The sequence below is a fragment of the Streptococcus raffinosi genome (assembly GCF_030284685.1).
Taxonomy (GTDB): domain Bacteria; phylum Bacillota; class Bacilli; order Lactobacillales; family Streptococcaceae; genus Streptococcus; species Streptococcus raffinosi.
The window spans coordinates 1-57671 of the sequence record NZ_JASUZV010000003.1; the positions used below are offsets into that span (position 1 = coordinate 1).

Genomic DNA, 57671 nt, shown 5'->3' on the forward strand with positions numbered 1-57671 from the left:
AAGACCAGAGGCAATTAAGATGGCGCCGTTAATTCTTGAGTTGAAAAAACATCAAGAAACCATTAATACTATTACAGTAGTCACAGCTCAACACCGTCAAATGCTTGACCAAGTTTTGGAGACTTTTGAGATAGTTCCTGATTATGATTTGGATATCATGGGAAAAAACCAATCACTTCAGGAAATTACTTCTAAAATTTTGGCTAATTTTGATCCAGTTGTTAAGAAGGAACAACCTGATTTGGTTTTGGTTCATGGTGATACAACAACAACATTTGCTGCTGGCTTGGTTGCATTTTACAATAAAGTAAGTATCGGTCACGTTGAGGCTGGGCTTAGAACTTATGATAAATATTCACCATATCCAGAGGAAATGAATCGTCAGATGACTGACAGCCTTTCTGATTTGTATTTTGCACCTACTCAAGAAAGTAAAGCAAACTTATTGTCGGAAAATCATAAAAAAGAGGAAATTTATGTCACTGGTAATACAGCGATTGATGCCTTAAAACTTACAGTTAAAGATAATTATTATCATGAAGTTCTCGATAAAATCGATGAGAATAAAAAAATTATCTTAGTAACAATGCACCGAAGAGAGAATCAAGGTGAGCCAATGCGTCGAGTATTTAAAACTCTTCGTCATATGGTAGATGAGCATTCTGAAATTGAAGTGGTTTACCCTGTTCATTTGAGCCCTTCTGTACAAGCTGCAGCAAAGGAAATTTTAGGTGACCATGATAGAATTCATCTTATCGCACCTTTAGATGTCTTTGATTTTCATAATTTAGCTTCTAGAAGTTACTTTATTATGTCAGATTCTGGTGGTGTTCAAGAAGAAGCTCCATCACTTGGAAAACCTGTTTTAGTATTACGAGATACAACAGAGCGTCCAGAAGGTGTTAAAGCAGGAACATTGAAACTTGTCGGAACTGATCCAGACAAGGTGAAAGAAGCAATGACTTCACTTTTAACTGATGAAGCTCTTTATAAAGAAATGTCTGAAGCTCCTAATCCTTATGGTGATGGTAAAGCATCTGAGAGAATTGTTCAAGCGATTAAAGTGTACTTTAATTTGGAAGATTCTGTATCAGAGTTTCACGAAGGAGGAAATTGAGTGTGAAAAGAGATAAAAAAATCTGGTATTGGATTTTATGTTTGATTTTCTTTGAAGCATTACTATTTCTCTACTGTAATCAAGTCAATCCTAATTTATTCATGTTTGAAGCTTTCTTTCTGATTTTAGGTATTGCTGCAGTATGTTTCTTAACAGAGCTTCTGATTACTTGGCTAATCATTTTAAGTTTTGCTTTAAGTATCTTTGTATTGGTTAGTGGTGTTGTCTATCTTCCACTAAATGATACATTAGTTCTTATATTCAGTTTTCCTTTGTTAATGGGGATACTTTCAAAGATTAAGTATTACTTCTATAAATTTATTTCATCTGTTCAGATTGAAGAAGTCAAGGCTAGTAATGCTTATCGTGATTTATTAGGGGATAAAAAAACTGTTCAAGCACTTTTGATACATTGGTCTCATGAAGAACAATTCTTTGAATTGAGTCCTCGTGAATATAACCATTTGCTTACTAGTATCTATCATCAGATTTCAGATAAGCTGGATCGCTTTGAGCAAGTCTTTTATGTTTCTGAAGGGAGTTACTTAATCCTTTCAAAAAATAAATCGAGAAATCTAGAAAAGATTTATAAAACTAATCTTGAAGAACATCTAAAAGAAATGACATTCACTAGGGGAAGTAGTTATCAAGGTATTCAATTTCAATCAGGTTTTCTTGTCATTGATAAAAAGAATTCCAAAAAATTTGATAACTATAGTGAATTAATGAGTAATTTAAACCGTCAGTTAGAAACGGATATTATTGTTGAGTATTAGGGGGAAGTTATGACTATCACAAACTTGTTTTTTGTATTTGCTTTATGTATTAGCCTTATTTTTGCGATTGCTTTCATTGTTTTGTTTACTGTTTATGCAGTAATATATGAACGTGTTTCTCATAATTTCAAGGCGGTGAAACATGGTTAGTCAGTTTTTAATGATTTTCACCCTAATATCCATCTGGATTTCCTTAGTTTGGGGTGTTGTTATTCTGGTATCAGCTGTTCATTTTTGGTTGAAACATAGTGATTTTAAGGTTGATAAGGGGGAACTTCCTTATTATCCTAAGGTTACGATTGTAGTTCCAGCCCATAATGAAGATGTTGTTATCTCTCAAACGGCTCAAGCTATCTTGAATATGAATTATCCTCATGACAAGGTTGAGCTACTTTTGTTTGCGGATAACTGTTCAGATAATACTTACCAAGAGTGTTTAGCTGTTCAAGCCATGCCAGAGTACGCTGGACGTAATATTACCATTATTAATCGTAAGGGTACTGGTGGTAAAGCAGGTGTTCTGAACGATGCCCTTAAAATGGCTGATGGAGAATATATCTGTATTTATGATGCGGATGCCATGCCTGAAACTAATGCACTTTACTTCTTAGTTAAAGAAGTGATGAAGGATCCAGAACGAAGAGTGGCGTCCTTTGGGCGTAATAAAACAAGAAATGCAAAACAAAATTTCTTAACACGTTGTATCAATCAAGAGATTGTTGTCACGCAACGTGTTCACCATGTTGGAATGTGGCATTTATTTAAAATTGGTCGTATTCCAGGAACGAACTTCATTATTCAAACTGAATTCGTTAAAAGTATTGGTGGTTGGCGAAATGGTGCCTTGACCGAAGATACCGATATTTCCTTCAAGATTATGCAAAGTGGTAAATTAATTGCCCTGGCATATAATTCTGAAGCCTTCCAACAAGAACCTGAAACGCTTAAAAGTTATTATATGCAACGTAAGCGTTGGGCAAAAGGTAATTACGAAGTTGTTATCTCGAACTTTAAACATTTGTTCGGTAAAGGAAATTGGCGTGTAAAACTAGAAGTAGCGAATTACTCTTGTATTTTCTTCTGGTTTAATGGTGCAATTGTCTTATCTGATTTAATCTTCTTTGCTAATGTCTTAGCCATTGTTTTACATATCTTTTTCCCAACCGTTCAGATTCCGTTTGCCTTTGATGCAAATAATATTTACATTGCTCAATTAATGTTGTTTAACTGGCTCTTGATGATTGGATTATATTTGTTGCAAATCAATGTTGCCCTAGCTTCACAATTTGGACAAGCAACCAGCAAACAAATTTGGTTAGCGATTCTCTCTTATTTTAGTTACGCACAGTTATTCATTATTGTTTCTTTAGATTCGTTGTGGTCTATTATCATGGATAAAATTCTTCATCGTGAAGGAACAACATGGGTTAAAACTAAGCGTTTTGCAGAATAGGAGTATGTATGAAAACAAAATATTTTAAATATTTATGGTTTGTAGTTATCCTTGGCTTATTTGTTTTTTCAATGTTTACCATAAGAATGAAAACGAAAACTGATATTCAAGATAGAATTTATCAAAAATGGGAAAAACACTTCGTAGTCAAAAAAGGCAACGAAGCATATGTCAAAACTACTAATGACAAAGACAAAGATGTTGTTCTTTCCGAGTCACAAAGTTACGGAATGCTAATCACCGTGCGAGCAGCTAAGAAAGGTTTAGCTAATCAAAAAGATTTTGAAAGACTCTACAAGTATTATTTGTCACATCGTATTGAAGGCAATCAATTGATGTCTTGGGAACAAATTGTTCAAAAAAGTGCTAAAAATGTTGATGATCACAATGCAACTGACGGGGACCTTTATATTGCCTATGCCTTGATTGAAGCCTCAAAACAATGGCCAAGCCATAAAGATGAGTATCAAACACAGGCCAAGGCCCTCTTACAGGATATTCTCAAGTATAACTATAATGAAAATACTGGAATTTTGACTGTTGGGAACTGGGCGAACAAAGATTCCAAATATTATAATCTTATGAGAACTTCAGATACTGTACCTAAGCAGTTCCAAGCTTTTTATGAAGTTACAAAAGATAAAAAATGGTTGGATATTAATAACAAGATGTTAAGTAGTCTTGAAACGATTAGTTCTAAAACGAAGACTGGATTAATTCCAGACTTTATCTGGGTGGATGAATCAGGGGCCCGTGTGGTTAAGCCTTACACCATCTCAAATCAGTTTGATTCAACGTATTCTTATAATGCTTGTCGTCTTCCATACAATCTTACTCAGAGTAACGATGAAAAGAGTCAGAAAGTCCTTAATAAGATGTTGGATTTCTTTATGACTCAGAAAAATGTCTTTTCAAATTACAATTTGTCTGGTAAGTTTTTAGACGACCACCAAGCTGCAAGTTTTAAAGCACCAATTGCTTTTGCGGCTGAGAAGGATCAAAAGTACTTGAAATTAGTTCAGCAGAATAAGATTGTCTTTATGCAGGATCTTCCTGTTAAGAATTATTATGATTCTGCGATTATTACTTTAGTAGCCATGGAATTCTTCTAAGTAATAGTTAACTAATGACTCAAAATCTTCCCTAAACCTGTTATTTGGAAACAGTAGCATTAGGGAAGATTTTTTCTTATGACTAATGATTGAAAATAAATTAAATTTAATCTCGAATGGACATGGTAAATCTCATTTTAAAAGGTTCTTAAGTTGGTTAACAATTGCTCTTAATGGTAAAAACTAATAAAGAAATCAAATGTAAAAAGTCGTATTTTTAATGATTCTTCTTATGTTTTATGTAAGTCTTCTATGATATAATAGTTTGATGACTATTTTAAATGATATGGTTCCTCTAGCGAGCCACTTGGTTTTTATTGGTTTAACTTATCAGATGGTGAATACGCTTTTTGATTGGGAAAAAATAACCAAGAATGTTATTGTTAACACTGGGAAATTGAGATTATTCTTGCTTTTTATTAGTATTGCCATTGGTTTTCTAGTAAGTTCATTCTTTATATATGTTTTAACGCTATGTCAATCGTTAGCAAGCTCAATATCTTAAATTAGTGATTTTAAAAGACTTTTGATATAATACAAAAAGATGAAATTGACCCTTGAAAGGAATCCTTATGGATAAAATTATTGTACAGGGTGGCAACACTCGATTAAGTGGTGAGGTTGTCATTGAAGGTGCTAAAAACGCTGTTTTGCCATTATTGGCTGCGACTATTTTAGCCTCTGAAGGTCAGACAACCTTGACTAATGTTCCAATCTTGTCAGATGTTTACACCATGAATAATGTGGTTCGTGGCTTGGATATTGCTGTAGACTTTGACGAAGAAAATAATACTGTAGTAGTTGATGCTAGTGGTGAGATTCTAGATCAAGCGCCATACGAATATGTTAGTAAAATGCGTGCTTCCATCGTAGTACTTGGACCTATTCTTGCTCGTAATGGTCATGCTAAGGTTTCTATGCCTGGTGGTTGTACCATCGGTAGTCGTCCGATTGACCTCCACCTCAAAGGTTTGGAAGCTATGGGAGCTAAGATTACCCAGGTTGGTGGTGATATTACAGCAACTGCTGATAAACTCAAAGGTGCAACTATTTATATGGACTTTCCATCTGTCGGTGCCACTCAGAACCTTATGATGGCAGCGACCTTGGCTGATGGAGTCACAACTATTGAAAATGCTGCGCGTGAACCAGAAATTGTTGATTTGGCTTTACTTCTAAATGAAATGGGGGCAGATGTCAAAGGTGCTGGAACTGAAACACTCGTGATTAAAGGAGTAAAATCTCTTCATGGTACCCAGCATGCGGTTGTTCAGGACCGTATTGAAGCAGGTACTTTTATGGTAGCAGCAGCGATGACGTCAGGAGATATTCTCATCAAAGATGCCATCTGGGAGCATAACCGTCCTTTGATTTCTAAATTACTGGAAATGGGTGTCGACGTTAAGGAAGAAGAAGGAGGCATTCGTGTTACATCTGATGTTTCGAAATTGAAACCAGTAACCGTTAAAACTCTTCCTCATCCAGGTTTTCCAACGGATATGCAGGCCCAATTCACAGCGCTTATGGCAGTGGTTAAGGGTGAATCAACGATGATTGAAACTGTCTTTGAAAATCGTTTCCAACATCTGGAAGAAATGCGTCGTATGGGACTTCATTCAGAAATTCTTCGGGATACTGCAATGATTCACGGTGGTTTGCCACTTCAAGGTGCTCAAGTTATGTCTACTGATCTTCGAGCATCTGCGGCCCTTATTTTAACAGGGATGGTTGCTGAAGGGACAACGACAGTTGGTAAATTGACACACTTGGATCGTGGTTACTATCAGTTCCATGAGAAACTAGCTAAACTAGGAGCCAATATTTCACGTGTAAGTGAGGGCTAGTATGGAAACTGGTAAAGGCTATGTTTTTCGTCAATTATTGCTTGTTTTAATCGTTTGTTTGGTTAGTCTTGCTTTTCTGGCCCTTGGTTTAATGGTTGGTTATGCCGTCTTAGGCGAGGGTAAGGATCCAATAAACATCTTAAAACCAGAAACCTGGCAAGCAATCGTTGCTAAATTTACAGGAAAATAAAAGGGAGTGGGCTGTCGTCCTACTCCTTTACTTATGCAGATTCATAGAAATAGGAAGAACACGATGGCAAAAAGAAAGACATCTTTAACGAATAAACAGAAACGTCAGATTTTCTCATTACTGATAGCAGTCTTGGTAGTAGTTCTAGGTTATATTGGGACGAGCAATAAGCTTTCGCCTAATAATCCAATCAAGCAGGTAGCCAGTCTAGTCTCGGGAAAATCCAATAACTCCGTAAAGTCTAACGGTTCAACAATTGGTCAGTCTACACCACAAGAGCAGCTTGCTGAGACAGTGATGACTAGCTCTGTCAAGAGTCAACTTGGAAACTCCATAGAATGGAATGGGGCAGGGACCTATATTATTAATGGGAACAAGACGAATCTAAATGCTAAGGTATCTAGCCAACCCTATGCTAATAACCAAGTCAAAACGGTTCAAGGCCAAACAGTTCCTACAGTAGCCAATGCCTTGTTAAGTAAAGCGACAAGACAGTATAAGAACCGTCAAGAAACAGGTAATGGATCAACATCATGGACACCAGCTGGATGGCACCAGGTCCAAAATTTATCTGGAGAGTATAGTCATGCCGTAGACAGGGGGCATTTGTTAGGTTATGCACTAGTTGGAGGTTTGAAGGGATTTGATGCCTCCACTTCAAATCCTGAGAATATTGCAGTTCAAACAGCTTGGGCCAACGAAGCCAACAGTGATAATTCTACAGGACAGAACTATTATGAAAGTCTTGTACGGAAAGCTCAGGATAAAAACAAACGTGTCCGTTACCGTGTCACTTTAATTTATGATGGAGATAACCTTATACCATCAGGAACGCATCTTGAAGCCAAGTCAGCTGACGGATCCCTTGAGTTCAATGTTTTTGTTCCTAATGTACAAGAGGGGATCACCCTAGATTATTATTCAGGTAAAGTAACAGTGAATTAGAGAAAGAAATAACGACTCCAATTGGGGTCGTTATTTTTAAAGTTCAAAAAACGAAAAACCCACCCGAAGGTGTGTTTCTTATTCACTAGCTTGCTCCCATTGTTTAGAGAGGTAGCGAGAGTAGCTAGAGATGGCAAAGTTAACCACGAAATAAGCTAAAGCCACGATACCGTACAAGGTAAAAATTTGGCTTGGTTCGTAGTAACCACCCATCAAAATTTGACTCTTACCAAACAATTCTTGTAAGGCAATAACAGAGTAAAGGAAAGAAGTATCCTTTATGACTGTTACAAACTGAGAAATAATTGATGGTAACATCTTACGGATAGACTGTGGGAAGATAATGTAAACAAAGATTTGCTTATTGGTAAATCCTTGTGACAATCCAGCTTCCGTTTGTCCATGGTCAATAGAGTTGAGTCCTCCACGAATAATTTCTGCCAAGGCAGCAGACGTGAAGACTGTGAAAGAGGTAATTCCTGCTGCTGTAGACTTAAGTTGGAAGACCAAGAAAATAATGAAAATCCAAAGCAAGTTAGGTACATTACGCACAAACTCAATATAGATAGAAGCTATCCAACGAAGAATAGGATTTTTGCCGTTACGCATGACCGCAAGAATGGTTCCGAAAACGGTAGATAGCACAATGATGAAGAAAGACAAGTAAAGTGTCGTCCACAACCCTTGTGCCAAGAATTTAAGGTTAGTAGCTGATAAAACTTCTGACATAGTGGACCTCCTTAGTATGCTTTCTTATTCTCTTCTTCTTTACGACGTGCCCAAGTTGCAAGAGGGAAACACATGATAAAGTAGAGAAGAGCAGCTCCAGCAAAGGCCGGCACATAATTGGTTGTATCATAAGCCCAAGCCTTAGCCGTGAACATAATATCTGCACCAGAGATGATGGCAACTGTTGAAGTGTTCTTAATCAAGTTAACCACTTGGTTGGTAAGTGGTGGCAAGATAGTACGAACAGCTTGAGGCAAGATAATGATACGCATGGTATCGGCATAGGTAAACCCTTGAGACAAAGCCGCTTCGGTTTGACCTTTAGGAACGGCCTCAATACCCGTACGAATAATTTCAGAGATATAGGCTCCAGTGTAGATACCCACACAGAGGATAGCCGTCAATGAAATAGGAAGCATGATATGGCCGTCCGTCAAAATTGAAATCCCATAGAAGACAACCACGAATTGGACAAGCAGTGGTGTGTTTTGGAAGATTTCGACATAAACACGAGCAATGCCACGAAGCACCTTGTTATGAGTCGAACTCATGGCACCAAAGATGAGCCCAAGAAGAAGGGCAACAATCAAGGCACCAATCGAAATACCGAGGGTGTAGAAGAAGCCTTTAGCAAATTGTCCAAAGTTAGCGAAGAAAGCAGCCCAACGTTCAAGAGCGAAAGGACTAGCCGTTTCAGTTAAAAGATACATAAATTCAGGACTCCTTTCTATTTATCTTCAGCTTTAGCTGGTTTCAAGTGATACTTATCGTAGAGTTTTTGAAGACTACCGTCTTTTTGCCATTTCGCCAGCAAACCGTTGGTATAGTCAATCAAGTCTTGGTTAGACTTACTTGAAGCAATACCGTATTCTTGAGTTTTGAAACCTTCCTTCAAGGTTTTTGTCTTCTTACTTTCATAGCCAGAAAGGATAGATTTATCAACTGAGAAGGCATTTACACGGTGAGCATAAAGAGATACAGCCAATTCAGGGAAAGAACCGAGTTGAACGTAGTTGAACTTAAGATTGTGGGCTGAGGCATATTCTTGCAAGGCAGCCTTAGTTGACGCACCTTGAGAAACCCCGATGGTCTTACCATTCAAATCAGAGATTTTGTTAATACCTGAATCCTTAAGAACCAAGAAACCAATTTGGTCATAGTAGTAAGGACTTGAGATGGCGTAAGATGCCTTACGTTCATCATTGATGGTATAAGTACCGATAAGTAAGTCAATTGTTCCGTTATCCATAAGAGGTTCACGAGTTTGTGTTGTTACTGGAATATAGTTGACTTTCACTTTGAGCTCATCGGCAATTTTTTTAGCAAGATCGACTTCCATACCCTCGTAGGTATTGGTCTTAGCAGAATAGTAACCAAAGTTAGGAACGTCCTGCTTAACACCAACGTTAAGTGTACCTCGCTTAACAATTTTTTGAACTGCTTTACTATTTAAGAGCTTGCTCTTATCTTCAGCCACCGTTTTATGACTTGAGATAAGAAAAACCGTTGCTATAGCTAGAGTGGCGACTGTCAGGTAACGTAAGATTTTTTTGAAAATCATAGGCCACCTCCTTAGGCGTCGACTTGAACACGATCAGAGTTGTGATCGATAATCTTAGAAAGGAATTGCACAGCACGAGGTTCCGTAGGGTTGTCAAAGAACCCATCCACATCAGTCGTGTCGACAAGAATTTGACCTTCGGCCATGAAAATAATACGGTCAGCCACACTACGGGCAAATCCCATTTCGTGGGTAACAACTACCATGTTCATGCCACCTTTGGCAAGGTTTTGCATAACGGCCAGAACATCACCAATAGTTTCAGGGTCAAGGGCTGATGTTGGTTCGTCAAAGAGCAAAAGCTCAGGATTCATGGCAAGACCACGAGCAATAGCGACACGTTGTTTTTGTCCACCAGAAAGCATACCTGGATAAGAATCTTTTTTGTCCCACATGTTAACGTAGCGAAGGAATTTCTCAGCAGTCTTTTCAGCTTCAGCCTTACTGATGCCGAGAACCTTGATAGGTGCCAAGGTTACATTTTCGAGAACGGTTTTGTGTGGGTAGAGGTTAAAGTGTTGGAAAACCATACCAGCTTCTTTACGAAGTTCAACCAAATCTTTGGCAGATGCTTCAGTAACGTTATGTCCGTTAACGATGAGGGTCCCATTCTCAATAGATTCCAAAGCATTAATTGTACGGATAAGGGTAGATTTTCCGGAACCAGAAGGTCCCAAGAGAACCACAACTTGTCCTTTTTCAATTTCTAGATTGATATCACGAAGCGCATGATAGTCTCCGTAATATTTATTTACATTTTTAAATTCAATAAGTGCCATAAGAGTCTCCTTTAATGGGAATTCTTGTTAGATTATCTAACATACAATAAATTTTAGCATAAGTGAAGCTGGATGTCAAAAATTTCTGAAAATTTATTAAAAACGTTCGTGTTTTACTGCATAATCATCCATAATTTTTTCTAAATGTGAACAAATAAAAAATATTCCCAGAGAATTGCACTCTTACTTGCTTCTTTCCATTTTTAGGATTAATGTTATAAATTCAAAAACTTAACCATATGAGTTGATGGTTAAACTTGCTTGTTAGTAGGGTGCTATTCTTGATTTGAATAGTTTCGTAATTGCGTCAGAAATACCTTATCTTGTAATGTTATGTAACAATAAGAAAATGTAATATATATTTTCATAGTGAAAAAAATGTATGAACATTCAATCATAGATAATATTCTCAAATGATGATCTTTCACCAATCCATCCAAAAATTTCCTAAGAGCTTGATGGTGGCTAGAAACTCATAGCCCAAACTTGGTCCTTAACCTAATTTTTGGTATAATAGAATAGATACGTAAAGTGGATTGCTTTACTAAATTGAAATGAACTAAGAAAACCGATGAGGTGTTTGTATGAAAAAAATTCTAGTTGTTGATGATGAAAGACCAATTTCGGATATTATCAAGTTTAATCTAACCAAGGAAGGTTACGAAGTTGTGACGGCATTTGATGGTCGTGAAGCTTTGGAGCAATTTGAAGCTGAAAATCCTGATTTAGTTATCTTGGACTTGATGTTACCTGAACTAGATGGTTTAGAAGTAGCCAAGGAAATCCGAAAAACAAGTCATACACCGATTATCATGCTTTCAGCTAAAGATAGCGAGTTTGATAAGGTCATTGGCTTGGAGATTGGGGCAGACGATTATGTCACTAAACCGTTCTCAAATCGTGAGTTGTTAGCACGGATTAAGGCTCATTTGCGTCGAACAGAGACTATTGAAACAGCAGCGGCTGAAGAGAGCTCAAACTCAGGCAAGAAAGAAATTTCGATTGGTGAATTAATTATCGTTCCAGATGCCTTTGTAGCTAAAAAACGTGGGAATGAAGTTGAATTGACTCACCGTGAATTTGAATTGCTATTCCATTTGGCAACTCACATGGGACAAGTCATGACACGTGAGCATCTACTTGAAACTGTTTGGGGTTATGACTATTTTGGTGATGTGCGTACGGTTGATGTCACTATTCGTCGTCTTCGTGAAAAAATTGAAGATACACCAAGCCGTCCAGAGTATATTTTGACCCGCCGTGGTGTTGGCTACTACATGAAGAACTATGACTAGTATTGGCTTAAATATTACGAGCTTTGAGTTAGCCTTACTCTTTACTCTCTTATTTGTTGCTTTTTACTTTATTTTTCTTGCTTATCGTGATTACCGTCAAGTGAAGAACATTCGGAAGTTGACTAAGCGAGTAAAATCTTTGATGGCTGGAAACTATAATGAAGAGTTACGCTTAAAGGGAGATTCGGAGCTCTTAGAGCTGGCAAATAGCTTGAATGATTTATCAGACGTTTTCCGTCTGACGCATGAAAATCTAGCCCAAGAAAAAAATCGCTTGTCTTCAGTCCTTTCCTATATGAGTGACGGAGTTATTGCGACCAATCGTCGTGGTCAAATTACCATGATTAATAGTACAGCCAAGCGTTTATTAAATATCGATAGGGAAACGGCGACCCAGATGTCAATCTTGGATTTGTTAGATGGTGAAAGTCCTTATACTTATAGTGAATTACTATCTAAGACACCGGAAATTCATTTGTCACGTAGAGACGCTAACGATGAGTTTGTAACCTTGCGTGTTAATTTTGCGCTGATTCGTAAGGAGTCTGGCTTTATTTCAGGTTTAGTTGCTGTTATTCATGATGCCACTGAACAGGAAAAAGAAGAACGTGAACGTCGTTTATTCGTATCAAATGTCAGTCACGAATTGCGGACGCCTTTAACTTCCGTTAAATCCTACCTTGAAGCTCTTGATGATGGTGCCCTTAATGAAGAGATTGCTCCAAACTTTATTAAGGTTTCTTTGGATGAAACCAACCGAATGATGAGGATGATCTCTGACCTTTTGGCCCTTTCTCATATTGATAATAAGAGCACACATCTTGATGTTGAAATGACCAATTTTACGGCCTTTATGACCTATATTTTGAATCGTTTTGATCAAATCAAAAGTCAAGAAAATAATACTGGCAAGGATTATGAAATTATTCGAGATTATCCTGTTAATTCTATTTGGGTGGAAATTGATACAGATAAGATGACTCAGGTCGTGGATAATATTCTTAATAATGCCATCAAGTATTCACCCGATGGTGGAAAGATTACAGTGTCCATGAAGACAACAGATGCACAATTAATCGTTTCAATTTCCGACCAAGGTTTAGGTATTCCTAAGAAAGATTTGCCTTTGATTTTCGACCGTTTTTACCGTGTTGACAAGGCAAGAAGCCGAGCTCAAGGTGGAACTGGTTTAGGTTTGTCCATTGCCAAGGAAATTATTAAACAACATAATGGCTTTATTTGGGCTAAGAGTGAATATGGTAAGGGTTCAACCTTTACTATTGTTCTTCCATATGACAAGGATGCTATGATGGTTGATGATTGGGAGATGTAGTAGAAATGACCTCAGATATAGGGTTTAAATATAGTATTTTGGCTTCAGGCTCTACAGGAAACTCTTTTTACTTGGAAACTCCAGAAAAGAAAATTCTAATAGATGCTGGTTTGTCAGGTAAGAAAATTACAAATTTGCTAGCTGAGATTGATCGTGATCCGAGTGATCTTGATGCTATCTTAGTAACGCATGAACATAAGGACCATATCCATGGTGTTGGTGTTCTAGCTCGTAAATATGGCATGGACATCTACGCAAATGAGAAAACCTGGCAGATTATGGACAGTAAAAATATGCTAGGTAAGGTTGATAATAGCCAGAAGCACGTTTTTTCTCGTGACAAGATTATGACCTTTGGTGATATTGACATTGAATCTTTTGGAGTTAGTCATGATGCTATAGATCCACAGTTCTACCGCTTTATGAAAGACGGAAAGAGCTTTGTCATGTTGACGGATACGGGCTATGTATCAGATCGCATGGCTGGGATTATTGAAAATGCTGATGGATATCTGATTGAGTCTAATCATGATATTGAAATCTTGAGAGCAGGCTCTTACCCATGGTCAACCAAGCAACGTATCCTCTCTGATCAAGGTCACTTGTGTAATGAAGATGGGGCGGACGCTATGATTCGTACCATCGGTAATAAAACTAAAAAGATCTATCTGGGTCACCTCTCCAAAGAAAATAATATCAAGGAATTGGCCCATATGACGATGGAAAATCAGTTGGCACGTGCGGACTTTGGTGTTGGTACTGACTTTAAGGTTTTTGATACCTCTCCAGACACAGCCACTCCACTGACTGATATTTAGAGAAATAGTGAAAGAGCTACACTAATAAGTTTAGTGTGGCTCTTTTTGAAAGGATTATTTATATGAAAGTCATTTATCTCTCCTTAGGTTTTATCTCGCTTGGTTTAGGTATTCTAGGAATCCCTCTGCCAATATTGCCGACAACCCCCTTTCTACTTTTAGCCATTGCTTGCTTTGCTAGAAGTTCTAAACGTTTTGAAAAATGGTTATATCACACTAAATTGTATCAAAGTTATGTAGCTGATTTTCGAGAAACCAAATCTATTGCTAAAGAACGAAAGAAAAAGATTATCATTCAAATCTATGTCTTGATGGGGATTTCAATCTTTTTTGCTCCTATTCTTTGGGTGAAAATTGGACTCTTCTGTCTGACACTTTTCATCACCTATTATTTATTTAAGGTTATTCCTGATAAAGACTAAGCTAGAATCAAAAAACGAGACTCCTCTTGGAAGTCTCGTTTTTAGTATAGTGATTAATGTTTGCTTCTTATTTTTTTACGGACTTTATAGGCAAAGTTAGCTAAGCCATAAAGAGGACTAACCGGAAGGTTAAATTCACCGACGAACTGTTCAATGCGGGGGTTGAATTTTGATTTGAAGTTATACAAGCCACCGTCCAAGGAATTTTCAATACCTCCCATGTTTTGCCAGTCAGCGCCACGCTCAAAAGCATGATTAGCAGTTTCATACCATGTCAGGATAGCTGGTTGATAACGACGGTAGTCTTCATCCATACCAGCGTAGATATTCTCAGACGTCTTACCAAATTCAAGAACTAGGGTACCAGAGAGTGGGACTGTCTGATTTCCAGCATCTACTTTTTCTTGGAGAAAGGCAATTTCTTCTTTGAGACGTTTGTGCTCTTGCTTATTGTTCTCAACTTTTCCAGGTTTGGTTTTTTCAGTGAACTTGGCAGCATCAGCAATGTTCTTTTCAAGTTGCTTATTAAGATCTTTAAGACGGGCTGGCAAATCTAGTGTTGAGAGTGTAATGTAAGACGATTCTGGGTAAGTTGTCAACAACTTTTCATAATAGTCAATGCCACGAAGGTGGATGTTTTTACGAGCTTCAGTCTTCTTCATCAAAGAAGCGAATTGTTCAAGAAGCTCAGTGCCACCAAATTGAACCGAAATACCTTTGTTTCGAGCAGTACGAACAGCCTGCTTGGTGCTCTTAGAGAGCTGTTCTTCAGTGAAATCTTCTTTATGGATATTAGCCTGGAAGCGTGGTTGAATATTCTCAGCCATGTCTTCAGTGAGACCAGTCCATTCAACACCAAGAGATTGGATGTTTTTGGCAATAGCCATAGTATCTTCGTTGATGCTAACTTCTTGAGAAATCAAATTTTTAGTGACAAAGAGGCTTGGATCAAATTTAACAAAGAGGGCGTGTTTTGTTTTGGCATACTTTTTCAGTGAAGCCAGGACAAAAGCGACTAACTCTTTATCGTGGTAGTCCATGATAGGGCCTCGTGGGATGTAAATCATAGAGAAGCCAAGAGGCAGTGGTTGAATAAGAACACTAGCAACGGCAACAAGTTTGTCATCTTTATAGAAACCTAGACGGTCATTGCCCCAACTATCCTTGATTTTTGCCCATGAGCTACTTTGTAATAAGTTGGTTTGAGGACTATCAATCACAAAGCGGTCATGCTCAGAAGTACTGAGACCAGTTTTATAGGTATACATATTAGTCTAGAACCCACTTTCTAATAGCATAAGCGACACCAGATTCATCATTTGATTTTGTGATGTGTTTCGCAATTTTCTTCAATTCAGGATTACCATTTTCCATAACAACAGGAGAGCCAACGACTTCAAGCATAGCACGGTCATTTTCTTCATCACCGATAGCCATCGTTTCTTCTTTAGAAAGACCGAGTTTCTCAGCAAGATGGGTTACAGCTATCCCTTTGTTGGCTGTTTTCTTAAGAATTTCTAGGTAAAATGGTGTTGATTTTACAATAGTAAAGCGGTCATAAAATTCCTGTGGAAGTTTAGCAATAGCTGCATCAAGAATTTCAGGTTCATCGATATACATGGCCTTAACAAATTCCTTGTCAGCTACCTCTTCAGGTGTACGATAGTAAATCGGCATATGAACAAGTGTAGACTCATGAACCGTGTAGCGTCCAATGTTGCGATTACTTGTGTAGATACCATCTTTAGTAATGGCGTGAGAATGAACACCAAGCTTGTTAGCCAAAACCTCAATGTCAAGGTAGTCTTCGTATGAGAGTGTCTCACGAATCAATTCATTACCAGTAGAAGTTTCTTGGACAAGCCCACCATTAAAAGTGATGACATAGTCGCCATCTTGGTTAAGATTAAGTTCCTTAAGAAGTGGAAGCACGCCAGGAATAGGACGACCAGTCGCAATAACGACTTTAACACCCGCAGCCTTAGCCTCTTGAATCGCTTGAAAGACTTCAGGTGTGACTTGACGTTGGCTATTTAAAAGCGTCCCGTCAATATCAACAGCAATAAGTTTAATAGACATATAAATACCTGTTTCATTTAGTTAGTTTCCCTTCTATTTTACTAAAATTTGGGCGCTTTGTCATAGTTCTTCCTGAGAAAAATGATATTGGTGAATTGAAAACTATTAAAGCCAAGTCCAAACTGTATAGAACGGTTTGTTAGTAAGAATTGCTCAAATGCTTTTTAATTGGTAAAATAAGTTCAGACTAATAAAGGAGAGACAAGAGTGATTCGATTTACCAACCAATTGACAGATAAAGAACGTAAGGAAGCAAAAGCATTGATTGCTAGCTGCCAAGCTAATGACCACACCTTTCGAGAACCTTATCTCTCCAATATGCTTAATTTTGATTCCACTATGCCGACCTTTTTTCTCTATTATCAAGAGGGAGAATTGCTTGGTTTATTAACGGTTTATGCGGATAACGAAGACGTTGAAGTGGCGATTTTAGTTATCCCAGAGTATCGCCGCAAAGGCATTGCGAGGAGTTTGTTTGACAAATTTCAGAAGGAAACGGCATCTTATCCTATTCAATCAGTGACCTTTCAGACAGAACATGTTTTTCTAGAGCGTCATCCTGATTTTATCAGTCATTGGGGCCTAGTTGAAGATGCAGGCACTGAAACCTGGCTAGGGAGAGATAGAACTCCATATACTCTGGATTTCCGTTCAGATGTCAAGTCGCTCTTAGCAACTTCCTCTTATCTTGAAGAAATTGCCCAACTCCACCACCAAGCCTTTTCTGATGCAGAAGAAACATTTGAGGTGAGCCTCAGATATATTGCTGAGGCTTTAAAAGATTCCAATAGCCTGCTTTACATTCTCCTCAAAGAGGGTCAGGTCATCGGACTTTGTACGGTTGATTTATCTGGAAATAGCAACTATCTCTATGGACTTGCTGTAGCAGAAGCCTATCGTGGGCAAGGCTATGGAAGCTACCTGGCAAAATCAGTCGTCAATCAACTCATTGCGCAAAATGACAAGTCCTTCCAAATTGCAGTGGAAGATGATAATGTGGGAGCTAAGCATTTGTATGAAAAAATCGGCTTTGTCAAACAAACCCAAGTGGTTTACTTGAAACAGAAAGAATGACTAATGTTATTAGAAGAATTTGAAAATGTGTCTGCTGTCATTGAACCAACGAATCAAAGTATTGGCGGTGGTGGAGAAATCTGTGACACGATTATTCTTTCCTTTAATGGAGAGATAGTGGAAAGAGTTAAGCAGATAGACGGAGTCTATGAAGGTGGCTATCTTACCAATCTAAATGGCAAACTACCATGGTATATCTATGAAGTAGATGGACTTAAACTTGCAGTTGCTATGGCTAATATTGGAGCTCCAATGGTTGTGGGTTTCTTAGAAGAACTCAAAGCGAGAGGCTTTAACAACTTTATCGTTTTGGGCTCTTGCGGAGTTCTAGATCAATCTATTCAAGCAGATAAAATTATTATACCAAGTTCAGCTCTACGTGATGAAGGTACAAGTTACCATTACGCTCCTGCAAGTGATGAGATAGCTTATGACGAAACTTTGCTCTTAACAATGGAGAATGCTTTGAACAAATCTGGTATTGAGCATATTCGGACCAAAGCTTGGACGACAGATGCCTTCTATCGTGAAACAGCTTCTAAGGTTAAACGAAGACTTGCAGCAGGGGCGAAAGTTGTAGATATGGAAGCTTCGGCTATCATGGCTTGGGCCCAATATCGACAAGCCAAGGTTTATCAATTTTTCTACACGGCTGATTATGTTGATCATCATAATCATGAGTGGGATGCCAGACGCGAAGAAAGAAAAGCAGATGCTATGACTTTCTTTAATATTGCTGTCAGTATTGCATTAGAGTTGGAAAAATAGGTATAGCAACAAAAGGAGTAATTAATGGAAATTAAAATCAAAAATAAAATTAAAGTAGCAGATCAAACGGAAATCATTGAGGAAATCCACCCTTGTGAGGTTACGGAAAAAGGAGATTATCTCTATCTTATTCACCATAATTCAAAGAAAGAAAAAGTGGTTATAAAATTGAATCAGGAAGAGCTCATTATGACACGCTTTTCTCGGCCTAAATCAATCATGCGTTTTTCAGCCAAGGTACCTGCCTTGGTTCACATTCCGACGCCGCTTGGTAATCAGCATTTTCAAACCGTTACGAGCCTTTTTGCCTATGATCCTGATGGCCAAACAGTTGATATTCATTATCAATTGCAACATCCAGAAACGGAAGACGTCTTTGCTGATTATGAATTAGAGGTTTCATGGTTTTAATTTGTGAAAAAATTGAGTCATTTGGCTTGAAAAAGCCCTAAATTATGATAAAATGTAAGGGTATATCAAGGGAGTAGCAGGCGACTTTAGTCAATAAATTTGATTAAAGGTTGCGATTATGTCGTCATTACGAAATTTTACATTTCCGGCATATTCTTAAACAGCGAGACTTGTTTTTAAGGAAACAAGTCTCTTTTTGTATCATTTTTTATATGAAAAGAGCCTTGATAGTCATTTTTCCCTATTATAGAAGGAGGAGATTATTTTGTCGAAAGAACAAAGTAAAGCCTTGTTTTACACACAAGGAGAGGAAGAAGTCCTAAAAATCTTGGATACTTCTGTTGATGGTTTGTCAACTGCACAAGCCAAGGAACGTTTAGATGCCTATGGCTTTAACGAGTTGGATGAAGGTGAAAAACGTAGCCTCTTGTCAAAATTCATCGACCAGTTTAAAGATTTGATGATTATCATCTTGCTTGTCGCTGCTGCCCTTTCTGTCATTACAGAAGGGATGCATGGTTTGACAGATGCTTGTATTATTTTAGCTGTTGTTGTTTTAAATGCTGCTTTTGGTGTTTATCAAGAAGGACAAGCAGAAGCTGCTATTGAAGCCCTTAAAAACATGTCAAGTCCTCTAGCTCGTGTTCGTCGTGATGGCAATATCGTTGAGATTGATTCACGTGAATTGGTTCCCGGAGACATTGTTTTGCTTGAAGCAGGTGATGTTGTTCCGGCCGACATGCGTTTGCTTGAAGCTGCATCACTCAAGATTGAAGAAGCTGCCCTTACAGGTGAGTCTGTTCCAGTTGAAAAGGATATTACTGAAACGGTTGCAGCAGATGCAGGTATTGGTGACCGTGTAAATATGGGTTACCAGAATTCTAACGTGACTTATGGTCGTGGTACTGGTGTTGTTACCCATACTGGTATGTATACTGAAGTTGGTAAAATTGCTGATATGTTGGCTAATGCGGACGAATCACAAACACCTTTGAAGCAAAGCCTAGAACAATTATCTAAGAGTTTAACCTACCTTATTGTTGCGATTGCTTTGGTGACATTCTTGGTGAGTGTCTTCATTCGTGGCGAACAACCCCTTGAAGGTTTGATGGTTGCCGTTGCTCTTGCCGTTGCAGCCATTCCTGAAGGTTTGCCTGCTATTGTAACCATCCTCTTATCATTGGGAACAACGACACTTGCTAAACGTAATTCGATTGTGCGTAAATTGCCAGCTGTTGAAACACTTGGTTCAACAGAAATTATCGCATCTGATAAGACTGGTACCTTGACAATGAACCAAATGACCGTTGAAAAAGTCTATGCAAACGGTCAATTGCAAAGCGCTGACACAGAACTTGGTGCGGACAATACGACCCTTCGTATTATGAACTTTGCCAATGATACAAAGGTGGATCCAGATGGTAAATTAATCGGAGATCCAACGGAAACAGCCCTTGTTCAATTTGGTTTGGACCATAATTTTGATGTGCGTGACGTCTTGAAATCAGAGCCTCGTGTGGCAGAGTTGCCATTTGACTCTGACCGTAAGCTCATGTCTACTATTCATAAAGAAACAGATGGGTCTTACTTTGTAGCTGTTAAAGGTGCTCCTGACCAATTGCTTAAACGTGTGACTCGTATTGAAATCAATGGTGAGATTCGTCCTATCACGGATGCAGATAAACAAGCTATTCTTATGACTAACAAAGATTTAGCCAAACAAGCCCTTCGTGTTTTGATGATGGCTTATAAGACAACGAGTGACATTCCTACTTTGGAATCTGAGGTTGTTGAGTCTGATTTGATTTTCTCAGGCTTGGTGGGTATGATTGACCCAGAACGTCCTGAAGCAGCAGAAGCTGTTCGTGTGGCGAAAGAAGCGGGTATTCGTCCAATCATGATTACTGGTGACCACCAAGATACAGCAGAAGCTATTGCTAAACGTCTTGGTATCATCGATCCAAATGACACAGAAGACCATGTCTTCACTGGTGCTGAGCTGAATGAACTTTCTGATGAAGAATTCCAAAAAGTATTCAAACAATACTCTGTCTATGCGCGTGTGTCTCCTGAACATAAGGTTCGTATTGTTAAGGCATGGCAAAATGATGGCAAGGTTGTTGCCATGACAGGTGACGGGGTTAATGATGCACCTTCACTTAAGACAGCTGATATTGGTATTGGTATGGGAATTACTGGTACAGAGGTTTCTAAGGGAGCTTCTGACATGGTTCTTGCCGATGATAACTTTGCGACAATTATCGTCGCTGTAGAAGAAGGTCGTAAGGTCTTCTCAAACATCCAAAAATCAATCCAGTACCTCTTGTCAGCCAATATGGCCGAAGTCTTCATTATCTTCTTCGCTACACTGTTTGGATGGGATGTGCTTCAACCAGTTCATCTTCTCTGGATTAACCTAGTAACTGATACCCTTCCAGCCATCGCACTTGGGGTTGAGCCAGCTGAACCAGGTATTATGACTCACAAACCTCGTGGACGTCAATCAAACTTCTTTGATGGTGGTGTCTTCGGTGCTATTATTTATCAGGGAATTCTTCAAACTATCCTTGTTCTTGCCGTTTATGGTTGGGGTCTTGTCTTCCCAGAGCACCATACGCAAGGAGCCATTCACGCAGATGCCCTTACAATGGCTTTTGCAACACTTGGCTTAATTCAGTTGCTCCATGCCTTTAACGTTAAATCTGTGTATCAATCAGTCTTTAAAGTTGGTCTCTTCAGAAACAAGACTTTCAATTGGGCCATTCCAGTAGCCTTTGTTCTTCTGATGGCAACTATCGTGGTTCCTGGATTTAATAATCTCTTCCATGTGTCACACCTTAGTCTGACACAATGGCTTGCGGTTATTGTAGGTTCCTTCTTGATTGTGGTACTTGTTGAATTAGTTAAAGCCACTCAACGTGCCCTTGGCAAGGATAAAGACGCTATATAAAATACAAAGTCAGAGATACAGGTCTCTGGCTTTTATTAGAGATACAGGTCTATTTTTGAGATTTTCCTTATGTGATAGCGGACGTCAGCGAACTTTTTCGAAGTTCCATGATTAAGTTTCGAGTCTAAGGTCCCAAACTTACGAACGACTGAAAATCTTATGTTTCAGTCGTTTTTATCACGTCGGAAAGGCTCGGAATATGTACCGTACAGTCGCTAAATAAAGAGTCTTTTCCGATTTTAGTAAAGCTTCTTAGTTTACTAGATTTTTTAAGGACATTTTTCAACATTTTGAACAGAGATTAAGTCGTGAGCTTTTTCTTATCACATCTTGAATTCGTCAGATGTCTTGTTTATAATTGAGGGGAAGTAATGACTAGTTTAAGGAGAAGCTTATGAACGAAACCATTAAGACACAACTTAATCACCGTAGTATTCGTCAGTTTAAACCCAAAGCTCTGACACAGGAAGAAGTCAACCTCTTAGTTGATGTTGCCAGACATACATCAACGAGTAATTTTAGACAGGCTTATTCAATTATAAGTATCACTGATGAAAAGTTGAAGGAACAAATTGCAGAGATTGCAAACCAACCCTATATTCCAAAGGCTGGGCATCTTTTTGTAGTTGTTGTGGATCAAAGACGTAATACCTTGATTGCGGAAGCAAAGGGCGCTGAGGCCTTGGTGCAAGGTAGTCCCGAACGCTTTATTTCAGCTTTTTCAGATGCTATGATTGCTACTCAAAACATGGTTGTAGCTGCAGAAAGTTTGGGTATGGGAACTGTTTACTTGGGTAGTATCTTAAATGATAATGCTAAACTTTCAGAGCTTCTTAAACTGCCTAAGTATGTTTATCCCGCAGTGGGTTTAGCAGTTGGTTGGCCAAATCAGGAACCACAGCTGAAACCTCGTTTGCCACGTCACGTCATCCATATGGAAAATTACTATCAGGATTTGGAAAATCCCTTGGAAGAACTTAAAGACTACGATGCTGACGTCCATGAGTATTATGACCTTCGCGATCTTAATCACAGAGTTGATGAATTTACGACTCAGATTGCAAAGACTATGGATAAATCTGTCGCTAATCGTGCAAATACCTTGAAGGACCTTCAAAAGCAAGGATTCTTCACCGAATAAAAAACGACCCCCATAGAGCCGTTCTATACATCTAATAATGTCATGGATGAAAGGAACTCATTTGCTAGTTCCTTTTTTTCATACTCTAAAAACTCTGGGAGTTTCTTGACTAGGTTGTAACGTTTGGAGAGGTTCCATGTTCCAGTTGGATTGAGTTCAGGGTGATTGGAAACAAAGTTAATGGTTAAATCCCATTCTCGACTGTATCCAAGGGGTCGAGAGTGATAGGTTACACCGTCAATCTTTACCGTCCCATAACTCCTGTGGGCATGACCAAAAACAACATCTTTAACGTCGTGTTTGACGAAAATCTGATGGAACTCTTCTGATCCCAAATAAGCATTAAAAGGTTTAAAACGTTCGTGCGTCATGGTAAAACGGCTGTGAGGAACAAAATGCATGGCAACAATGAGTTTGCTCGTATCTAATTCGCTTAAAACATTATCTAGCTTCTTGAGACTAGTTTGACAGATTTCTGGATCAGTCCCCAATCGTCTGAGACGTCTGTCGAACCAAAGCTGTCTCTTACGCCTGAGAATTTTATCCAACTTTTCATCTGAATAGGAATAATCATACCAGCCATGAAAAGCCAATAATGTCTTACTACCTAAATCAATCAGCTGGAAATCAAGCTTATCAATAAGGTCATCCTCTAAATCTAGCATATCATGATTGCCTAAATTATAGGTGACCTTGACCTCCTTGGAAAGCTTTTGTAGAAATGGTTTAGTGTCGCTAAAATAATGATTAGAAATGTCACCAGCAATATGAAGGTGGCTGATTTTTTGATCTTTTAGACATTTTATAAGAGTATCAATTTCATATGTCTCAAAGTGATTCAAATCAATATGTAAATCACTCATTACTGCAAGTCTTGTCATAGAAACATTGTAACAAAAAGGTCGTGTCTTGTCTTTAAACGAAGATGATGAAAAATGCTTGCCCTAGGGCTACATTTTCATTATGATAAGAATATGGATATCAAGTTAGAAATACAAAAGATGGCCAAGGAGATTGGCATTTCAAAAATTGGTTTTACAACAGCCGATGATTTCGCCTATCTGGAAAAGTCCCTTCGACTTGGCGTTGAAGAAGGGCGAACGACAGGATTTGAGCATAAAAATATTGAAGAGCGTATTTACCCCAAATTGAGCTTGGAATCAGCTAAAACCATCATTTCCATTGCAGTTGCCTATCCGCATAAGCTGCCACAACAACCCCAAAAAACAGAGTATAAGCGTGGCAAAATCACTCCAAATTCATGGGGGCTAGATTATCACTATGTTTTGCAGGATAAACTAAAACGACTGGCAGAAGGCATTGAAAAACTGACAGAAAACTTCGAATATAAAGGTATGGTGGACACTGGAGCCTTGGTCGATACTGCAGTAGCCAAGCGAGCAGGAATTGGTTTTATTGGTAAGAATGGACTTGTTATCTCGAAAGAATACGGGTCCTACATGTATCTTGGGGAGCTTATCACGAATCTAGAGATTGAACCTGATCATGAGGTAGACTATGGTTGCGGGGATTGCCGTCGTTGTCTGGATGCCTGTCCGACATCTTGTCTCATTGGTGATGGGACTATGAATGCTCGTCGTTGCCTCTCCTTCCAAACCCAAGATAAGGGCATGATGGATATGGAGTTTCGAAAGAAAATCAAGACTGTTATCTATGGCTGTGATATTTGTCAGATTTCCTGTCCATATAACAGAGGTATTGACAATCCTTTAGCTTCAGATATTGACCCTGAGCTTGCCATGCCTGAATTGCTCCCATTTCTAGAGCTGACTAATAAGTCTTTTAAAGAGAAGTTTGGCATGATCGCCGGTTCTTGGCGTGGTAAGAACATTCTTCAGCGAAACGCCATTATTGCCTTGGCCAACTTACATGATCGCAACGCCATTGTCAAACTGATGGAGATTATTGATAAGAATAATAATCCCATCCATACGGCAACGGCTATTTGGGCTCTCGGTGAGATAGTTAAGAAGCCAAATCAAGCTATGTTAGACTATATGAGAGGACTTTCACCCAAAGATGAAGAAGCCCAAGCTGAGTGGGAGCTTGTATGTGCAAAATGGCAAATTTAGGCGATTTATGCTAGAATTAAGCATAATACTATAAAATGGAGGAAACCTATCCATGGAAGTGGCAGAAATTCGCCAAAAAATCTCTGAAAATCAAGAGAAGCTCGTGAGCTTCGGGAGGTCTCTTTGACTTAGATCGTTTGGAAGAGGACATTGCGCTCCTTGAAAACCGAATGACTGAGCCTGATTTTTGGAATGATAATATTGCGGCTCAAAAAACTTCTCAAGAGTTGAACGAGCTCAAAATGAAATACGAAACTTTCAACAATATGCAGGAACTCTCTGACGAGACAGAACTATATTTGGAGATGTTGGAAGAAGATAGCAGCGTTCAGGAGGAACTCGAAGAGACGCTCGAAAAACTTGATAAGATTATGACAAGTTACGAGATGACCTTACTCTTGTCTGAACCATATGACCATAACAATGCCATTCTGGAAATTCACCCAGGTTCTGGTGGAACAGAGGCTCAAGACTGGGCAGATATGTTGCTCCGTATGTACCAACGTTATGGAAATGCCAAAGGTTTCAAGGTTGAAACTTTGGATTATCAGGCGGGTGATGAAGCTGGTATTAAATCTGTAACCCTTGCTTTTGAAGGTCCTAATGCTTACGGATTCCTCAAGTCAGAAATGGGTGTCCACCGTTTGGTTCGTATTTCACCTTTTGACTCTGCCAAACGTCGTCATACCTCATTTACTTCTGTGGAAGTCATGCCTGAATTGGATGATACCATTGAAGTTGATATTCGTGATGATGATATCAAGATGGACACTTTCCGTTCAGGTGGTGCAGGTGGTCAGAACGTCAACAAGGTTTCTACCGGTGTGCGTTTGACTCACATTCCAACAGGTATTGTTGTAGCTTCAACGGTTGACCGTACACAATATGGAAACCGTGACCGTGCTATGAAGATGCTTCAAGCGAAACTCTATCAAATGGAGCAAGAAAAGAAAGCAGAAGAAGTGAATGCTTTGAAAGGTGATAAGAAAGAAATCACTTGGGGAAGCCAAATTCGCTCATACGTTTTCACCCCATACACTATGGTTAAGGATCATCGTACAGGCTATGAAGTTGCCCAGGTTGATAAGGTAATGGATGGAGATATTGAAGGCTTCATTGATGCCTACCTCAAGTGGCGTATGGAAGAATAGTAATGATATACTGTTTTTAAGTATTTAGATACTTTATCTCAATGAAAGGAAGGCATTCAGCTATTTTAGTAGTTGAATACTTACATTATGGCTCTTATTGAATTAAAAGATGTTACTAAGAAGTATGATAAGTCGACAACTGCCCTAAGACACATTGATTTGTCTGTTAACTCAGGGGAATTTGTTTACTTAGTTGGACCTTCTGGTGCCGGTAAATCAAGTTTAATTCGCTTGTTTTACCAAGAAGAAAAATTAACGAGTGGTTCTATGAAGGTAGGGGAGTTTGATTTAACCCATCTTCGTAAAAAAGATGTTCCACTCTTGCGACGTTCTATCGGGGTTGTTTTCCAGGATTATAAACTTCTTCCAAAGAAAACAGCTTTTGAAAATGTTGCTTATGCGATGGAGGTCATCGGTGAGCGCCCTCGTCACATAAAAAAACGTGTCGCAGAGGTTCTCGAATTGGTTGGACTTAAGCACAAGATGCGTTCTTTCCCTAACCAATTATCTGGTGGTGAGCAGCAACGTGTCGCTATTGCGCGTGCTATCGTAAATAATCCAAAAGTTTTGATTGCGGACGAACCAACAGGGAACTTGGACCCTGAGATTTCTTGGGAAATTATGCAAGTTCTTGAACGTATTAATCTGCAGGGAACGACCATTTTAATGGCAACCCATAACTCAACTATCGTTAATAACCTTCGTCATCGTGTCATAGCGATTGAAGAGGGACGTATTGTTCGTGATGAAGAGGAAGGAGAGTACGGTTACCATGATTAGACGCTTTTTCCGCCATTTAGGAGAATCTATTAAGAACCTCAAACGTAATCTATTGTCTACTCTTACGGCGGTATTCTCAGTAATGATTGTGCTGTCACTTTTAGGTGTTTTTGGTTCTGTTATTCTTAACACTCAAAAATTGGCTTCTGATATTGAAAAAAATATTCAGGTCAATGTGTACTTGCAGCCTGATTCGACGGATGCTTCAAAAACTGTTAAAGAGATATCTGGTCAAATTGTTGCCAATAAAGACTACCATAAAGTTTATGATGCATTGACCAAGATAAAGGGTGTCGATAAGGTTACTTTCTCTAGTAAAGAAGAACAAAAGAAAGAACTCATCAAAACAATGGGGTCAAGTTTCGAAACAGCTACTGGAGATGGAAACCCTCTATCAGATGTGTACATTATTCAAACTAAAACACCAGATGATGTGAGTCGTGTTGCCAAGGAAGCTAAGGCTATTCAGGGTGTCGATAATTCTAACTTTGGTGGCTCAGATAGTGAAATTCTGATGTCTACCATGAAACGTGTTCAATTGTGGGGAATTATTGCGACAGCTCTCTTAACTGTTGTGGCTGTACTCTTGATTTCTAATACCATTCGTATCACCATTATGTCACGTGCGACTGAAATTCACATCATGCGTTTAGTCGGTGCTAAGAATTCCTACATTCGCCGTCCTTACTTGATGGAAGGTGCTTGGATTGGTGCATTAGGTGCCATCATTCCTTCTGGCCTCATCTATCTTTTGTACCACATGGTTTATTCAACCTTAAATCCTGATTTTGTTAAGGGTGGTGTCTCTATGTACGATCCAGAATGGTTTGTCTACGCTGTTATCGGAACCCTCTTTGCAGTCGGTATTATTATCGGTTCAGTTGGGTCTCGTATGGCAATGCGCCGTTATTTGAAATATTAATGCAATTAAAGGAGAACCGTTCTGGTTCTCTTTTTTCAATCCAGAATGCTTCATGACACCTAAATTTTTGCTTTATCTCAAAATCATGGCTCAAAGACCAAATCCAATCTCAGATTTGGTATAATATTTAAAAAACATTGGAAAAGAGATGCATTATGACAAAGTTAGCTACCATTTGTTATATTGATAATGGAAAAGAGCTTTTGCTCCTACATCGTAATAAAAAGCCTAATGATGTTCATGAAGGAAAGTGGATTTCTGTTGGGGGAAAACTAGAAGCTGGAGAGACACCTGATGAATGTGCCCGTCGTGAAATTTTTGAGGAAACACATTTTACAGTGACAGAGATGGATTTTAAAGGTATGATTACCTTCCCAGAATTTACCCCTGGTCATGATTGGTACACCTATGTCTTTAAGGTAACTGGTTTTGAAGGAGAACTCATCTCAGATGAGGAGTCTCGTGAAGGAACGCTTGAATGGGTACCTTATGATAAGGTTTTGTCTAAGCCAACTTGGGAAGGTGACTATGAGATCTTTAAGTGGATTCTTGAAGACCAACCTTTCTTCTCTGCTAAGTTTGTTTATGATTCCAACCAGAACTTGGTAGACAAGACTGTGACCTTTTATGATAAATAGGGAGGAACTATGAAGCAAAAAAAGACAGAAAATTTTTCAGAAACTTGGTTTTTTAAATGGGTTTTGAATAATCAGGCTGTAGTGGCCTTTTTAATATTACTGTTGATTGGTTTGACGGTTTTGATTTTTACCAAAATTAGTCCTATTTTCTCACCAGTCATTGATTTTTTGACAATCATCATGTTGCCTCTGGTTATTTCTACGCTCCTTTACTATTTGATAAAACCTTTGGTTCTCTTAGTAGAAAAAACTGGTTTAAGTAGAACGATGTCTATCTTGGTCATCTATGCTATTCTCGCCTTACTCTTAGTTTTGGGAATTTCAACAGCTATTCCTAGTTTACAAAATCAGATTTTGATTTTGATTAGAAATACACCGTCTTATATTGCCCGAGCTAATAGTGAAGCCGAACGCTGGCTAAATCTCCCTTTTCTTTCCAATTACCGTGGAGATTTAGAAGCTATGCTCAGTGATTTCTCAGCGAGAATGGTTAACTATGCTGAAAATTTCTCTTCATCAGCTTTGACTTGGGTAGGAACCTTTGCTAGTACTGTGGCTAGAGTTACGGTTGCTATTATTTTGGCTCCTTTCATTCTTTTTTATCTCCTAAGGGATAGTCAAAAGATGAAGCAGGGCTTTGTGTCAGTGTTACCCACTCGTTTTCGTGAAACGACTGTTCGAATGCTGTCAGATATCAATAATCAGTTAGAAGGTTATGTTCAAGGCCAAGTTACAGTTGCTATTGTCGTGGCCATTATGTTTTGTATCATGTTTAAAATTGTGGGTCTTCGATATGGGGTGACTTTTGGTATTATGGCAGGTTTCTTAAATATGGTTCCCTACCTTGGAAGTTTTCTTGCCATGGTACCAGTTGTTATTATGGGGTTGGTACAAGGTCCCGCAATGCTAATCAAGGTTCTCATTATTTTTGTCATTGAGCAAACCATCGAAGGACGTTTTGTTTCTCCACTTGTTTTGGGTAACAAACTCAGTATTCACCCTATTACTATTATGTTTATTCTTCTGACGGCAGGTTCTCTTTACGGCGTCTGGGGCGTATTATTAGGAATCCCAATCTATGCTTCCGTCAAGGTTGTTGTTAAAGAGATTTTTGATTGGTACCGGTCAGTAAGTAATCTTTACCATGATGACAAAGAAATTGAAGGACAAAAAGAAGATGTTAAATAGTGAGAAAATGGTTGCCTCTATTGGTAACCAAGATTTAGATCATGCGGATAAATATTTTAAGAAAGCTCTGCAAGAAGATCCAGCTGAAGTTCTCGTAGAGTTAGCTGAGTACCTTGAATCTATCGGTTTTTTACCACAGGCTCAAGAAATTTATGAAAAAGTTCGTTTTGATTTTCCAGAGGTCAATGTTAATCTAGCTCAAATTGCTGCTGAAGATGGTGATATTGAGAAGGCTTTTCTCTTTTTAGATGCTATTCCTGAGGACTCCGAGGATTATTTGTCTGCTTTAGTTGTGAAGGCAGATCTATACCAAATGGAGGGGTTAACAGATGTAGCCCGTGACAAGTTGCTAGAGGCGAGTCAACTATCAGATGACTCCATTATCATTTTCGGTTTGGCTGAAATGGAGTTTGAACTTGGAAACTTTGAGCAGGCTATTCATTATTATGCTAAACTTGATAACCGTGAGCTTCTTGAAGCTACGGGGGTTTCTACTTATGAACGTATTGGTAAAGCTTATGCTAGTCTTGGTAAGTTTGAAGCTGCTCGAGAATTTTTGGAAAAAGCTATTGAAATTGAATACGATGATACTATTGCCTTTGAATTAGCGACACTACTTTACGATCAGGAAGAGTATCAAAAATCTAATTTCTACTTCAAACAGATTGAAACCATGTCTACAGACTTTGAGGGGTATGAGTATATTTACGCCTTATCGTTACATGCTGAACATAAAACCGAAGAAGCTTTACGGATAGCACAACAAGGAATTTCTAAAAATGCCTTTAATGTGCAATTACTTTTGTTAGCGTCACAGTTATCCTACGAATTGCACGATACTCAGTCTGCTGAATCCTATTTGAAGCAAGCCTTGCCGCTAGCTGAGGATCAGGACGAGATTGTTTTACGTTTAAGTACTCTCTATTTGGAAGAAGAACGTTACGATGATCTCGTGGCTTTAGCCGATTACGAATTTGATTCTGTCTTGGCCCGTTGGAACATTGCCAAGGCTTATCAAGCACTTGATGATGAAGAGAAAGCCTTTCAAATTTATCAAGACCTATCTACTGATTTGTCTGATAACCCTGAATTTTTACAGGATTACGCTTATATCTTGCGCGAATTTGGCTACAGAGATCAAGCGCATGTTACGGCGGAAAAATATCTTTCCTTGGTTCCAGATGATGTTAATATGCAAACATTTCTTGATGACAATTAATCTTCGAAACTCTTGAAAGCATAAACTCAATAGAGGATGTGATAGTTAAGTCTGTTCACTTTCTCTTTTTTTATTTGTCTATTTATGTTATGATTTTATTAGAACCCATAAGGAGTAGATATGGTTAAGAGAGATTTAATTCGAAATATTATCATAGCAGTTCTTGCCATTGTAGTGATTTTGTTGTTGAGAGCTTTTGTCTTCTCAACACATCGTGTGACTGAAGGTCAGGCTAATGACTATATTCATGCTGGTGACTATGTTACTTTCAATAAAAATGTTGAGCCTCAGAAAAAAGATTTTATTCTTTATACAGTTAATGGCAAGGAATACATTGGACGTGTTATTGCCGGTGAAGGAAAGAGCGTAACAGCTATGGATGATTTTCTTTATGTCAATGATAAGCCAATTGAAGAAAATTATATTAGCCACGATAAATCAGCTTATTTGGCTACTGTTTCGCCTGGGAATTTTTTCACAGATGATTTTTCAATTGCAACGTTGACCGATAACAAGCAAACGAAGATTGAAAAGGGACAATACCTAGTATTAAACGATAATCGTCGTAATACAGATGATAGTCGTAAGTTTGGTCTCATTGAAAAAGACCAAATTAAAGGTGTTATCTCTTTCAGATTGTATCCTCTATCACGTTTTGGTTTTGTTGATGTTGACTAATATTCTTTAATGACTGAAAAAGCTAGGAACTTTTGTTAAGTTTCTAGCTTTTTTGCGAATATATAACTGGTAATTCATTTTGATACTGGGAGCTATCGTCAGCTAATTTAAGACTTAACTTAAATAGAATTGAAGTGAATTAACGGAAATATATCAGTAGAAAAGGAAAAGAATATGCAAGAAAAAAATGTCTTAGGATTTAAGAAGAATAAAACCTATGGATTATGTGGCGTTATGTTAACCATGTTATTCTTAGGGACATGTGGTGTGACAGCAGGAGCTGATGAAGTAATGGAAAATTCTTCAAATGCTAATGCTACTAAGCCAATATCAAAGGAGCAAACGACAAGTTTAACGACTGTTTCAAATTCTGAGACTGTACCGAAAGGAGAAAAGCAAACATCAGAAGTTACTTTTGAAAATTCGTATACGACAGTGACAGCTGAGGCTTCATTTAACACTGTTGACCAAAACTCAACGGAGACAGAATTTCAAGATAAAACAGATTATATAGCAACTTCCAATTTGACCAATAATTCCGTGACTAGGAGTGCTTATCAAGGGCCAGATAGTGTTGACAGTACCAGTGAGAGGCAAAGTCATTTTCTTAATGCTATTAAACAGGGAGCTATGGATGGAGCCAAGGAAGGAGTGCTCCCATCAATTACGGCAGCCCAGGCAATCCTAGAAAGTGGTTGGGGCAACTCAAGCCTTGCTCAAGCACCTAATCATAATCTCTTTGGCATTAAGGATTCGGATGATTGGGGTGGTGATACTGTAGTAGTACCAACTCAGGAATATCTTAACGGTCGTTATATTACCATTAACGCTGCCTTTAGAAAATATTCATCGTGGAATGACAGTGTTGTAGATCATGCAAAATTTTTCACAAGTACAGAGTGGCGAAAAAACAATTATAGAAAAGTTATCAATGCAACAGATTATAGGACTGCTGCCCAGGAACTAAAAAATGCTGGATATGCAACAGATCCAGGTTATGCAGACAAGCTTATTCGTTTGATTGAAGCATATAAGCTCTACGAGTGGGATGAAGAAAGTAATACTGCGATTAACATCAGTGACAATCCGATAGAAATTCAAAATAGCCCAAAAGCAGACCTTGCCATTACAGGTTTGAACAATGCTACTGGTAGCTATGATCTTGTCATTTCAAATTTGGTTGCACCATACGGCTTTAAAGAAGTCCTAGTTCCAACCTGGTCAGAAAAGAATGGTCAAGATGATATCATCTGGTACAAGGCAGCTAAACAAGCTAATGGAGACTATAAGGTAACCGTTCGTTCAAGCAACCATAAAGGTGATAGCGGTCTCTATAACTCTCATGTCTACTTGGTTGATAATGATGGTAAATTCATTGGCCTTGGAGGCAAACAAGTGACCCTTGATATTACCAAGACTCAAGGAACCTTAACTATTGCCAACAACGACAAAAATCGAGGTACTTTTGATGTTGTCATCACTAATCTCACCAATCCAGGGGGGATTACAGGTGTCGTTATCCCTGTATGGTCTGACCAAAATGGTCAAGACGATCTTGTTTGGCATAATGCTACAAAACAGGAGGATGGTTCCTATAAGGTGACGATTTCTGCCAGCCAACACAAGTGGAATTCAGGCAAGTACATCGTTCACGGATATTTGACAGATGCATCGGGTAAGAATGTTGGTTTTGGTGCAACTTCTGTTGACGTGGTAGCTCCTAAGAAAATCGGTTCAGCTTCTCGAGGAAACTATGATGTCTTTAATAAAATTGTTTATCTAGATGCGGGCCATGGTGGCTATGATCCAGGGGCTTCTTATTTTGGCATTTCTGAAAAGAGCTTGACCTTGGCTATCCAAAGTCGGGTGAAAGCTAAACTAGAAGCAGAAGGCTATCAAGTAGTCACCACACGCACAAGTGATACCTTTGTCGACCTAACAGATCGTTCACGTGCTGCCAATGCCTCTGAGTCAGATATTTTCGTCAGTATCCATATCAATGCTTCAGGAAGTTCAGCAGCACAAGGTATCGAGACTTATTATTACCAACCTTTTGCGGAATATCCTTCACGTATTAATGCGGCTTATCATGCCAATCCGACTCGTTTGAGCATGAGTGATACCCTGGCAAATGCTATTCAGTCTAGCCTTATTAACGCAACTGGAGCTCAGAATCAGGGTGTTAAGCGTCGCACCTTTGCGGTCTTGCGAGAAACAACAGCACCGGCAGTCCTTCTAGAACTAGGTTTCTTGTCAAATCCTCAAGAAGCAGCTCGCTTAACGACGTCTGCTTACCAAGAAACTTTGGCTAATGCGATTGTAGCAGGGATTAAAGCTTACTACGAAAAAGAATCTAATGTTTAAGTGATAAGGTTAGCCCATCATTTTGATGGGCTTTTATGCTATAATGAAATAAATATAACCAAAGGAGTGCTTATGGCTTACGATTTACTCTTAGAGCGTTTTCTACGCTATGTCAAAATCAATACACGTAGTGATGAGAATTCAAAAAGGACCCCAACAACGCAAAGCCAGGTTGGTTTTGCCTTGGAGGTTCTAAAACCAGAATTAGAAGAACTGGGTTTGACTAATATCCACTATCTGGAAAGTAACGGCTACTTAGTAGCAACCCTCCCAGCTAACGATGCTCAACTAACACGTAAGATTGGTTTCATCTCACATATGGATACTGCCGATTTTAATGCAGAAGGAGTGTCACCACAGGTCATTGATTCCTATGATGGTGGTATCATTTCTCTTGGGACTTCAGGTTATAACCTAGACCCAGCTGATTTTCCAAATCTCAAGAATTATGTCGGTCAGACACTTATTACGACGGATGGTACAACACTGCTAGGAGCTGATGATAAGTCTGGTATTGCTGAAATCATGACAGCTTTGGCTTATTTGAAGGCTCATCCTGAAATCAAACACTGTGAGATTCGTGTAGGCTTTGGCCCTGATGAAGAAATTGGAATTGGTGCAGACAAATTTGATGTTGCTGATTTTGATGTTGATTTTGCCTATACTGTTGATGGTGGTCCCTTGGGTGAATTGCAGTACGAGACATTTTCGGCAGCAGGAGCAGAGCTGACCTTCCATGGCCGTAATGTTCATCCTGGGACAGCAAAAGGTCAGATGGTTAATGCCTTGCAGTTAGCCATTGATTTTCATAATCAGTTGCCAGTAGAGGACCGTCCTGAGTTGACAGATGGCTATCAAGGATTCAACCATCTTCAAATCATGACCGGTACTGTTGAAGAAGCGAAATCTTCTTATATTATTCGTGATTTTGAAACCAAGTCCTTTGAAAATCGTAAAGCAAGCTTCCAAGAAATTGCCGATAAGATGAATCAGGCATATGGTCAAAAACGTGTTGAGTTGCTACTCAAAGATCAATACTATAATATGCGTCAAGTGATTGAAAAAGACATGACACCTGTCGAGTTAGCCAAGGAAGTTATGGAAGAGCTTGACATTACACCAGTTATTGAACCAATTCGTGGTGGAACTGATGGTTCAAAAATTTCGTTCATGGGCATTCCGACACCGAATCTCTTTGCAGGTGGTGAAAATATGCATGGCCGTTATGAGTACGTTTCCTTGCAGACAATGGAAAAAGCCGTAGATGTTATTCTTGGAATTGTCAGTAAACCTTAATTGAGCTTGCTAAATACTAATTTTATGGTAGAATTAAAAGTAATGGAGGTGCTGAGATGATAAAAATTTTCGGCAAGTATCGTTACCGTTGGCAACCGGAATTGTCTTGGCTAATCATTTATTGGTCATTAGCTATTACACCTATCTTTATTGCTGCGGCCCTTCTCTTCGAGTTGTACTCGGTGCCTTATCATATTCTGATGCTATTCACTATTTTCGTTGCCCTATTTGGTTTAGGATTTCATCGTTACTTCATTATCGATGATAAAGGAAATCTTGGTATTGTTTCTTTCAATATCTTTAAGCCACGTAAGGTTAAGATTAGTGATATTGAAAAAATCGAAGTGGTTAAGACAGGCCTAAGTTTTATTTTCAAGAATGGAAAGAAACGTCAGTTTTACATGAGAAAGTGGCCTAAGAAGTATTTTTTAGATGCTTTAGCCCTTCATCCCGATTTTAAGGGAGAAGTAGAGCTGATGGATCAAATGACCAATTTTGATTATTTTGCCTTCTATGAGGAATCAAAAAAAGCCCTTAAGCTTAAACTTCGCAAAAAAGGGCTTTAGTCGGACAAGACTTGACAGCTGTCAAGGTCTCGGGGCTATCTTCAATGATTAGGCTAAGTTGGTCGCTATCTCTAAACCTAACTATACCTTCGTCGTCATAATCAAAGATAGGAGAGTAGGTTTGGCATAAACCACAGGCGATACATTTTTCTGGAATTAATGATACTTTCATAGTATTATTTTAAAATAGATTTATTGTTTTTACAAGGAGAATAACATGAGTAAAAAACCATGGGAAGAAAAAGTTTCTGACGAAGAGTTGGAAGATGTTGTTGATGCTGATTTTCTAGATGATGAAGATGAGTATGAAGACTACGATGACTATGAAGAAGATGATGACAATGATTCTTCAGATGAAAAGCGTGACAAGGGTGGTTTCATCAATTCGTCATTCTTGACAGTTCTTTTAGGACTTTTCTTCATCATTGTTGTTTGTATTTTGTTCTTTGTTTTCTACACATCAAATGTTGGAGGAAACAAAACAGCTGAGTCTAAAGAATCTTCTGGTTTCTATTCATCATCAACAAGCAAAGTTGTCAAATCATCATCAAGTGAAAAGGCTTCAAGCAAGGACGAAGAAACTGAGAAATCTACTAAAGAAAAATCTTCAAAAGAGAAATCCTCAGCAACTAAATCATCAAGCTCCTCAAAACATGCTTCAAAAGAAGAAGATGCTGATGCAACTGAAACAACAGCATCAAGTTCTGCAGCAGCTGATGGATCTTCTATCGTTGTCCAATCTGGAGAAGGTGCTGGTTCTATTGCAGCACGTGCAGGTATTTCTGTAAGTGAGTTGGAACGCCTTAACCCAGATCACATGACAAGTGGTTACTGGTATGCTAACCCAGGAGATGTCGTTAACGTTCAATAATTTAATAGCAAAGGAACATCATGAAAGATATTAGAATTGCAATTGATGGTCCTGCGTCTAGTGGAAAAAGTACTGTAGCCAAGATTATCGCAAAAAATCTTGGCTATACTTATCTCGACACAGGAGCTATGTACCGTTCTGCAACCTATCTAGCATTGCAAAATGGTTTGACTGAAGATAATGTCCCAGAAATTTTAGAGCAACTCTCTCAACATCCTGTTTCATTTGGGAAAGCAGCAGATGGTAGCCAGCAAGTTTATGTTGGCGATGTTGATGTAACTCATCCTATTCGTGATAACCAAGTGACTAACAACGTTTCTTGGGTTGCCGCCATTCCTGAAGTGCGTAAAGAGCTTGTTTCTCAGCAACAACGCATTGCTGAGGAAGGGGCCATTATCATGGATGGTCGAGATATTGGTACAGTTGTCCTACCGGATGCTGAACTTAAGATTTTCTTGATTGCTTCTGTCGATGAACGTGCAGAACGTCGTTATAAGGAAAATATCGAAAAAGGTATTCCGGCTGATCTTGAGACACTTAAGAAAGAAATTGCTGAACGTGACTATAAAGATAGCCACCGTAAGGTTTCACCTTTGAAATCGGCTGAAGATGCTATTACTTTTGATACCACAGGAGTGTCAATTGATGGCGTTGTGGAATTTATTCAAGAAAAAGCGAAGAAAATTATTGACAAGGGATAAATCAATTGTTATACTAGTAACAATGAGAAAAGCAGAAGTGAGAACTTCTCGCCTTGCGACCTAGGTTGTCTGGCCCAACATGTCAAATCCAATTATAGGATATAATGTGTGCGGGCTTGTTTATCAAGTCCGCTTTGTTTTTCTCTAAAAAAATAAAGAGGTGAAGATCATAGCTAAGAAAGATCTATTCATTAATGATGAAATTCGCGTCCGTGAAGTTCGTCTTGTTGGTCTTGATGGTGAACAATTGGGAATTAAACCATTGTCAGAAGCGCAAGCTATTGCAGATGATGCAAATGTTGACTTGGTTCTTATCCAACCACAAGCTACGCCACCTGTTGCGAAGATTATGGACTACGGTAAGTTCAAATTTGAGTATCAAAAGAAACAAAAAGAACAACGTAAGAAACAAAGCGTTGTTACCGTTAAGGAAGTTCGTTTGAGCCCAGTTATCGATAAAGGGGACTTCGAAACAAAACTTCGTAATGGTCGTAAATTCCTTGAAAAAGGAAATAAGGTTAAAGTTTCTATCCGTTTCAAAGGACGTATGATTACTCACAAAGAAATCGGAGCTAAGGTCTTGGCGGAATTTGCTGAAAAAACGCAAGATATTTCGATTATTGAGCAAAGAGCTAAGATGGATGGACGACAAATGTTCATGCAACTTGCACCAATTCCTGACAAAAAATAATTGTCAAACTAACACTATTTTAAGAGGAGAATTTTAAAATGCCAAAACAAAAAACACACCGCGCATCAGCTAAACGTTTCAAACGTACAGGTTCAGGTGGATTGAAACGCTTCCGTGCTTTCACATCTCACCGTTTCCACGGTAAAACTAAAAAACAACGTCGTCACCTTCGTAAAGCATCATTGGTACATTCAGGTGACTTTAAACGTATCAAATCAATGCTTTCTCAAATGCGTTAATTCGCTACAAGCATTACAATTTAACTAAACTAGAACTAATTCGGAGGAATATATAAATGGCTCGTGTTAAAGGTGGCGTTGTATCACGCAAACGTCGTAAACGTGTATTGAAACTTGCTAAAGGTTACTATGGTGCAAAACACATCTTGTTCCGTACTGCAAAAGAACAAGTAATGAACTCTTACTACTATGCATACCGTGACCGTCGTCAAAAGAAACGTGATTTCCGTAAACTTTGGATCACTCGTATCAATGCGGCAGCTCGTTTGAACGGACTTTCATACTCACAATTGATGCATGGTTTGAAATTGGCTGAAATCGAAGTTAACCGTAAAATGCTTGCTGATTTGGCAGTTAACGATGCAGCAGCTTTCACAGCTCTTGCAGAAGCTGCTAAAGCAAAACTTGGTAAATAAGAATTAAGATGGGCTTGTCCCATCTTTTTTTATGGAGGTAATTATGATTCGTTTAGCAAAAACTGAGGACATTCCGAGAGTACAGGAACTCTTGGAGCAGATTCTTATTGTTCATCATCAAGTGCGTCCTGATATTTTTAAGTCAGAAGGTAGTAAATTTACTAATGCAGAGTTAGAAGCAGTCATTAATGATTCAACTAAGCCTATTTTTGTTTACGAAGATGAGAATGGTTGTATCCTGGGACATATTTTTTTGATAATTCAAGATATTTCTGAAAATGATGGGCCCAAGAAGGCTCATAAGACGCTTTTTATTGACGATCTTTGTGTGGATAAGGAAGCTCGAGGAAAAAAATTAGGTGAAAAACTTTATCAATTCGCCTTGGAATATGCTAAGGAGCTAGGGTGTTATAACGTAACACTTCACGTATGGAATGATAATGATGGGGCTCTACGTTTTTATGATCGTTTAGGTATGAAACCGAGATATACAGAGATGGAAACTATCCTAAAATAGCCCTTTTCAAAATTTTTCTGATAATAAATCTGGAGATCTTCTCCTGTTTTTTAATAATAAAAGCAGCCACGGTTGTGACTGCTAATGATGGTTAGTTTTTCTTTTTCATTTCGCCGTGTGGGTAGTAAGTCCCTTCTGGCATATCGTTAATGAAAACGTGAATAGCTTCTTTAGGAGCTTTTGCGATACGTGATACAACTTCAGTAACTTCACGGGCAAGCTCGACTTTTTGTTCTTGAGTACGACCTTCAAAGAGATCAATTTTTACAAATGGCATAATACATCTCCTTAGTTTTGATAGTCTTATTATAGCATTAATTAAGAGAATATTCTAAAGTTTTTGGAAATTCTTGAAATGATATTATCTCAAGGTTAGACTATAACGTTTTCGAAATTGGTAGGGACTTGTGATGTTAGATAATAGTTTGCTTTTTTAATGTGATCTATTCTCTGGGGATGAAAACTCTTACTAAAAATGGTAAAATAGTGCTAATTAGAGACAGTAAGGAGTAAATTATGACAATAGATTTTCGTGCTGAAGTTGATAAACGTAAAGATGATTTAATGGAGGACCTTTTTGGTTTGCTACGCATTAATTCAGAACGTGATGACAGTAAGGTTGATGAACAGCACCCATTTGGCCCCGGGCCAGTAAAAGCTTTGGAACATTTTCTTGCTTTAGCTAAACGTGACGGCTATAAGACGCGTAATATTGATAATTATGCTGGTGACTTTGAATTTGGTCAAGGTGATGAAGTTTTGGGTATCTTTGCACACTTGGATGTGGTTCCAGCTGGGAGTGGTTGGGATACAGACCCTTATGAACCTGTAATCAAAGATGGTAAACTCTATGCTCGTGGCTCATCAGATGATAAGGGTCCAACAATGGCTTGTTATTATGCTTTGAAAATTATTAAAGAGCTGAATCTTCCAGTATCTAAGCGTGTTCGTTTCATCGTTGGTACAGATGAAGAATCTGGTTGGGATGATATGGCTTATTATTTTGCGCATAATGGATTGAAAGATCCTGATTTTGGTTTTTCTCCTGATGCTGAATTTCCAATTATTAATGGAGAAAAAGGAAATATCACTGCCTATCTTCATTTTGAAGGTCAAAATGATGGTGCATTTAGTCTTGTAAGCTTCAATGGTGGCTTGCGTGAGAACATGGTTCCTGAATCTGCAAGTGCTGGTTTTACTGGACCTATCACTTTGCAAGAACTTGAGGCTAAGTTAGCTAACTTTGCGGCTGATCAGGGAGTAACTGGTCAGGTGACTGAAGAAGCTGGGGCCTTCCATGTAACTATTCATGGGAAATCAGTTCACGGTATGATGCCTCAAAAAGGTATTAATGGTGCAACCTATCTAGCCCTCTTCCTCAGCCAATTTGATTTCCAAGGGAATGCTCAAGCTTATTTGAATGTCATTGCTGAAACATTGCATAAAGATTTCTTTGGTGAAAAAGTAGGTCTTGCTTACACAGATCCTAAGATGGGTGAATTGACCATGAATGCTGGGGTGTTTCATTTCAATAAGGAATCAGAAGATAATACAATCGCTTTGAATTTCCGCTACCCTCAAGGTGTTGATGTAGACGGTATTAAGGCCGGCCTTGAAAAACTTGAAGGTCCTAAGGAGGTCACTCTTTCAGAACACGGACATGTCCCTCACTATGTACCAGTGAGTGACCCTATGGTTCAAACACTTCTTTCGGTTTACGAGAAACACACAGGACTTAAAGGTGAAGAACAAATCATTGGTGGTGGAACTTTTGGACGTCTCCTTAAACGTGGCGTTGCCTATGGAGCTATGTTCCCAGGTTATGTCAACACGATGCACCAAGCCGATGAATTTACTGAAGTTGAGGACTTGTACCGTGCTGCTGCCATTTATGCAGAGGCTATCTATGAGTTAATCAAATAAAAAGAAGAGACAGACTGTCTCTTTTTTTGGAGGACATTATGGAAACACTTGAAGAATTGACACAAGCCATTATGGCTGATGAACAAAATAAAGTTTATACGGAACAAGGTATAAAACCCTTGTTTACCATTCCAAAAACGGCACGGATTAATATCGTCGGACAAGCTCCTGGTATTCGTGCACAAGAGTCAGGACTTTATTGGAATGATCCCAGTGGAGATAATCTCAGAGATTGGATGGGAGTTTCACGTGAAGAATTCTATGAATCGGGTATGTTTGCCATCGTCCCAATGGATTTCTATTTTCCTGGTCACGGTAAATCTGGTGATTTACCACCTCGTAAAGGATTTGCGGACAAATGGCACAAGAGAGTATTGGCTTTAGCACCGAATATTCAATTAACCATACTAGTGGGAAACTATGCTCAGCGTTACTATTTACACCAAAAATCATCGGCAAAATTAACGGATACAGTTAAGCATTACAAAGACTATCTTCCAGACTATCTTCCATTAGTACATCCATCTCCTCGAAATAATATCTGGCAAGCGAAAAATCCATGGTTTATGGAAGAAGTGGTTCCAGATTTAAAAGCCTTGGTCAAAGACATTTTAAACAAGTAACCATTGTTGTCTGGTCTTGATTGAACATTTAGTCTACAAATGATTGTGGAACAGATTCATGTGTGTAAGAGAATTCTAAGCCCTTTAGGGCTTTTTTCGTGTTTAAAATGAAGTTATTAATAATGGATAGTAGTCAAATAAGTTAATATTAATTAAGAATTTTAAGAAATGTCTTGACAATTCATGAAGAGAGCAACAAACTTTGTAAACTATTTTTCCTATAAAAGAAAAGATTAGAAACGTTTTTACAGTAAATAAAAATAATTATAAATTTTTTAAAAATATGAAGTTAAAATTATTGACAGAAAGTTTAAAAGTGATAGACTTTAGGTGTTAAGAAAAAATTAGAAGGAAATTTGTGATATGGGAAGAAAAGATTCACAACGTTTTTCAATCAGGAAGTATAGCTTTGGGGCTGCTTCTGTTCTTTTGGGTACAACTATTTTAGCGATGGGGACTACTGGAGCGCATGCCGATGAGGTTTCAACCTCAGCAGCCACTGACACACCCTTGAGTGCATCAGTACTTGCCGATACTACAACAGATGCGACAGCAACTGTTGACCATTCAGAAAAGCAAGTTGTTTCTGTCAAAGAAGTGGGAAACACTACTGAAACAATGAGTGTTGTCACAAGTGATAGTCTGGAAGATGCTAAGGCTTCTGCTTTAAAAGAAGGGGTAAAAGTTGAAGAGACTGCACCTCAAACACATACATCTTTAGAGGGTGCTATCGCGGATAATCAAGCCCAAGCTAAGGAGATTAACTCTGTTGTTTCGGATTATCAAAAGGCAAAAGAAGAGCACAAAAAAGAATTAGCTGAGTATGATAAAGCCAAGACTGAGTACGATGCTAAAGTGGCTGAAAAAGCAGCTGCTGATAAGGTAAACGCTGCTTCTAAAGCGCAGTTTGATACTGACCAAGCTGCTTATGAAAAAGAATTAGCTAAATATCAAGCTGATAAAAAAGCCTATGATGCAGCACTGGAAGAGTACCATATTCAAAAATTGACTTATGATTTTAAGGTAGCCGAAAAAGTAGCAGCTGATGCAGCCAATGCTAAGTCAGAAGCTGATTACAAGGTACAGTTGGCAGTTTATGAAACAGCCAAGAAGAATTATGAAGCGGCTATGGCTCAGTATACGAAAGATAAAGCAAAATATGATGCTGAGAAGAAAGCCTATGATGCTAAAGTAGCCGAAAAAGTTCTTACAGAAATTGAAAACAAGGCTGCCCAAGAACAGTATGAAAAAGAATTAGCTACTTATAACGCTGCTTATGAAAAATACCAAAACGACCTAGCTGCATATAAGACTGCTAAAGTGGCCTACGATGCTAAAATAGCTGAAAAAACGGCAGTAGAAAAGTCTAATGCAGAAGCTAAAGCTAAGTATGATGCAGAAATGGCCACATATAATGTTGCTAAGGCTCAATACGAAACCGATTTAAAAGAATATCAGATCAAGCAAGCTCAGTATGATAAAGACAAGGTAGCTTATGATAAATTACTTATCACAAAAGCTGAGGAAGATACCGCTAAAGCTAAATATGAAACAGACCTTGCAAAATACAATGCTGAATTAGAACAATATGCTAAAGATTTTGCCACATATCAAACCAAATATGCTGAATATCAAGCGGCCTTAGCTCAATATAAAGAAGCTAAAGCAGCTTATGATAAGTATATGAATGATAATGGTTTCCAAGAATTGAAGGATGTCGAAACTGTTCAGGATTTGACCTTCCAACGTGAAGCTGGAGCCATTCATACGATCACTGGCATCGATACTTATTTGACTCGAGAAGCCCAAGCTCGATTAAATACAAGTAATGTTCATCAGTATGATTCAAACAAATTGACAGCTTCTGATATTGTAACAACAAGTCCATGGGCTAATAATGAAACTGAGTATATTCAAATTAAAGAAGGTGACAAATTTGTTGTTACCTATGATAATTTGAATAAATCAAGTATGCGTGAAGCTTCAAACATGCATCCTATTAAGCGTGTTATTTACCGTTACGATATTTTGAGCCTTCCATCAAACGATGGCAAGGGAATTGCAGCAGTAAATGGTGACCCAACGGTAACTCTTACTGTTGGAGCATCATCCGATCAAGATAAACCGATTAAAGTTGCTGTTGACATTGAATTTTATGATGGCAACGGTAAAAGATTTGATTTGAGCCAAAAAAATGCCATTGTTGCACTTAATTCCCTAAACCACTGGACAGGAGCTTCCTATGTTGATAGTGGTGATAAACCTCGTGCTCTTACGGTAGAGGCTAAGGATCAAAATGGCAATACGGTTCGTGGAACTTGGAATCCATATGCCGATGGTTCTTCCATGAGTATTGAAAATAATGCGGTTACCGTTAAAACTGGAACTCCTGACTTTGGATCTGCGAAGGTTACCATCTCTGCAGAAAATCCAATGAAGATTGTGGCTCAACAAGCAACATGGAATGGTAGTGAATTTGCAGTTAGTGAGGAAACTGTTATTGATGCGACCTCTGTCAATGCATCAGGTGCTGGAGAAGGTCATTCTATCGGAACAGATAACTACCTATTCGATGGTAAAGATGATGTTATTGGTATGTACACCATTAATCCTATAACAGGAGATATTACCTTTACACCAAAGAAAAAGTTTGAAAATTTGGAACATATCGAATCCGTGAGTATCGGCAATAATAAGTATATAGCGATTCCAAATTCAAGTGTTTCTTATGATGCGACTACCAAAGAGGTAAAATCCTTAAAAGACAATCAATATATTGAACATGGTTCAGCTTTTAACGGGGAATCATCACCAGTTCTTGAAGGATGGGATAATCCAGAATCTCCATATCTCTACTATGGTGGTGCAGGACTTAAAATGTTAGATGGACATCTTGTATTTACAGCGCAAGGAGCTAATGCAGTTGGTCAACCAACGGTATATTGGTTTGCCATCAATTCAAATGTAGGTTTGCCTAAGAAACCTGGTGAAGAACCAAAAGAACCTACTAAACCAGAGGAACCAAAGGCACCAACCCCACCAACAATTACAGTCGGACAACTCCCAGCAAAACCAACAGAACCAACGCCTCCGACAGCTCCTATAGCACCAAGAGAACCAAGCTACACTGTAGTAACAGTTGATGCTGAGGCACCTAAGGCTCCGACAGAGCCAAAAGCGCCAACGCCACCAACTCCAGCTTTGGTTGAAGTGCCAGTAGAGCCACGTAATATTACGGCTCCAGTAGAACCAAAGGCACCTACACCACCTACACCAGTAGTTGTAGAAGTACCTGCTGAACCAACGAAACTAACGCCACCAACAGAACCTAAAGCTCCAACCCCACCAACCATGGTTGTGGTAAACGTACCTAATAAACCTGTATCACCTAAAGAGCTTGTAGCTCCTAAAGTAAAATGGCATAAGAACTATCTTCTTGAGCGAGTAAGCCGTCCAGAAAAAACGACTCCACCAACTCCTCAAAAGCCGAAAACTCCGAGAACACCTGTAGTACCAAGTGTCACTTCGACCTCAACTCTTGTTACAAAGCAAAGCACTCAAGGTGTGCATGATAAAACATTGCCTGAAACAGGTGATAAGAATCAGAAATTAACATCTGTAGCAGGAATTGGCATACTTTCAGTTGCCCTTGCAGGACTCTTCACATCTTACAAACGTAAACACTAATACTATAAATGACAAAGAATAGGTTGCTTTGCTAAGGCAAAACAGTCTATTCTTTTTTTATTGCCACTTAAAAAAGCTTTGTAGGTTTGAGGTTACAAGTTTTTCATAATCTTTTCAATAAAAAAACATTAAAGTAACAAGACCCTGCTATTAAAAAATTAAATCAGTATACAAAGATGTAAATTCCTTTAAATATGGGCTAATAGGACACGCTTGGATTTAAAGTTAAAAATTACTCTAATTTAAGAATTTAATAGAATTTGAAATCCTTCCTGTTTTTATGAGATAACTCAAATTGACATGCTTCTTGCTTTTGTTAGAATATGAACATAACTAAATATATAGAAGGAAGTAATTTAAATGGGGAAAAAGGAATTACAACGTTATTCACTCAGAAAGTCTAGCCTTGGTGCGGCTTCTGTTCTTTTGGGGACTGCTGTAATTGCAGTAGGTGCTTCAAACGCTAGTGCCGATGAAGTGGCAACAACGACAGATTCTTCAACACCAGCAGTTAAGGCAACCGATGCAGTTGAAGAAGGTACTGCTACAGTAGCAGATTCAACTGATAAGAAGGTTGTTAATGTAACTGAAGAAGGTAATACAACTGTTACAACGAGTGAAGTAACAAATACAAGCTTAGAAACTGCAAAAACAGTTGCAACAAACGAAGGTATTGAGGTCAAAGAAGAAACTGCTCAAGCCAAAGATACCGTTGAAGCAGCTGCTGCAGATAACAAAGCACAAGCAGAGAAAATTAACTCAGTCGTTTCTGATTACAAGGCGGCTAAGGAGCAATACAAATCAGATAAAGCTGATTATGATAAAGCAAAAGCTAACTACGATGCTAAATTAACGGAGAAAGCTCTTGCTGAAAAATCAAACACCGAAGCTCAAGAAAAATATAATACTGAAAAAGCTGCTTATGACAAAGCTCAGGAACAATATCAAATTGCTAAGCAAGCTTATGACTCAGCACTTTCAGAGTACAAGACTAAAAAAGTTACCTATGATGCAAAGGTAGCTGAAAAAGAAGCTACTGATAAAGAAAATGCACTTTCAGCCGCTAAATACCAAGCAGAATTGGCAACATACAACCAAGCAAAAGCTGACTATGAAGCTGCACTTGCACAATATAATAGTGATAAAGCCAAATATAATGCTGAAAAAGCAAATTATGATAAAAAAGTAACAGAAAAAGTCGTTACTGAAAAACGTAATGCTGAAGCAGAGGCTAAGTATCAAAATGAGCTTGCTGCTTATAAAGAAGCTAAAGCTAAATATGATGTTGAAAAAGCAGCTTATGACAAGAATATCGAACTTTATAAAACTAAAAAAGCAGCTTATGAAGTAGATTTTGAAACAAAAAAAGCCATCGAAAAATATAATGCAGATGCAAAAGCAAAATATGAAGCAGCTTTGGTTGTTTACAATGAGCAAAAAGCAAAATATGACCAAGAGTACCTTGAGTATCAAAATAAATTAGCTGTCTATCAAACAGCTCTTAAACAATACCAAGAGGCTAAAGCTGCTTACGATAAGTACATGGAAGATCCTGTTTATCGTAATCTCAAAGATGCAGAAGTTGTTCAAGAGTTGACATTCCACCGTGAAACAGAAGCAACTCACAAACTTGAAGGTGTTAGCAACTACTTGACTAAAGCTGCTCAAGAACGCCTTAATACAAGTAATGTTTTCCAATATGATTCTAATAAGTTACAAGCATCTGATATTGTAACAGATAGTCCTTGGACAAACACAGAAGACGAATGGATTCAAGTTAAAGAAGGCGACAAATTTGTTGTGACTTATGATGGCTTGAACCAATCTAGCATGTTGGTTAAAAACGAAGCATCTCCAATTAAACGTGTTGTTTATCGTTATGAAATTGTTAGTCTTCCGTCTAATGATGGAAAGGGAATTGCTAAAATCAGTAAAGATCCAACAGTTACAATGACCGTAGGAGCTTCAACTGATCAAGCTAAACCAGTTAAGGTTGCTGTAGATGTAGAGTTCTACGATAAAGATGGCAAGATGTTTAATCTTAATGAGCATAATGCTGTTGTAGCGCTTAACTCACTTAACCATTGGAATGGTGCTGCTTACGTTGAAACATCTGAACGTCCACGTCCAATTACGGTCGAAGCTAAAGATGTTAACGGCAACACGATTCGTGGAACTTACAATCCTTATGCGGATGGTTCTACACTGGCTATTCAAAATGGTGAAGTTGTTACGAAATCAGGATATGCTGACTTTGGTGGCGCTACTGTTAACATTTCAGCCGACAATCCACTTAAAGTAGTTGTTCCAATCACTGATTGGAATGGTTCAGAGTGGTTCGTGTCACGTGAAATTCCATCTGATGTAACAACACTTAATGCCTCTGGTAGTGGAAACGGTCATGCTCTTGGTAACCAAGACTATACTTTTGGTGATAAGGACGATGTTATCGGTACATACAGCGTTTCTGCTGAAACTGGTTTGATTACTTTCACACCTAAGAAAAAATACCAATCAACACGTCACCAAGAATACGTTAATATTGGTGATAATCAATTCATCGCTATTCCAAAATCATCAGTTACTTATGATGCAGCTACAAAAGAAGTTACTTCAGCCAATGATAACCAATACATTGACCATGGTTCTGTCTATAATGGTGAAACAACCTCAGACTTGACTGGTTGGGATAACGAAGACTCTCCTTACCTCTACTATGGAGGAGCTGGTATCAAGATGACGAATGGTCACTTGGTATTTACAGCTGACGGTGCCAATGCTGATGGTGCTCCAACAGTTTACTGGTTTGCAATCAATTCGAACCTAGGTTTGCCTAAGAATCCTGGTGAAAAACCTGAAGAGCCTAAGGCACCAACACCACCGACAGCTCCAACTAAACCGTTGATGAAAACGGTTGGTATCAATCCACAAGAACCTACACCACCAACACCTCCAAAAGAACCAGTGGCACCAACACCACCGACTCCAGAGGTAGTAGAAGTTCCTGGTAAACCGCAAGAACCAACACCACCAACAGGTCCAGTAGTGCCAACACCACCAACACCAAAAGTGGTAGAAGTTCCTGCTAAACCGGTTGAACCAACACCACCAACTGGTCCTGTAGCACCAACGCCACCAACACCAAAAGTAGTTGAAGTTCCTGCAAAACCAGTAGAACCAAAAACTCCTGAAAAACCAACAGTTGTATGGCACAAAAACTATGTTGTTGAGAGAGTGTCTCATGTGGTTCCACCAACACCAAAAACACCTCAAAAACCTGTGACACCACCAACTACACCAACGCCTGATACTGAGGTACCTGTAGTTGCGCAACCTGAGTTGCCACAAACTGGTGAACATACAAGTAATGCTGGCTTCCTTGGACTTCTTTCAATGATTTTTGCAGCCTTTATCGGATTCTTCAAACGTCATAAAGAAGACTAAGTGGTACTAATAATTGACTACTCCATAAAAACTAGACTCTAGCTAGAGTCTAGTTTTTTGTCACCTTTATAAAAATCATCCCTCTTAAATCATTTTAAAATATAAAGGAAAAATGGTATAATGAGTAGAATGACTATTATAGAAAGATGAGAGGAGTCGATCATGGAAGAACTGAAGAAAACCGCCGGTGTAACCGCTGCCAAATTTGTTAAAGATGGTATGGTTGTCGGACTAGGAACAGGGTCAACGGCTTACTTTTTTGTGGAAGAAATTGGACGTCGTATTAAGGAAGAAGGTCTTAATGTTGTTGGTGTAACAACATCAAGTCAAACGACAAAACAAGCTGAAGGCTTAGGAATTCCATTGAAGGCAGTTGATGATATTGACAGTATTGATGTCACTGTAGATGGCGCTGATGAAGTGGATCCTCAACTCAATGGTATTAAGGGTGGTGGTGGTGCCCTCTTGATGGAAAAAATTGTTGCCACACCTACCAAAGAATATATCTGGGTTGTCGATGAGTCTAAAATGGTTGATCAACTCGGTGCCTTTAAATTACCGGTTGAGGTCGTTCAATATGGCGCTGATCGATTGTATCGCGTCTTTGAGTCTAAGGGCTATAAACCATCATTCCGATTAACGGAAGAAGGCAATCGCTTTGTCACTGATATGAAGAATTTCATTATTGATTTGAATCTTGGTAAGATTGAAAATCCAATTGCTCTTGGTCAAGAACTTAAATCTATGACTGGTGTGGTTGAACATGGGCTCTTCAATGGAATGGTTAACAAGGTTATTGTTGCAGGAAAAGACGGTGTGAAAATCGTTGAAATGAAGGACTAAACCAATCTGAGTTTCTTCATTAACTGAAGAATGCAAACTATTATTTACGAAAATATAAAAATAAAAGAAAAGGTAAAGAGAAAATCTTAAAAAGATTTCAGCTCTTTGTGGTGTTATTATGTCTAAATTTAATCGAATGCATTTAGTTGTTCTTGATTCTGTAGGAATTGGGGCAGCACCTGATGCAAACGACTTTGTCAATGCTGGTGTACCAGATGGTGCTTCTGATACACTTGGCCATATCTCGAAGACTGTTGGTTTGAATGTGCCAAACATGGCCAAAATTGGTCTTGGGAACATTCCACGTGAAGTGCCTTTGAAGACCGTACCAGCTGAAAATAATCCAACTGGTTATGCAACAAAATTGCAGGAAGTGTCTCTTGGTAAAGATACCATGACTGGCCACTGGGAAATCATGGGCCTTAATATTACAGAACCATTTGATACCTTCTGGAACGGATTCCCAGAAGAGATTATTACTAAAATTGAAGAGTTTTCAGGTCGCAAAGTCATTCGAGAAGCTAATAAACCTTATTCAGGTACAGCTGTTATTGAAGACTTTGGACCACGTCAAATGGAAACTGGTGAATTGATTATTTACACTTCAGCTGACCCAGTTCTTCAAATTGCGGCACACGAAGACATTATTCCTTTGGATGAACTCTACCGTATTTGTGAATATGCTCGTTCTATCACTTTGGAACGTCCAGCTCTTCTTGGTCGCATCATTGCACGTCCTTACGTCGGCGAGCCTGGGAACTTCACTCGTACGTCTAACCGTCGTGACTTGGCTGTTTCACCATTTGCGCCAACTGTTTTGGATAAATTGAATGAAGCTGGAATTGATACTTATGCTGTTGGTAAGATTAACGATATCTTCAACGGAGCTGGTATTAATCACGATATGGGCCACAACAAATCAAACAGTCATGGTATTGATAATTTGATTAAGGCTATGACCTCTGAAGACTTCAAACATGGTTTTTCATTCACAAACTTGGTGGACTTCGATGCTCTCTATGGACATCGCCGTGACCCACATGGTTACCGTGATTGTTTGCACGAATTTGATGAACGCTTGCCAGAAATCATCGCAGCAATGCGTGAAGATGACCTCTTGATGATTACAGCTGACCACGGAAATGATCCAACTTACGCTGGTACTGACCATACACGTGAATATATTCCTTTCTTGGCTTACAGTCCTTCATTTAAAGGAAATGGACTCATTCCAGTGGGGCATTTCTCTGATATCTCAGCAACTGTTGCTGAAAACTTCGGTGTCGATAAAGCCATGATTGGTGAAAGTTTCTTGGATAAACTTGTCTAAAATGAAGCACTATGCATTTTTGGTTCGTGGGATAAACGTTGGTGGTCGTCACAAGGTAGTCATGGAAGAATTTTGTCGAGAGTTAGAAGAACTCGGTATGTCAAATGTTTCTTCCTATATAAATAGTGGAAATCTTTTCTTTGATTCTTCCTTGATGAAAGAAGAACTCCTATTAGTTTTAGAGAGATTTTTAAATAAGGCTTATCCATTTATTAAGGTATTTTCTCTTTTTACTCTAGAAGATTACCAAAATGAAGTGATGTTTTTACCTAAGTGGTGGGAAGATGATTTCTATAGAAAAGACGTCCTCTTATATACTGAAAGTCTTGATAAGAACGAAATGAAGAAAATCATTAACTCTTTAGAGTTGAAAGATGAAATTCTTCATCTTGGTCAACTTGGTGTCTACTGGGGAAAGTATAATAAATCAAGTTATAGCCAAACGGCTTATCATAAGAAGTTATTGAAAACACCTTTCTATCCATATATCACCATTCGAAATGCAAGAACTTTTTCAAAAATTGGTCACTTTTTAAGAATGAAATAATATTGAGGGAGAAATAAGATGTCGCTACTTGAAAAAATTAGAGTTACGCAAGCCTTTTTGGAAAGTAAAGGAATTGAAAAGCCTGAATTTGGTTTGATTTTAGGTTCTGGACTTGGCGAGTTGGCTGAAGAAGTTGAAGATGCAATTATCATTGATTATGCGGACATTCCAAACTGGGGACAATCAACAGTTGTTGGTCATGCTGGTAAACTTGTGTATGGTACTTTGGCTGGACGTAAGGTTTTGGCTCTTCAAGGACGTTTCCATTTTTATGAAGGAAATCCACTTGAAGTAGTCACTTTCCCTGTACGTGTGATGAAAGCTCTCGGTTGTGAAGGGGTACTCGTAACGAATGCGGCTGGTGGTATTGGCTTTGGTCCTGGTACTCTTATGGCTATCACAGACCACATCAATATGACGGGTCAAAACCCTTTGATTGGGGAAAACTTGGATGAGTTTGGCCCACGTTTCCCAGATATGTCCAAGGCATATTCTCCAGAATACCGTGAAATCGCCCACAAAGTGGCTGATAAACTTGGTATCAAGTTGGAAGAAGGGGTTTATATTGGGGCAACAGGACCTACCTATGAAACACCTGCTGAAATTCGTGCCTTTAAGACATTGGGTGCAGATGCGGTTGGTATGTCAACTGTTCCTGAAGTTATTGTCGCAGCGCATTCGGGTTTGAAAGTTCTGGGTATTTCATGTATTACCAACTTTGCGGCTGGTTTCCAAGAAGAACTTAATCACGAAGAAGTGGTGGAAGTGACAGAACGTGTTAAAGGGGATTTCAAAGGCTTGCTGAAAGCTATTTTGGCTGAACTTTAAAACATGATTTTTCGGGAAATAAAACGTTTAAGGTTGTTACCAAAATCTCTTAAGCTAAGTTTGGCTGTTTTTGGAACTGGTATCGCTTCAGGCCTTGTTGGAATTTTTTGTCACTATCTTCTAGAATTTATACAAGTTCTTGCGTTTGGTGAAGATAAAGGCGACCTCTTGTTACAGTTTCAGTCAGTGAGTGCTTTTCGAAGATTTTTAGTATTGCTTATTGTTGGATTCCTAGCTAGTTTATTTTGGTATTTTCTTCAACGACGGGTCTCCTTACTTTCCATTAGCAAAGCTAAGCAACTTGTTGGTAAAAGGAGTCCAAACTTTCTAGGCCAGTCTCTACATGCGTTAGTCCAGGTGGCAATCGTTGCTGCTGGGGCCTCAATTGGCAAAGAAGGAGCACCTCGAGAATTAGGTGCTCTCTTCGGTGGTAGTCTTTCTAAGGGATTACGCTTAGACATTTCCGATAGACAATTATTAATTGCTGGTGGTGCTGGAGCAGGCTTAGCCTCTGTTTACCAGGTGCCTTTTGCCAGCGCTTTGTTTGTTTTGGAAACATTAGGAGTTAGTTGGAAGTTAAAGAATATCGTCATTATTCTTGTGACTACTTATGTATCTGCTTATTGTGCCAGACCAATTGTTGGTGGACAGGCTCTATATTTAGTCGATAAAGTGACTATTGATTCTTCCAGTTTCATGCAGGCAATCATCTTGACAGTATTTGTAACACCACTTGCTATGATGTTTGGTTATTTGACGAAAAAGGCCAGTGGACATCGTATTACAGACAAAAAAATACTTTGGACTTTGCCTTTTGCCTTTATGATTCTAGGTGGACTGTCAGCATACCTCCCTATTTTTATGGGAAATGGACAGGTTTTAGCCCAATGGCTTTTTTCTGGGAACTCTTCAGCATATCTTCCTGTCATTCTCATCATCAAATGCCTATTGGTCTGTCTACTTTTAAGAAGTGGTGCCTATGGTGGAACTCTGACGCCATCGTTTACATTAGGCGTAGGTGCGGGTTATCTGATAACGGGGCTTTTTGGAAATTTTGGCCTTTCCCTAAGTCCGAATTTAGGAATGCTTTTAGGAGCAACTATATTTTTAGGAACAACTTTGAATGCCCCCCTAACAGGAATATCCTTGGTTGTTGGTTTTACAGGCACTGGAGGAGTTATCGTATTACCACTCTTACTAGCCAGCCTCCTATCAAGGATAATTAATAATAAATGGAAGGAAAAAGTATGAATATTCATTTTATCTTACACGAAACATTTGAGGTTCCAGGAGCTTACTTGAAATGGGCTCAAGAGCGTGGCCACAATGTCACATCAACTAAGGTTTATGAGGAGGAGAAACTTCCTGAAACTGTTGATGGTATTGATTTCCTTATTGTAATGGGTGGACCTCAGTCACCTGATGAAAATCGTCAAGCCTTTCCATACTATGATCCAAAGGCTGAAATTGCATTAATTCAAAAAGCTATTGACGCTGATATCTATATTGTTGGGGTATGTTTAGGGGCTCAACTTTTATCTGTGGCTTATGGTGGTAAGTACGAGCATAGTCCCGAACGTGAGATTGGTGTTTTTCCAATAAATCTTACTGAAGCTGGATTAGCTGATGATCATATTAAAGATTTTGGTTCTACTTTAGATACCGGTCACTGGCATGGAGATATGCCTGGATTATCAGACAATGCAGTTGTTCTGGCTACAAGTAAAGGTTGTCCTCGTCAAATTGTTCGATTTAGTCCTAAACATTATGCTTTCCAGGCACATTTGGAGTTCGATCCAGAGGCTATTGATTTACTGATAGCTGCTGATGGTGAAGAGCACTTGCGTCAGCAAAATCAAGAGTTACCTTTTGTTCAAACACCAGAACAATTGCGGGCCAATGACTATTCTCAAATGAATAAAAAGTTATTTGCTTTTCTAGATTCACTAACCCAAGGGTAAACATTTAAGTAGCTCATGTACTATCTATATAATAGTAGAAAATTTTAAAAAATATAACGTAAGAAAGGTAGAGCAGGTGTTTATATTTGAACACGAGCGGAAAGCTTGGAAAATAGATAATCTGCCTAGATGTGAGGCATCTTCGTCAGCTTCCTAATTTTCAGTCGCTTTCTGATCGCACTCCAGATTACTTAATAAAAAAGAAAGGATGGGTAGCTCGGGTTTGAAATTGAACCTGGGCTAGAGGCGGTGTAAAAAAGATAAATCTTCCAAGATGCGGTGCATCTTTGTCGGATTTCCTATTTTTACTTTGCCTCTTTAACGCCGATTCTATAAATAACTAAAAAAGTAGAGCAGGTGTTCAAATTTGAATACGAGCGGAAAGCTTGGAAAATAGATAATCTGCCTAGATGCGAGGCATCTTCGTCAGCTTCCTAATTTTCAGTCGCTTTCTGATCGCTCTTTGTATCATAAATTATGTCTATTCATATTGCTGCTAAGCAGGGAGAGATTGCTGATAAAATTCTTCTTCCTGGGGATCCTCTTCGTGCCAAATTCATTGCTGAGAATTTTCTTGAAGATGCTGTCTGTTTCAATGAGGTTCGTAACATGTTTGGTTACACAGGAACTTATAAGGGTGAACGTGTTTCTGTGATGGGGACTGGGATGGGAATGCCATCTATCTCTATTTATGCACGTGAACTTATTGTTGATTACGGGGTTAAAAAACTTATTCGTGTGGGAACTGCAGGTTCATTAAATAAGGATGTTCATGTGCGTGAGTTGGTCTTGGCACAAGCTGCAGCGACAAACTCTAACATTATTCGTAACGATTGGCCACAATACGATTTCCCACAAATTGCAAGTTTCAACCTTTTAGATAAGGCTTACCACATTGCCAAAGATCTCGGTATGACTACCCATGTTGGTAATGTACTGTCTTCTGATGTTTTCTACTCAAATTACTATGAGAAAAATATTGAACTCGGTAAATGGGGCGTGAAAGCTGTTGAAATGGAAGCAGCAGCTCTTTATTACCTTGCAGCTCAGCATCAGGTAGATGCTCTTGCCATTATGACAATCTCTGATAGTTTGGTGAATCCAGATGAGGATACAACTGCAGAGGAACGTCAAAATACTTTCACTGATATGATGAAAGTCGGTTTAGAAACACTTATTTCTGATTAGTTGCTATAATGAAAGGACACCTTTTGGTGTTCCTTTTTGGTTTTGTTGGGTTATAGTTGACTTGTTTCCTTTATTATGAATAGTGGTAATAGATTTAAAATTGTCAAAAGAATAGTATAGTAACTACTATTTTTTATGGAGTGAGTTTATAATATCAAGGTAAATGTCAGAAAATTATAGAATTAGTATACTAATTGTGAAATTTTTCCTGACAATATGATGAAAATTAATAGAAATTAATGACTTGATAAGCTAATGAAAAACTGTTTCTTCTTTTTTAAAAAGAATGACAATTGAAATGAAGTTAAAGTAATGTTATAATGATAATGGGAAATGTCTAATTTTAATTTTTAGGAGCAATTTATATGAGTTCGCATACGTATCGTAAGCAGAAACAGACAAGTAAAGGATCCTGGGGAATGGTCAACATTGGGTTGACCATTCTGTATGCTATTTTAGCAGCGATTTTACTTTTCATTATGTTCAACTACAATTTCCTATCTTTTAGGTTTTTGAATATTATCATCGCACTTGCCTTGGTGGTTGTTCTTGCTATTAGTATCTATCTTCAAAAAGCTAAGAAATCACCACTTGTGACAACTGTTATATTGGTTATTTTCACCCTAATTTCTTTGGTTGGTGTATTTGGCTTCAAACAGCTAATTGATATTACTAACCGTATGAATCAGACTGCATCATTCTCAGAAGTTGAGATGAGTGTTGTGGTTCCAAAAGATAGTGACATCAAAGATGTCAGTCAGCTTTCTAGTGTCCAAGCACCTATGAAGGTTGATAAGAATAACATTGAAACCATGATGTCAGCTCTGAAAAATGACAAGAAGGTTGATGTAAAAGTTGACGATGTTGCTTCTTACCAAGAGGCCTATGACAATCTTAAATCTGGAAAATCTAAAGCCATGGTTTTGAGTGGTTCATATGCTAGCCTTTTAGAGTCAGTTGATAGCAATTACGCTTCAAATCTGAAAACAATCTATACCTATAAAATCAAAACGAAAAATAACACGTCTGCAAAACAAGCAGATTCCAAAGTATTCAATATTTATATCAGCGGTATTGATACTTATGGTTCTATTTCAACAGTATCACGTTCTGATGTTAATATCATTATGACCGTCAATATGAATACGCATAAGATTCTTTTGACGACAACACCTCGAGATGCCTATGTTAAAATTCCTGGTGGTGGGGCAAACCAATATGATAAATTGACCCACGCAGGTATCTACGGTGTTGAAACTTCAGAACAAACACTTGAAAATCTTTATGGCATTAATATTGATTATTATGCACGTATCAATTTCACATCATTCCTTAAGTTGATTGACCAATTGGGTGGTGTGACCGTCCATAATGATCAAGCCTTTACTAGCCTTCATGGGAAATTTGACTTCCCAGTTGGTGATATTAAAATGAACTCAGAACAAGCACTTGGCTTTGTTCGTGAGCGTTATAGCTTGGATGGTGGCGATAATGATCGTGGTAAAAACCAAGAAAAGGTTATTTCAGCGATTGTTAACAAATTAGCCTCACTTCATTCAGTATCAAACTTTAATTCAATTGTTAATAATCTTCAAGACTCTGTTCAAACCAACATGTCTTTGGATACTATTAATTCCTTGGCCAATACGCAGCTTGATTCAGGTTCTAAATTTACAGTGACTTCTCAAGCAGTGACAGGTACAGGATCAACGGGACAATTGACTTCATATGCTATGCCAAATTCTAGTCTTTATATGATGAAACTTGATGATTCTAGTGTGGCAAGCGCATCACAAGCTATCAAAAATATGATGGAGGAAAAATAAGTGATTGACGTTCATTCACATATTGTTTTTGATGTTGATGATGGTCCTAAGACTTTAGAGGAAAGTCTAGAACTTATTGGCGAAAGTTACGCCCAGGGAGTGCGTACTATTGTTTCAACGTCTCATCGTCGTAAGGGAATGTTTGAAACCCCAGAGGACAAAATCTTTGCCAACTTTTCTAAAGTAAAAGAAGAAGCAGAGGCTCTTTACCCTGATTTAACAATTTACTATGGTGGTGAACTCTATTACACTTCAGACATTGTTGAGAAGCTTGAAAAGCACCTTATTCCTCATATGCATAATACGCAATTTGCTTTGATTGAATTTAGTGCTAGAACTTCTTG

General features: G+C 38.5%; 56 protein-coding genes and 1 other annotated feature (1 of these 57 running past the window's edge). Of the genes, 47 read left to right on the plus strand and 9 right to left on the minus strand.

The annotated features are described in order from the left end of the window. The 8 genes from wecB to QRD39_RS02620 all read left to right on the plus strand — a co-directional run. A partial coding sequence (gene wecB, locus QRD39_RS02585) for a non-hydrolyzing UDP-N-acetylglucosamine 2-epimerase (protein WP_285955559.1) occupies positions 1-1117 on the plus strand: 1117 nt, incomplete at its 5' end. Positions 1118-1119: 2 nt separating this feature from the next. Continuing rightward, on the plus strand, positions 1120-1893 hold the full coding sequence (locus tag QRD39_RS02590) for a hypothetical protein (RefSeq protein ID WP_285955560.1): 774 nt from the start codon (positions 1120-1122) through the stop codon (positions 1891-1893). A 142-nt stretch (positions 1894-2035) separates the two neighbouring features. After that, the gene (locus QRD39_RS02595) at positions 2036-3346 is read left to right on the plus strand and encodes a glycosyltransferase family 2 protein (protein WP_285955561.1); all 1311 of its coding nucleotides are present in this window, start codon (positions 2036-2038) and stop codon (positions 3344-3346) included. An 8-nt stretch (positions 3347-3354) separates the two neighbouring features. Next, a complete protein-coding gene (locus QRD39_RS02600; RefSeq protein WP_037608834.1) occupies positions 3355-4458 on the plus strand; it encodes a family 8 glycosyl hydrolase in 1104 nt (367 codons plus the stop codon). 268 nt (positions 4459-4726) lie between these two features. Then, positions 4727-4963 (plus strand): DUF1146 family protein, encoded by a 237-nt coding sequence (locus QRD39_RS02605; RefSeq protein WP_004182616.1) that lies wholly within the window; start codon positions 4727-4729, stop codon positions 4961-4963. Positions 4964-5030: 67 nt separating this feature from the next. Then, positions 5031-6302, plus strand: a complete 1272-nt coding sequence (murA, locus tag QRD39_RS02610; protein ID WP_008534485.1) for a UDP-N-acetylglucosamine 1-carboxyvinyltransferase — start codon at positions 5031-5033, stop codon at positions 6300-6302. A 1-nt stretch (position 6303) separates the two neighbouring features. Continuing rightward, on the plus strand, positions 6304-6492 hold the full coding sequence (locus tag QRD39_RS02615) for a DNA-directed RNA polymerase subunit beta (RefSeq protein ID WP_008534486.1): 189 nt from the start codon (positions 6304-6306) through the stop codon (positions 6490-6492). A gap of 63 nt (positions 6493-6555) precedes the next feature. Continuing rightward, on the plus strand, positions 6556-7437 hold the full coding sequence (locus QRD39_RS02620; RefSeq protein WP_285955562.1) for a DNA/RNA non-specific endonuclease: 882 nt from the start codon (positions 6556-6558) through the stop codon (positions 7435-7437). A gap of 78 nt (positions 7438-7515) precedes the next feature. Here QRD39_RS02620 and QRD39_RS02625 read toward each other — a convergent pair whose 3' ends face one another. From QRD39_RS02625 to QRD39_RS02640, 4 genes are read right to left on the minus strand one after another with little or no spacing between them, the layout of a single operon-like run. Next, the gene (locus QRD39_RS02625) at positions 7516-8166 is read right to left on the minus strand and encodes an amino acid ABC transporter permease (protein ID WP_285955563.1); all 651 of its coding nucleotides are present in this window, start codon (positions 8164-8166) and stop codon (positions 7516-7518) included. A gap of 11 nt (positions 8167-8177) precedes the next feature. Beyond that, on the minus strand, positions 8178-8876 hold the full coding sequence (locus QRD39_RS02630) for an amino acid ABC transporter permease (protein WP_008534488.1): 699 nt from the start codon (positions 8874-8876) through the stop codon (positions 8178-8180). Positions 8877-8893: 17 nt separating this feature from the next. Further along, a complete protein-coding gene (locus tag QRD39_RS02635) occupies positions 8894-9727 on the minus strand; it encodes a transporter substrate-binding domain-containing protein (protein ID WP_285955564.1) in 834 nt (277 codons plus the stop codon). A gap of 11 nt (positions 9728-9738) precedes the next feature. Continuing rightward, a complete protein-coding gene (locus QRD39_RS02640) occupies positions 9739-10506 on the minus strand; it encodes an amino acid ABC transporter ATP-binding protein (protein WP_008534491.1) in 768 nt (255 codons plus the stop codon). Positions 10507-11090: 584 nt separating this feature from the next. Between QRD39_RS02640 and yycF the strand changes: the two genes are divergently transcribed. The 4 genes from yycF (at position 11091) to QRD39_RS02660 (ending at position 14374) form a co-directional block, all read left to right on the plus strand. After that, a complete protein-coding gene (gene yycF, locus QRD39_RS02645; protein ID WP_002889489.1) occupies positions 11091-11801 on the plus strand; it encodes a response regulator YycF in 711 nt (236 codons plus the stop codon). Continuing rightward, positions 11794-13134, plus strand: a complete 1341-nt coding sequence (vicK, locus tag QRD39_RS02650; RefSeq protein WP_008534492.1) for a cell wall metabolism sensor histidine kinase VicK — start codon at positions 11794-11796, stop codon at positions 13132-13134. The genes yycF and vicK overlap by 8 nt, the downstream gene beginning before the upstream one ends. A gap of 5 nt (positions 13135-13139) precedes the next feature. Then, a complete protein-coding gene (locus tag QRD39_RS02655) occupies positions 13140-13952 on the plus strand; it encodes an MBL fold metallo-hydrolase (protein WP_008534493.1) in 813 nt (270 codons plus the stop codon). Between the two features lie 62 nt (positions 13953-14014). Continuing rightward, complete coding sequence (locus QRD39_RS02660; protein ID WP_008534495.1) at positions 14015-14374, plus strand: YbaN family protein; 360 nt, start codon at positions 14015-14017, stop codon at positions 14372-14374. 53 nt (positions 14375-14427) lie between these two features. On the opposite strand, the gene QRD39_RS02665 is transcribed toward QRD39_RS02660, so the two are convergent. Both QRD39_RS02665 and yidA read right to left on the minus strand, forming a co-directional pair. Continuing rightward, entirely contained in the window at positions 14428-15642 is a 1215-nt protein-coding gene (locus QRD39_RS02665; RefSeq protein WP_285955565.1) for an aminoacyltransferase, read from the minus strand. Between the two features lies 1 nt (position 15643). Next, on the minus strand, positions 15644-16453 hold the full coding sequence (yidA, locus tag QRD39_RS02670) for a sugar-phosphatase (protein WP_285955566.1): 810 nt from the start codon (positions 16451-16453) through the stop codon (positions 15644-15646). 207 nt (positions 16454-16660) lie between these two features. On the opposite strand from yidA, the gene QRD39_RS02675 reads away from it, so the two are divergent. The 5 genes from QRD39_RS02675 (at position 16661) to QRD39_RS02695 (ending at position 22797) form a co-directional block, all read left to right on the plus strand. After that, the gene (locus tag QRD39_RS02675) at positions 16661-17527 is read left to right on the plus strand and encodes a GNAT family N-acetyltransferase (RefSeq protein ID WP_285955567.1); all 867 of its coding nucleotides are present in this window, start codon (positions 16661-16663) and stop codon (positions 17525-17527) included. Positions 17528-17530: 3 nt separating this feature from the next. Continuing rightward, complete coding sequence (locus tag QRD39_RS02680; RefSeq protein WP_285955568.1) at positions 17531-18295, plus strand: nucleoside phosphorylase; 765 nt, start codon at positions 17531-17533, stop codon at positions 18293-18295. Positions 18296-18319: 24 nt separating this feature from the next. Beyond that, positions 18320-18706, plus strand: a complete 387-nt coding sequence (locus QRD39_RS02685) for a YwiB family protein (protein ID WP_285955569.1) — start codon at positions 18320-18322, stop codon at positions 18704-18706. A 265-nt stretch (positions 18707-18971) separates the two neighbouring features. Beyond that, positions 18972-21656: a cation-translocating P-type ATPase gene (locus QRD39_RS02690; protein ID WP_285955570.1), complete on the plus strand. Its 2685-nt coding sequence runs from the start codon at positions 18972-18974 to the stop codon at positions 21654-21656. A 394-nt stretch (positions 21657-22050) separates the two neighbouring features. Next, on the plus strand, positions 22051-22797 hold the full coding sequence (locus QRD39_RS02695; protein WP_285955571.1) for an NADPH-dependent oxidoreductase: 747 nt from the start codon (positions 22051-22053) through the stop codon (positions 22795-22797). 23 nt (positions 22798-22820) lie between these two features. Here QRD39_RS02695 and QRD39_RS02700 read toward each other — a convergent pair whose 3' ends face one another. Next, a complete protein-coding gene (locus QRD39_RS02700; RefSeq protein ID WP_285955572.1) occupies positions 22821-23678 on the minus strand; it encodes a metallophosphoesterase in 858 nt (285 codons plus the stop codon). 93 nt (positions 23679-23771) lie between these two features. On the opposite strand from QRD39_RS02700, the gene queG reads away from it, so the two are divergent. The 11 genes from queG to QRD39_RS02755 all read left to right on the plus strand — a co-directional run bounded on the left by queG (position 23772) and on the right by QRD39_RS02755 (position 35692). After that, the gene (gene queG / locus QRD39_RS02705; RefSeq protein WP_285955573.1) at positions 23772-24890 is read left to right on the plus strand and encodes a tRNA epoxyqueuosine(34) reductase QueG; all 1119 of its coding nucleotides are present in this window, start codon (positions 23772-23774) and stop codon (positions 24888-24890) included. Positions 24891-24942: 52 nt separating this feature from the next. After that, a protein-coding gene (prfB, locus tag QRD39_RS02710) for a peptide chain release factor 2 (RefSeq protein ID WP_134954254.1) occupies positions 24943-26041 on the plus strand; the annotation gives its coding sequence in 2 pieces (ribosomal slippage) (positions 24943-25014 and positions 25016-26041; 1098 coding nt in all). Positions 26042-26128: 87 nt separating this feature from the next. Further along, on the plus strand, positions 26129-26821 hold the full coding sequence (gene ftsE, locus QRD39_RS02715) for a cell division ATP-binding protein FtsE (RefSeq protein WP_008534508.1): 693 nt from the start codon (positions 26129-26131) through the stop codon (positions 26819-26821). After that, positions 26814-27743 carry a permease-like cell division protein FtsX gene (gene ftsX, locus QRD39_RS02720; protein ID WP_021151940.1) on the plus strand — a complete coding sequence of 310 codons (930 nt, stop codon included), beginning with the start codon at positions 26814-26816 and terminating at the stop codon, positions 27741-27743. The genes ftsE and ftsX overlap by 8 nt, the downstream gene beginning before the upstream one ends. 155 nt (positions 27744-27898) lie before the next feature. Beyond that, a complete protein-coding gene (locus QRD39_RS02725; RefSeq protein ID WP_285955574.1) occupies positions 27899-28381 on the plus strand; it encodes an NUDIX hydrolase in 483 nt (160 codons plus the stop codon). Between the two features lie 9 nt (positions 28382-28390). Then, entirely contained in the window at positions 28391-29569 is a 1179-nt protein-coding gene (locus tag QRD39_RS02730; RefSeq protein ID WP_285955575.1) for an AI-2E family transporter, read from the plus strand. After that, complete coding sequence (locus QRD39_RS02735) at positions 29559-30788, plus strand: tetratricopeptide repeat protein (RefSeq protein ID WP_285955681.1); 1230 nt, start codon at positions 29559-29561, stop codon at positions 30786-30788. Before QRD39_RS02730 ends, QRD39_RS02735 begins: the two co-directional genes overlap by 11 nt. Before the next feature lie 120 nt (positions 30789-30908). Further along, positions 30909-31466, plus strand: coding sequence for a signal peptidase I (gene lepB, locus QRD39_RS02740; protein WP_285955576.1), 558 nt, complete (start codon positions 30909-30911; stop codon positions 31464-31466). Between the two features lie 174 nt (positions 31467-31640). Continuing rightward, positions 31641-33830: a GBS Bsp-like repeat-containing protein gene (locus QRD39_RS02745; RefSeq protein ID WP_143567332.1), complete on the plus strand. Its 2190-nt coding sequence runs from the start codon at positions 31641-31643 to the stop codon at positions 33828-33830. A 72-nt stretch (positions 33831-33902) separates the two neighbouring features. After that, positions 33903-35126: a peptidase T gene (gene pepT / locus QRD39_RS02750; RefSeq protein WP_285955577.1), complete on the plus strand. Its 1224-nt coding sequence runs from the start codon at positions 33903-33905 to the stop codon at positions 35124-35126. Positions 35127-35182: 56 nt separating this feature from the next. Further along, on the plus strand, positions 35183-35692 hold the full coding sequence (locus QRD39_RS02755; protein WP_285955578.1) for an EbsA family protein: 510 nt from the start codon (positions 35183-35185) through the stop codon (positions 35690-35692). Here QRD39_RS02755 and QRD39_RS02760 read toward each other — a convergent pair. After that, the gene (locus QRD39_RS02760) at positions 35667-35864 is read right to left on the minus strand and encodes a ferredoxin (protein WP_081102602.1); all 198 of its coding nucleotides are present in this window, start codon (positions 35862-35864) and stop codon (positions 35667-35669) included. The genes QRD39_RS02755 and QRD39_RS02760 overlap by 26 nt on opposite strands. A gap of 45 nt (positions 35865-35909) precedes the next feature. On the opposite strand from QRD39_RS02760, the gene QRD39_RS02765 reads away from it, so the two are divergent. From QRD39_RS02765 to QRD39_RS02790, 6 genes are all read left to right on the plus strand, one after another. Next, positions 35910-36563, plus strand: coding sequence for an SAG1386/EF1546 family surface-associated protein (locus QRD39_RS02765; RefSeq protein ID WP_021145461.1), 654 nt, complete (start codon positions 35910-35912; stop codon positions 36561-36563). A 20-nt stretch (positions 36564-36583) separates the two neighbouring features. Further along, positions 36584-37264 carry a (d)CMP kinase gene (cmk, locus tag QRD39_RS02770; RefSeq protein WP_285955579.1) on the plus strand — a complete coding sequence of 227 codons (681 nt, stop codon included), beginning with the start codon at positions 36584-36586 and terminating at the stop codon, positions 37262-37264. A 23-nt stretch (positions 37265-37287) separates the two neighbouring features. Next, positions 37288-37411, plus strand: a sequence feature (ribosomal protein L20 leader region). A 13-nt stretch (positions 37412-37424) separates the two neighbouring features. Beyond that, positions 37425-37955, plus strand: a complete 531-nt coding sequence (gene infC, locus QRD39_RS02775) for a translation initiation factor IF-3 (protein WP_008534523.1) — start codon at positions 37425-37427, stop codon at positions 37953-37955. 38 nt (positions 37956-37993) lie between these two features. After that, positions 37994-38194, plus strand: a complete 201-nt coding sequence (gene rpmI / locus QRD39_RS02780; protein WP_002888810.1) for a 50S ribosomal protein L35 — start codon at positions 37994-37996, stop codon at positions 38192-38194. A gap of 56 nt (positions 38195-38250) precedes the next feature. After that, the gene (rplT, locus tag QRD39_RS02785) at positions 38251-38610 is read left to right on the plus strand and encodes a 50S ribosomal protein L20 (RefSeq protein ID WP_008534524.1); all 360 of its coding nucleotides are present in this window, start codon (positions 38251-38253) and stop codon (positions 38608-38610) included. Positions 38611-38653: 43 nt separating this feature from the next. Continuing rightward, positions 38654-39127, plus strand: a complete 474-nt coding sequence (locus tag QRD39_RS02790) for a GNAT family N-acetyltransferase (RefSeq protein WP_285955580.1) — start codon at positions 38654-38656, stop codon at positions 39125-39127. 91 nt (positions 39128-39218) lie between these two features. Here the strand turns inward: QRD39_RS02790 and QRD39_RS02795 are convergent, their stop codons facing one another. Further along, positions 39219-39404 carry a 4-oxalocrotonate tautomerase gene (locus QRD39_RS02795; protein ID WP_002888803.1) on the minus strand — a complete coding sequence of 62 codons (186 nt, stop codon included), beginning with the start codon at positions 39402-39404 and terminating at the stop codon, positions 39219-39221. A 239-nt stretch (positions 39405-39643) separates the two neighbouring features. Here QRD39_RS02795 and pepV point away from each other — a divergent pair, with 239 nt between their 5' ends. The 13 genes from pepV to cps4B form a co-directional block, all read left to right on the plus strand. Further along, positions 39644-41050 carry a dipeptidase PepV gene (gene pepV, locus QRD39_RS02800; protein ID WP_285955581.1) on the plus strand — a complete coding sequence of 469 codons (1407 nt, stop codon included), beginning with the start codon at positions 39644-39646 and terminating at the stop codon, positions 41048-41050. 38 nt (positions 41051-41088) lie between these two features. Beyond that, complete coding sequence (locus QRD39_RS02805; RefSeq protein ID WP_008534527.1) at positions 41089-41673, plus strand: uracil-DNA glycosylase family protein; 585 nt, start codon at positions 41089-41091, stop codon at positions 41671-41673. A gap of 363 nt (positions 41674-42036) precedes the next feature. Then, the gene (locus QRD39_RS02810) at positions 42037-45360 is read left to right on the plus strand and encodes a GbpC/Spa domain-containing protein (RefSeq protein WP_285955582.1); all 3324 of its coding nucleotides are present in this window, start codon (positions 42037-42039) and stop codon (positions 45358-45360) included. 360 nt (positions 45361-45720) lie between these two features. After that, positions 45721-48804 (plus strand): LPXTG cell wall anchor domain-containing protein, encoded by a 3084-nt coding sequence (locus QRD39_RS02815; protein ID WP_285955583.1) that lies wholly within the window; start codon positions 45721-45723, stop codon positions 48802-48804. Between the two features lie 162 nt (positions 48805-48966). Continuing rightward, the gene (gene rpiA / locus QRD39_RS02820) at positions 48967-49647 is read left to right on the plus strand and encodes a ribose-5-phosphate isomerase RpiA (RefSeq protein WP_285955584.1); all 681 of its coding nucleotides are present in this window, start codon (positions 48967-48969) and stop codon (positions 49645-49647) included. 118 nt (positions 49648-49765) lie between these two features. Then, positions 49766-50977, plus strand: a complete 1212-nt coding sequence (locus QRD39_RS02825) for a phosphopentomutase (RefSeq protein ID WP_143567324.1) — start codon at positions 49766-49768, stop codon at positions 50975-50977. A gap of 1 nt (position 50978) precedes the next feature. Continuing rightward, positions 50979-51524: a DUF1697 domain-containing protein gene (locus QRD39_RS02830; protein WP_285955585.1), complete on the plus strand. Its 546-nt coding sequence runs from the start codon at positions 50979-50981 to the stop codon at positions 51522-51524. Between the two features lie 18 nt (positions 51525-51542). Then, positions 51543-52352, plus strand: a complete 810-nt coding sequence (locus QRD39_RS02835) for a purine-nucleoside phosphorylase (protein ID WP_285955586.1) — start codon at positions 51543-51545, stop codon at positions 52350-52352. A 3-nt stretch (positions 52353-52355) separates the two neighbouring features. Further along, the gene (locus QRD39_RS02840; RefSeq protein WP_285955587.1) at positions 52356-53603 is read left to right on the plus strand and encodes a chloride channel protein; all 1248 of its coding nucleotides are present in this window, start codon (positions 52356-52358) and stop codon (positions 53601-53603) included. Next, entirely contained in the window at positions 53600-54313 is a 714-nt protein-coding gene (locus QRD39_RS02845; protein ID WP_285955588.1) for a type 1 glutamine amidotransferase, read from the plus strand. Before QRD39_RS02840 ends, QRD39_RS02845 begins: the two co-directional genes overlap by 4 nt. 477 nt (positions 54314-54790) lie before the next feature. Further along, entirely contained in the window at positions 54791-55501 is a 711-nt protein-coding gene (gene deoD / locus QRD39_RS02850; RefSeq protein WP_285955589.1) for a purine-nucleoside phosphorylase, read from the plus strand. A gap of 365 nt (positions 55502-55866) precedes the next feature. After that, complete coding sequence (gene cpsA, locus QRD39_RS02855; RefSeq protein WP_285955590.1) at positions 55867-57327, plus strand: LCP family glycopolymer transferase CpsA; 1461 nt, start codon at positions 55867-55869, stop codon at positions 57325-57327. Further along, on the plus strand, positions 57328-57671 hold the beginning of the coding sequence (gene cps4B, locus QRD39_RS02860; protein WP_285955591.1) for a capsular polysaccharide biosynthesis protein Cps4B. 388 nt of this gene lie beyond the right edge of the window; only the first 344 of its 732 coding nucleotides appear in the window; the start codon lies at positions 57328-57330; its stop codon lies beyond the right edge, outside the window.

Bases quoted from the DNA above. Each gene is read 5' to 3' on its own strand.
- QRD39_RS02795 (WP_002888803.1), bottom strand. From the start codon at position 39,404: ATGCCATTTGTAAAAATTGATCTCTTTGAAGGTCGTACTCAAGAACAA.
- QRD39_RS02600 (WP_037608834.1), top strand. From the start codon at position 3,355: ATGAAAACAAAATATTTTAAATATTTATGGTTTGTAGTTATCCTTGGC.
- deoD (WP_285955589.1), top strand. From the start codon at position 54,791: ATGTCTATTCATATTGCTGCTAAGCAGGGAGAGATTGCTGATAAAATT.
- QRD39_RS02660 (WP_008534495.1), top strand. From the start codon at position 14,015: ATGAAAGTCATTTATCTCTCCTTAGGTTTTATCTCGCTTGGTTTAGGT.
- QRD39_RS02790 (WP_285955580.1), top strand. From the start codon at position 38,654: ATGATTCGTTTAGCAAAAACTGAGGACATTCCGAGAGTACAGGAACTC.
- QRD39_RS02725 (WP_285955574.1), top strand. From the start codon at position 27,899: ATGACAAAGTTAGCTACCATTTGTTATATTGATAATGGAAAAGAGCTT.
- QRD39_RS02810 (WP_285955582.1), top strand. From the start codon at position 42,037: ATGGGAAGAAAAGATTCACAACGTTTTTCAATCAGGAAGTATAGCTTT.
- QRD39_RS02620 (WP_285955562.1), top strand. From the start codon at position 6,556: ATGGCAAAAAGAAAGACATCTTTAACGAATAAACAGAAACGTCAGATT.
- yycF (WP_002889489.1), top strand. From the start codon at position 11,091: ATGAAAAAAATTCTAGTTGTTGATGATGAAAGACCAATTTCGGATATT.
- QRD39_RS02830 (WP_285955585.1), top strand. From the start codon at position 50,979: ATGAAGCACTATGCATTTTTGGTTCGTGGGATAAACGTTGGTGGTCGT.
- pepV (WP_285955581.1), top strand. From the start codon at position 39,644: ATGACAATAGATTTTCGTGCTGAAGTTGATAAACGTAAAGATGATTTA.
- QRD39_RS02755 (WP_285955578.1), top strand. From the start codon at position 35,183: ATGATAAAAATTTTCGGCAAGTATCGTTACCGTTGGCAACCGGAATTG.
- pepT (WP_285955577.1), top strand. From the start codon at position 33,903: ATGGCTTACGATTTACTCTTAGAGCGTTTTCTACGCTATGTCAAAATC.
- QRD39_RS02595 (WP_285955561.1), top strand. From the start codon at position 2,036: ATGGTTAGTCAGTTTTTAATGATTTTCACCCTAATATCCATCTGGATT.
- QRD39_RS02630 (WP_008534488.1), bottom strand. From the start codon at position 8,876: ATGTATCTTTTAACTGAAACGGCTAGTCCTTTCGCTCTTGAACGTTGG.
- QRD39_RS02615 (WP_008534486.1), top strand. From the start codon at position 6,304: ATGGAAACTGGTAAAGGCTATGTTTTTCGTCAATTATTGCTTGTTTTA.
- QRD39_RS02655 (WP_008534493.1), top strand. From the start codon at position 13,140: ATGACCTCAGATATAGGGTTTAAATATAGTATTTTGGCTTCAGGCTCT.
- QRD39_RS02765 (WP_021145461.1), top strand. From the start codon at position 35,910: ATGAGTAAAAAACCATGGGAAGAAAAAGTTTCTGACGAAGAGTTGGAA.
- QRD39_RS02845 (WP_285955588.1), top strand. From the start codon at position 53,600: ATGAATATTCATTTTATCTTACACGAAACATTTGAGGTTCCAGGAGCT.
- queG (WP_285955573.1), top strand. From the start codon at position 23,772: ATGGATATCAAGTTAGAAATACAAAAGATGGCCAAGGAGATTGGCATT.
- QRD39_RS02825 (WP_143567324.1), top strand. From the start codon at position 49,766: ATGTCTAAATTTAATCGAATGCATTTAGTTGTTCTTGATTCTGTAGGA.
- QRD39_RS02735 (WP_285955681.1), top strand. From the start codon at position 29,559: ATGTTAAATAGTGAGAAAATGGTTGCCTCTATTGGTAACCAAGATTTA.
- vicK (WP_008534492.1), top strand. From the start codon at position 11,794: ATGACTAGTATTGGCTTAAATATTACGAGCTTTGAGTTAGCCTTACTC.
- QRD39_RS02835 (WP_285955586.1), top strand. From the start codon at position 51,543: ATGTCGCTACTTGAAAAAATTAGAGTTACGCAAGCCTTTTTGGAAAGT.
- ftsE (WP_008534508.1), top strand. From the start codon at position 26,129: ATGGCTCTTATTGAATTAAAAGATGTTACTAAGAAGTATGATAAGTCG.
- QRD39_RS02745 (WP_143567332.1), top strand. From the start codon at position 31,641: ATGCAAGAAAAAAATGTCTTAGGATTTAAGAAGAATAAAACCTATGGA.
- QRD39_RS02805 (WP_008534527.1), top strand. From the start codon at position 41,089: ATGGAAACACTTGAAGAATTGACACAAGCCATTATGGCTGATGAACAA.
- rpiA (WP_285955584.1), top strand. From the start codon at position 48,967: ATGGAAGAACTGAAGAAAACCGCCGGTGTAACCGCTGCCAAATTTGTT.
- QRD39_RS02665 (WP_285955565.1), bottom strand. From the start codon at position 15,642: ATGTATACCTATAAAACTGGTCTCAGTACTTCTGAGCATGACCGCTTT.
- QRD39_RS02840 (WP_285955587.1), top strand. From the start codon at position 52,356: ATGATTTTTCGGGAAATAAAACGTTTAAGGTTGTTACCAAAATCTCTT.
- rplT (WP_008534524.1), top strand. From the start codon at position 38,251: ATGGCTCGTGTTAAAGGTGGCGTTGTATCACGCAAACGTCGTAAACGT.
- lepB (WP_285955576.1), top strand. From the start codon at position 30,909: ATGGTTAAGAGAGATTTAATTCGAAATATTATCATAGCAGTTCTTGCC.
- QRD39_RS02605 (WP_004182616.1), top strand. From the start codon at position 4,727: ATGACTATTTTAAATGATATGGTTCCTCTAGCGAGCCACTTGGTTTTT.
- QRD39_RS02700 (WP_285955572.1), bottom strand. From the start codon at position 23,678: ATGACAAGACTTGCAGTAATGAGTGATTTACATATTGATTTGAATCAC.
- ftsX (WP_021151940.1), top strand. From the start codon at position 26,814: ATGATTAGACGCTTTTTCCGCCATTTAGGAGAATCTATTAAGAACCTC.
- QRD39_RS02625 (WP_285955563.1), bottom strand. From the start codon at position 8,166: ATGTCAGAAGTTTTATCAGCTACTAACCTTAAATTCTTGGCACAAGGG.
- QRD39_RS02680 (WP_285955568.1), top strand. From the start codon at position 17,531: ATGTTATTAGAAGAATTTGAAAATGTGTCTGCTGTCATTGAACCAACG.
- QRD39_RS02730 (WP_285955575.1), top strand. From the start codon at position 28,391: ATGAAGCAAAAAAAGACAGAAAATTTTTCAGAAACTTGGTTTTTTAAA.
- cpsA (WP_285955590.1), top strand. From the start codon at position 55,867: ATGAGTTCGCATACGTATCGTAAGCAGAAACAGACAAGTAAAGGATCC.
- cmk (WP_285955579.1), top strand. From the start codon at position 36,584: ATGAAAGATATTAGAATTGCAATTGATGGTCCTGCGTCTAGTGGAAAA.
- QRD39_RS02695 (WP_285955571.1), top strand. From the start codon at position 22,051: ATGAACGAAACCATTAAGACACAACTTAATCACCGTAGTATTCGTCAG.
- QRD39_RS02685 (WP_285955569.1), top strand. From the start codon at position 18,320: ATGGAAATTAAAATCAAAAATAAAATTAAAGTAGCAGATCAAACGGAA.
- QRD39_RS02635 (WP_285955564.1), bottom strand. From the start codon at position 9,727: ATGATTTTCAAAAAAATCTTACGTTACCTGACAGTCGCCACTCTAGCT.
- rpmI (WP_002888810.1), top strand. From the start codon at position 37,994: ATGCCAAAACAAAAAACACACCGCGCATCAGCTAAACGTTTCAAACGT.
- QRD39_RS02760 (WP_081102602.1), bottom strand. From the start codon at position 35,864: ATGAAAGTATCATTAATTCCAGAAAAATGTATCGCCTGTGGTTTATGC.
- QRD39_RS02815 (WP_285955583.1), top strand. From the start codon at position 45,721: ATGGGGAAAAAGGAATTACAACGTTATTCACTCAGAAAGTCTAGCCTT.
- QRD39_RS02640 (WP_008534491.1), bottom strand. From the start codon at position 10,506: ATGGCACTTATTGAATTTAAAAATGTAAATAAATATTACGGAGACTAT.
- yidA (WP_285955566.1), bottom strand. From the start codon at position 16,453: ATGTCTATTAAACTTATTGCTGTTGATATTGACGGGACGCTTTTAAAT.
- murA (WP_008534485.1), top strand. From the start codon at position 5,031: ATGGATAAAATTATTGTACAGGGTGGCAACACTCGATTAAGTGGTGAG.